The organism is Pseudomonas sp. 1L-E-NC-VB-C3 (genome assembly GCF_057291535.1).
This window is the reverse complement of sequence record NZ_JBXAWD010000005.1, coordinates 281,089-337,673: the sequence shown is the minus strand read 5'-3', so window position 1 is coordinate 337,673 and position 56,585 is coordinate 281,089. Positions and strand designations below refer to the sequence as shown.

Sequence of the window (56,585 nt, the reverse complement as noted above, 5' to 3'; positions counted from 1 at the left end):
CAAAACGAACCGGCAGGCTTGACAAGGCTTAGGCTGAAACGTATGTTTCAAACAAGTGTTTGTCAGGCGGAGTAGCCATGGCCCAGTCGGAAACCGTTGAACGCATTCTTGATGCTGCCGAGCAGTTGTTCGCGGAGAAAGGATTCGCTGAAACCTCATTGCGTTTGATCACCAGCAAGGCTGGCGTCAATCTGGCTGCGGTGAATTATCACTTCGGCTCGAAAAAGGCGCTGATCCAGGCCGTGTTCTCGCGCTTCCTCGGTCCGTTCTGCGTCAGCCTCGATAAAGAGCTGGAGCGCCGTCAGGCCAAGCCTGAGAACAAGCCGACCCTCGAAGAGCTGCTGGAAATCCTCGTCGAGCAAGCGCTCGTCGTGCAGCCTCGCAGCGGTAACGATCTGTCGATCTTCATGCGTTTGCTCGGCCTCGCGTTCAGCCAGAGCCAGGGCCACTTGCGGCGTTATCTGGAAGACATGTACGGCAAGGTGTTCCGCCGCTACATGCTGCTGGTCAATGAAGCGGCGCCACGCATTCCACCGATCGAGCTGTTCTGGCGCGTGCACTTCATGCTCGGCGCCGCAGCGTTCAGCATGTCCGGGATCAAGGCCTTGCGCGCGATTGCCGAGACCGATTTCGGCGTGAATACCTCCATCGAACAAGTGATGCGCCTGATGGTGCCGTTCCTCGCTGCCGGCATGCGCGCCGAAACCGGCGTCACCGATACAGCCATGGCCAGCGCGCAATTGCGTCCGCGCAGCAAATCCATACCGGTCGCCGCCAAGGTTTGACCGCGCACGGGTGGGCGCGGCAGCTGGTATCCGCTAAGCTAGCCGGCCATGCCGACTCTCGTACTGAACCCGATCTGCATGAATTCTGCTGACCGTCCGGGCATTGCCCACGGTAGCGAATGCAAGCAGATCGGGTTTTTCGTTTTCAAGGAATCTCTATGACTGCTGGCCTGCAAGGCTCGTTGATGGTGGACGTCGCCGGTACCTGGCTGACGGCCGAAGATCGCCAATTGTTGCGTCAGCCCGAAGTGGGCGGCCTGATCATTTTCGCCCGCAATATCGAGCATCCACGCCAGGTGCGCGAACTGAGCGCCGCGATCCGCGCGATTCGTCCGGATCTGCTGCTGGCGGTGGATCAAGAGGGCGGGCGTGTGCAGCGCTTGCGTCAGGGTTTCGTCCGTCTGCCAGCGATGCGCGCCATCGCCGATAACCCGAATGCAGAGTATCTCGCCGAGCAATGCGGCTGGATCATGGCCACCGAAGTGTTGGCGGTCGGGCTCGACCTGAGTTTCGCCCCGGTGCTGGATCTGGACTATCAGCGCAGCGCCGTGGTCGGCACCCGTTCTTTCGAAGGCGATCCCGAGCGCGCCGCCTTGCTCGCCGGTGCATTCATTCGCGGCATGAACAGCGCCGGCATGGCCGCCACCGGCAAACATTTCCCAGGCCACGGCTGGGCCGAAGCCGACTCCCACGTAGCGATCCCGAACGACGAGCGCAGTCTCGACGAGATCCGCGCCAATGATCTGGTGCCCTTCGCCAAACTCAGCAAACAACTGGCCGCCGTCATGCCGGCCCACGTCATCTATCCGCAAGTCGATGCACAGCCCGCAGGTTTTTCCCGACGCTGGCTGCAGGACATTCTGCGCGGCGAGTTGCAGTTCGACGGCGTGATCTTCAGCGATGATCTGTCGATGGCCGGCGCCCACGTGGTCGGCGACGCTGCCAGCCGCATCGAAGCCGCGCTGAGTGCCGGTTGCGACATGGGTCTGGTGTGCAACGACCGCGCGGCAGCCGAGCTGGCGTTGAGTGCTGCCCAGCGCATGAAGGTCAAGCCTTCTGCTCGCATCGCCAGGATGCGCGGTCAGGCCTTCGCCAGCACCGATTATCGTCAGGACCCGCGTTGGCTCACCGCCCTCGGCGCGCTCAAAGACGCTCAACTGATCGATTAAGGATTTTTTCGTTATGACCGTTTACGCAATCATCGGTGGCACTGGCCTGACTCAGCTCGAAGGCCTGAGCATTCGCCAGTCGCTGGCAGTCGACACCCCTTACGGCGCGCCTTCGGCCGAGGTGCAGATTGGTGAATACGCCGGCAAGGAAGTGCTGTTCCTCGCCCGTCACGGTCACCCGCATCGTTTCCCGCCGCACAAGGTCAACTACCGCGCCAACCTGTGGGCGTTGAAGCAGGCGGGTGCCGAAGCGATCATCGCCGTAAATGCCGTTGGCGGGATCCATCCGGCCATGGGCACCGGGCATTTCTGCGTGCCGCACCAGATCGTCGACTACACCAGTGGGCGCGAGCACACCTATTTCGCCGATGATCTGGAGCACGTCACCCACATCGATTTCAGCTTTCCCTACAGCGAGCCGTTGCGTCAGCAACTGATTGCCGCGGTCGCCGCCGAAGGCTGCGAATATAGCGATCAAGGCGTGTACGCCTGCACCCAGGGTCCGCGTCTGGAAACGGTCGCCGAGATCGTGCGACTGGAGCGTGACGGCTGCGACATCGTTGGCATGACCGGCATGCCGGAAGCGGCGCTGGCGCGTGAGCTGGATCTGGATTACGCCTGTCTGGCGCTGGTGGTGAATCCTGCAGCCGGCAAGACCACCGAAGTGATCACCATGGCCGAAATCGAGCAGGCCCTGCACGATGGCATGGGCAAGGTGAAATCAACGTTGGCGCGAGTGCTGGCCAGCTAAGGACTGTCCATGAGCATTTTCATCGAACGGCTTAAAGGGCTGACATGGACCCACGCATTCAGTAGCAAGGCGTTGGCCAAGGCCCGCGCTTATGCCGCCGATGACCGGGTAGAGATCCTCGAGATCGATGACAAGAAGATAGAGGCGTTCTGCGTCGGATCGCAACTTCAGGCGTATGAGCAAACCATTTACCTGTCAGAAGATCGGTTGGGATCGGTTAGCTTGCGATGCCTGTGCAGCTGTCCGGTTGCACTGGACTGCAAGCACAGCGCAGCGGTGCTCTATCACCTGCTGGGCACTGGCGAGGATGCGTCTGGAAGTGACGCGCAGACCCCGTTGGGACGAGCGCTGGAGCATTGGCTTTCAACAATTCCCGTGCCGGCCAAGCCCGCTGAAGAAAGTGCGCAAACCGCAGGCACGCGTCTGTTTTACAAGCTCAAACCGACGTCTGCGAACGGCAAGTGGCTGCTCGATATTTTCAAGGTCTACCAGCTCAAGAGCGGCGAGTTACGCGAGGTCAAACCGATGTACTCGCTCGCGGAAATGCTCATGCGCCAGCCCGGCTACCTGTCCGAGCTGGATCTGCGCATCGCCCGGCTGTTGGTCGCCATGCATTCCCATCACGCCTATTACAGCGGCTATCCGCTGGAAGGCAGCAGTGGCGCCGAACTGCTGGAAATGCTCCTGCGTACCTCGCGGCTGTTCCTCGACTTCGAAGACCTGCGAGCGCTGACACCGGGGGCGAAACGCGTCGGTCAGTTCTCTTGGGCCGAGCAGGCTGACGGCGGATTCCGCGCGCAGTGGAGCAGTGCCGAAGCCGCGCAGGAAACCGTGCTGGCGCTGGAGCCGCTTTATTACCTTGATCGCGAGCAGCGCCAGGTTGGCCCGCTGTTCACTGAGCTGGAAGAAAAACTCGCCTGCCATTTGACCCTGGCGCCAGACATTCCGGCGCGTCAGGCCATGCAGTTCAGCCATCGCATGAGCGCGGCGACCCAAATTGCGCCACCGCACAAGCTCACCGAACGGATCATCGATGACGTGCTGCCGCAGCCGCAGCTCGTCCTGGTCAGCGGCCGGGAACGTTCGCGCTGGGAATATGTGCTGGAGCACCGCGCCGCTCTGCTGTTTACCTACAACGGTCATCCGGCGGTGGATCGCAACCCGGAAGTGATGATCCTCAACGGCAGCGAAACCCAGCGCATTCAGCGTCAACCGGCGCTGGAAAAGAAGCTGCGCCAGAACCTGCAAAAACATGGCTTCAAGAAAGCCACGCGCAAGAGTGCAATGGATCGTCCCGGTGAGATGTTTACCTTGCCGGATGATTCCGCCTGGCTCGGGTTCATGCACGAAGGGCTGGCCACACTGCGCGCCGCAGATTGGAAAATCGAGATCAGTCCCGGTTTCCATTTCGATGTACAACCGGTTGAACAGTGGTACGCCGAGGTCGAAGAAGAGGCCACGCATCAGTGGTTTGATCTGCAGTTGGGTATCGTCGTCAACGGCGAGCGCTACAGCTTGCTGCCGATCCTTCTGCACCTGTTGCGGACCCAGCCGCGCTTGCTCGACCCGGTCAATCTGGCGCAGCGCAACGATGATGAAAAACTCCTGATCGAGCTCAAGCCCAGCGGTTTTGGCGACCCGGCCGGCGCCAAGGTCGCGTTGCCGCTGAGTCGGGTCAAACCGTTGATGGCCACGCTGGGCGAGTTGTACCTGGGCGGCCATCAGGGTGATGCGCTGCGCTTGACCGCTCCCGACGCCGCGCGTCTGAGTATGCTCGATGGCGTGCCGCTGGATTGGCAGGGCGGCGAACGTCTGCGGACCTTTGCCAAGCGCCTGCAAAATTCCAGTCACGCCCACATCGCTGCGCCGGCCGGCCTCAACGCGCAATTGCGCCCGTATCAGCTCGAAGGCCTGAACTGGATGCAGACCCTGCGCGAGCTGGAGGTCGGCGGCATTCTGGGCGATGACATGGGCCTGGGCAAAACCCTGCAGACACTGGCGCATCTGCTCACCGAAAAACACGCCGGGCGCCTGGACTGTCCGGCACTGGCGGTGATGCCGACCAGCCTGATTCCCAACTGGCTCGACGAAGCCGAGCGCTTCACGCCGCAGTTGAAAGTCCTGGCGCTGCACGGCACCGGGCGGCAGAAGGACTTTGCCAATCTCGCCGAATACGACTTGGTGCTGACCACTTACGCATTGCTGCCCAGGGATCTGGAGATCTTGCAGCCGCAGCTGTGGAGCGTGCTGATTCTCGACGAAGCGCAGAATATCAAGAACCCGCTGAGCAAAGCCGCGCAGGCCGCCCGTGACTTGCAGGCCCGTCAGCGCTTGTGTCTGAGCGGTACGCCACTGGAAAACCACCTCGGTGAGCTGTGGTCGCAGTTCCATTTCCTCATGCCCGGCTGGCTCGGCGACAGCAAATCCTTCAATCGCGATTACCGCACACCCATCGAGAAGCACGGCAATGTGCAGCGCATGCAGCACCTGACCGCGCGCATCAAGCCGTTTTTGCTGCGACGCAAGAAGGATCAGGTCGCCACCGAGTTGCCGCCGAAAACCGAGATCATCCACTGGGTCGAACTCAGCGATGGTCAGCGCGACGTCTATGAGACGGTGCGTGTGGCGATGGACAAAAAGGTCCGCGACGAAATCGCCCGCAGCGGCGTGGCGCGCAGCCAGATCATCATCCTCGATGCGCTGCTCAAGCTGCGTCAGGTCTGCTGCGATCTGCGCCTGGTCAATATGCCGCTCACGGCAAAGGCGTTGCGCTCGGGCAGCGGCAAGCTGATCAGCCTGATGGAGATGCTCGAAGAATTGCTCGGCGAAGGGCGGCGCATTCTGCTGTTTTCCCAATTCACCTCGATGCTGGCGCTGATTGAGCAGGAGTTGCAACAGCGCGGTCTTGCCTACTCATTGCTGACCGGCGACACCATCGACCGGCGCACGCCAGTCAAGGATTTCCAGGGCGGCAAGGTGCCGTTGTTCCTGATCAGCCTCAAGGCCGGCGGCACCGGTCTTAACCTGACGGCGGCGGACACGGTGATTCACTTCGATCCGTGGTGGAACCCGGCAGTGGAGAATCAGGCGACTGATCGGGCGTACCGGATCGGGCAGAACAATCCGGTGTTCGTCTACAAGTTGATTGCCAAAGGCACCGTGGAGGAAAAGATCCAGGCGTTACAGCAGGAGAAAGCGGCGCTGGCCGGGGCGGTACTGGAGGGTGGCACGACTGGGGGATTCAAACTGGAACAGAGTGATATCGAGGCGCTGTTTGCGCCTTTGCCGGTTTCCAAGGGTTGAGCCCTGAGTGATTGCGCAATATTGGATGACCCCATCGCTGGCAAGCCAGCTCCCACAGGTATCGAGTTGAATCACAATCTTCGGTACAGCTCATAACCCTGTGGGAGCTGGCTTGCCAGCGATAGCTATCTAACCGGCGACGACGCTTTCAACGCTTGTCGATCTTGTCCGGCAACGGCGCAAACAGCGCTTCAATATCATCGCTCTGCAACTTCCAGTCCCCGGCCTTGCGCCCATCGAGCACGCCCGCTGCCAGGTCGGACTTTTCCTTCTGCAGGTGCTGAATTTTCTCTTCCACTGTGCCCCGGGCAATCATCTTGTAGACGAACACCGGTTTTTCCTGGCCAATGCGATAGGCCCGGTCGGTGGCCTGATTCTCGGTTGCCGGGTTCCACCACGGGTCGTAGTGAATCACCGTATCGGCTTCGGTGAGGTTCAAGCCGACGCCACCGGCCTTCAGGCTGATCAGAAAAATCTGACGCGTGCCGCTCTGGAATTCCTTCACCGGTGTGCGCCGGTCACGGGTCTGGCCAGTGAGAAGGGCGTAAGCGATCTTGCGTTTTTTCAATTCCTTTTCGATCAATGTCAGCATCGAAGTGAATTGCGAGAACAGCAGAATCCGCCGGCCTTCTTCGAACAGTTCCTCAAGCATTTCCATCAGGCTGTCGAGTTTGCCCGAGGTGCTGCCGCGTGCGGGCAGGGTGGCGTCGTTGACCAAGCGCAGATCGCAGCAGACCTGGCGCAGCTTGAGCAATGCTTCGAGAATGATGATCTGGCTGCGCGCCACGCCTTTGCGGGTGATCTCGTCGCGGACCTTCTTGTCCATCGCCAGGCGCATGGTCTCATACACGTCGCGCTGCGCTTCGTTGAGTTCGACCCAATGAATGATTTCGGTTTTCGGCGGCAGCTCCGTGGCGACCTGCTCTTTGGTACGGCGCAGCAGAAACGGTTTTATCCGACCGTTGAGGTGTTGCAGTCTGACTTCACTGCCGCGCTTTTCGATCGGCACACGGTAATCGGCATTGAAGCTTTTCACGTCGCCGAGCCAGCCCGGCAGCAAGAAGTGGAACAGCGACCACAGCTCGCCCAAGTGGTTTTCCAGCGGCGTGCCGCTGAGGCACAGGCGCTGGCGCGCGTTCAGCTCGCGCGCGGCCTGAGCGGCTTTGCTGTTGGGGTTCTTGATGTATTGCGCTTCGTCCAGCACCAGCACGTGCAGCGGCTGTTTGGCCAGGCGCTCGAGGTCCTTGGGCAACAGGGCGTAAGTGGTGAGGATCAGGTCGAAGTCGGCCAGATTGTCGAAGTGCTTTTTGCGCGTGGCGCCGTACAGCGCGAGGACTTTCAGCTGCGGGGTGAAGTGCGCCGCCTCATCGAGCCAGTTCGGAATCAGGCTGGTCGGCATCACCACCATGCACGGACGATCGAGGCGTCCGGCGTTCTTCTCGCTGAGAACATGCGCCAGGGTCTGTAGGGTTTTGCCCAGGCCCATGTCATCCGCAAGAATCCCGCCGACCTCCAGTTGCCGCAGCGATTGCATCCAGCTCAAACCTTCGAGCTGATACGGGCGCAGCGTTGCATTCAGACCTTGCGGCGCTTCGGCAGTGAAATCGCGGATGTCGCGCAGCCGCTGGGCGAAGGTGCGGATCTGCTCGCCGCCTTCCCACAACAGCGGCAGGCCTTCCAGCGAATTGAGCCGGGTGGCGTCAGCCTTGCTCAGGCGCAGGGTGGTTTCGCCCGGCTCCTGCAAATAGAACTCGCCCAGCGTCATCAATACCGGCTTCAAGCGACCGAGGGGCAGCGCCACTTGCAACGGCCCATGCTCGCTGGTGCGTTGCGGAATGTTGACCAGAATCAGCTCGTCATCGCGACGACGGGCGAGGCGTTCCGGGTTGAGGATCTCGGTGTGCGAGCGCATCAGATTCAGCAGAATCGGCAGCAGGCTCAGGCGCTCGCCGTTGACGATGATGCCCAGCTCCAGATCGAACCAGTCGCGCTCCGGCGCCTGTTCGACGGTGGCGTACCAGTCGTCGACGGCGGTCAGGTCGAAACCGAATTCCTCATCGATCTGCAACTCCCAACCCTGGCTGCGCAATTTCGGCAAGTCATTGAGCGTGAAGGTCAGCCAGGCGCTGTCGTTGACCATCTCGTAGAGTTCGCCGGCGCTTTCCGGCAGCGCTTTGCTCTGCCGGGTGGCGATGCGGAAACCGAGGATGCGTAGCTGTTCGCGGTAGGACTGTTCGACGTCCGGGTGACGTTTTATCCGCAGGGTCTGGGCTTCCTGACGGATCAGGATATCGCTGTGTTTTTGCCCGCTGACGTATTCGTCCAGATAGCTGAACGACAGCGCCGCACGATGCTGAATGTAGCGCTGCATCTTGCCGTTGCGCGGCTCGAAGGCGCTGAACTCGACGCTCGCCAGCCACAGGCGCGGCACCGGTTGCACATTGTCCACCAGCACTTGCGGTGGCGCTTTAGGGCTACGGTTCTCCAGCACGGCCTGGAGTTTTTCCAGCAACTCGGCATCTTTCGCGGCGGCGGGGTAGTCGAGGGTTTCCTGGATTTTCAGCAGCACCGCCGCGCAGTGTTTGCAGTTGCTGCGCACCGGGCAGGTGCAGGTGGCATCGACCAGCAGCAGGGTGGCTTTGGCTGACTCGCGCAGATGGATGGTCTGCCGGTAGACACTGCCGCCAGAACCTTCGCAACTGGCGGTGATGGTCGCATCGCCGACCTGGGCGATGCGCACTCGATTCTCCAAAGCGTAGCGGCGGCCGCGCTCCAGGCTCTGCTCTTTGAATCGGCTGACCCACGACGGGGCCAGCGGTTTGCTCAGGGGCGGCGGCATAAGGACGTCGATCAGTCCGGCACGACTTCAGGCGCTTCGCGAGGCGCTGGCGCGGTCAGGGAAGTGATCTTGATCAGCAGGGCCAGGTGGCCGTTGTCGAGGTAATTGAGCTGGCCGTTCTTGGTGTGGCTGTCCTGACGCAGACGCTCACTGGCGGTGACCAGGCCATTGGCGTCGATCTGATTGACCCAGAAATCGGCGGTCACGTCGGTGAAGCGGCCGAGTTTCATTTCCAGCGTGCCCTCGATGGGGAACTGGCCGAACTGTTCCTGACCTTCGCTCACTGCGACTTTCGCCGGCGCTTCGCCGAGGCTCTGCTGCCAGGCTTTGTGCATCAACACGGTGTACTCGCCGCTGGCGGTGAGTTTGTTCACTACATCATTCAGCGCTGGGGTGCGCTGGCTGTCGCTGCCCAGACGCTGGGCGCCTGCGGCCCAGTCTTCCGGGGCGGCGCGGCTGACGATGGCCGGGACGGCATTCTGGCGCACCAGGATCATTTCGACCTGATACGTGTCATCGGCAAACGCCGTCGGTGCTGCAAGTGCAAGCAACAAAGTCAGAGAGCGGAACAGGCGCATCGGGCGTCCTTCAAGCGGATTTCGGGATGAGACGCTCAAACAGCGCCTCGACAGTATTGAAACGTTCTTCCGGGCGCTCCATCGGCACCTGGAATTTAAACATCGTCGCGCCTTCGAACTTGTAGCGCTTGGGCTGCGTCTGGATCAGCTTGATCAGGGTCATCGGGTCAACCGGCGTCTGCGCTTCGAACTCGATGCGTCCGCCTTGCGGCCCGCCGTCGACTTTCTTGATGCCGAGCTTTTCCGCCTGCAATTTCAGCGCGGTGATCCGCACCAGGTTCTTGGTCGGCTCCGGCAACAGGCCGAAGCGGTCGATCATCTCCACCTGCAGATCCTTGAGGCCTTCCTCGTCGGTGGCCGAGGCGATGCGTTTATACAGAATCAACCGCGCATGCACATCCGGCAGATAATCTTCCGGAATCAGCGCCGGCACCCGCAGATTGACTTCCGGGCCGCCGCCAAGCGGTTGATCGAGGTTCGGCTGCTCGCCCTTGCGGATCGACTTCACCGCGCGTTCGAGCATTTCCATGTACAGGGTGAAACCGACGGCCTGAATCTGCCCGCTCTGACCGTCGCCGAGCAGTTCGCCGGCGCCACGGATTTCCAGATCGTTGGTGGCCAGCACGAAACCGGCGCCGAGGTCCTGGGTATTGGCGATCGCTTCCAGACGTTTTTCCGCGTCCGAAGTGATTTGCTGGCGTGGCGGTGTCAGCAGGTAGGCGTAAGCCTGGTGGTGACTGCGACCGACACGACCACGCAACTGGTGCAGCTGGGCCAGACCGAACTTGTCGGCGCGCTCGATGATGATGGTGTTGGCGCTCGGCACGTCGATGCCGGTCTCGATGATGGTCGAGGCGATCAGCACGTTGAAGCGCTTGTGGTAGAAGTCGCTCATCACCTGTTCGAGTTCACGTTCGCGCATCTGCCCGTGGCCGATACCGATGCGCGCTTCCGGCACCAGTTCGGCGAGGTCGGCGGCGCATTTTTCGATGGTCTTCACATCGTTGTGCAGGTAGTAAACCTGACCGCCACGCAGCAGTTCACGCAGCAGGGCCTCTTTGACCGTGCTCTTGTTCTGTTCCATGACGAAGGTGCGCACCGACAGGCGCCGCGCTGGTGGCGTGGCGATGATCGACAGATCGCGCATGCCCGACACCGCCATGTTCAGCGTGCGCGGAATCGGAGTCGCGGTCAGGGTCAGAATGTCGACCTCGCTGCGCAGTGCCTTGAGCTGTTCTTTCTGGCGTACGCCAAAGCGGTGTTCTTCGTCGATGATCACCAGCCCGAGGTTTTTGATCTTCACATCATCGGACAGCAGCTTGTGCGTGCCGATGACGATGTCGATCTTGCCTTCCGCCAGATCGGCGATCGCCGCGTTGACTTCCTTGGCCGATTTGAAGCGACTCATCACTTCCACGGTCACCGGCCAGTCAGCGAAGCGGTCGCGGAAACTGTTGTAGTGCTGCTGGGCGAGCAGGGTGGTCGGCACCAGAATCGCCACCTGACGACCGCCGTGCACGGCAATGAACGCGGCGCGCATGGCCACTTCGGTCTTGCCGAAGCCAACGTCGCCGCAGACCAGACGATCCATCGGTTTCGGCGCGAGCATGTCTTCGCGCACGGCCTCGATGGTGGCTTGCTGATCGGGTGTTTCCTCGAACGGGAAACCGGCGCTGAAGGTGGCGTAGTCGGCCTTCGGGTCGGCGAAGGCGTAACCTTCACGGGCGGCGCGACGGGCGTAAATGTCGAGCAATTCGGCGGCGACGTCACGCACCTGCTCGGCGGCTTTGCGCTTGGCTTTCTGCCAGGTTTCCGAGCCGAGGCGGTGCAGCGGCGCGAGCGAATCGTCGCTGCCGGTGTAACGTGCGATCAGGTGCAGGTTGGCCACCGGCACGTAGAGCTTGGCGTTCTCGGCGTATTCGAGGGTGAGGAACTCGGCGGCCTGATTGTCGATTTCCAGAATCGTCAGGCCCAGGTAGCGGCCGACGCCGTGGTCGATATGCACCACCGGCGCGCCTTCGCGCAGTTCGGTGAGGTTCTTGATCACCGCATCGTTGCTGACGTCGCTGCGCTTCTCGCGACGACGACGTTGCATGACCCGTTGGCCGAACAGCGGACTTTCCGCCACCAGCGCCAGCGCCGGGTCGTCGAGCACCAGACCCTCGTCGAGTGGGGCGATGGTGATCGCCAGACGATCCTTGCTGGCGACGAAGTCAGGCCAGCTGTCGACGGTTTTCGGCCGCAACTTCAGGCGTTCCAGCAGTTCCAGCAGGACTTCGCGACGACCCGCCGATTCAGCGGTGAACAGCACGCGACCGGGGAATTCTTCGAGGAAACCGGCCAGCGCCGCCAGCGGTTGCGTGGCCTTGGCCTCGATGGCCAGATCCGGCAGCGCATGTGCCGGGAAGCGTTCACGGCCGACGCCGCTTTCAACGTCCTGTTGACTGGCAACGACCCGTGGCCAGTTCTTCAGGCGCGCAAAGCAGTCTTCCACCGGCAGGAACAATTCGGCGGGTGGCAATAAAGGACGCGATGGATCGACGCGGCGTTCTTCGTAACGATTGCGCACGTCGTTCCAGAAGTTTTCCGCCGCCTGCTCGATGCCCGGCAGCGAGAACACTTGTGTGTCCTGAGGCAGGTAATCGAACAGCGTCGAAGTTTCGTCGAAGAACAGCGGCAGGTAGTACTCGATGCCGGCCGGAGTGATGCCGCTGCTCAAATCCTGAAAGATCGGGCAGCGGCGAAAATCGACGTCAAAGCGCTCACGGAAACGCGCTTTGAAGCGGGTTACCGCATCTTTCTGCAACGGGAACTCGCGGGCCGGCAGCAGCTTGACCGACTCGACCTTGTCGATAGAACGCTGGGTTTCCGGATCGAAGGTGCGCAGGGTTTCGATTTCGTCGTCGAACAGGTCGATGCGATACGGCAGTTTGCTGCCCATCGGGAACAGGTCGATCAGCGCGCCGCGTACGGTGAACTCGCCGTGCTCGTACACCGTGTCGACATAGCGATAGCCGCTGGCTTCGAGCCGCGCGCGCATCTGTTCGACGTCGAGCTTCTGGCCGATATCCAGCACCAGGCTGCTGCCGAGGAGGAATTTGGTCGGCGCCAAGCGATGCAGGGCGGTGGTGATCGGTACCACCAGCACGCCGTGGGCCAGTTCCGGCAGGCGGTAAAGGCTGGCGATGCGCTGGGAGATGATGTCCTGGTGCGGCGAGAACAGGTCGTAGGGCAGGGTTTCCCAGTCGGGGAAATGCAGTACGGGCAAATCCGGGGCGAAGAAACTCAGCTCCTGTTCCAGCCGTTCGGCGCTTTGGCTGTCGGCGGTCAGCAGCAGGGTAAAGCGCTTGGCAGCGCTGGCAGCCTCGGCAATCGCCAGGCTGAGGGCGGCACCGGGCAGATTGCCCCAGTGCTGTTTACCTGCTTCGGCAGGGAGTAGCGGTAGACGCAGAACAGGCACGGAAGGTTGAGCTCCAGGCGTTGCGACAAAGTCGGTAATTGTAGCGGCCTCCGGTGCCGCCTGTCAGTTGCAGACTGCGTCTATCTTCACGGTTTGGACGAAATGTAGTGGTAACCATAAAAACGAGCACTTTTTTCATGGTTATGTAGTGCCGAAACCGGGTGGTGTTACGGAGGGTTACAGACATCGTCTAACAGTCGTCGAAAAATTGACTGCGCTGAAAGCCCCGGTTTTATTGGGCTGGAGAAGGGCGTAAATTTTTTGAACGGGAATTTGTTACCGATTGCGCGACAAGCGCGCATTGCTGAAAGGGCTTGTCGGCGGCATAATGTAGCCCCTTTTTTCTGCCCCTACATGTGGAAGGTTACCGTGACTCAGAAGCCCGACCAGTGTCTTGGTGAATGGATCGACCGTGAAGCACTCGCAGAAGCGATGATTCCGCTTATCGGTCAGCTCTACCGCAATAACAACGTGGTTAGCTCGATCTATGGCCGCAGCCTGATCAACCAGTCTGTCATCGCGATTCTCAAAGCTCACCGCTTTGCTCGCCACCGTTCTTCCGACGACAGCGAACTCTCCGTCCACGAAACATTCCCACTGCTCAAGGCCATGAGCGAGCTCAAGCTCGGCGCGGCGTCGGTGGATCTGGGCAAGCTGGCGTTCAAATTCCGTAACGAAGGCAACGGTCGCAGCGCCGAGCAGTTCGTGCGTGAAGAGATGGCTGACGTGGTTGGCCAGCAGAACGCCTCGGCCCGCAAAGGTACCGACGTTGTTCTTTACGGCTTCGGTCGTATCGGCCGTCTGCTGGCGCGCATCCTGATCGAGAAAACCGGTGGTGGCGACGGCCTGCGTCTGCGCGCCATCGTCGTGCGCAAAGGCGCCGAAAACGACCTGACCAAACGCGCCAGCCTGCTGCGTCGCGATTCGGTACACGGTTCGTTCAACGGCACCATTACCATCGACGAAGAAAACAACACCATCACCGCCAACGGTAACCTGATCCAGGTGATCTACGCGAAGAACCCGACCGAGGTGGATTACACCCAGTACGGCATCAAAGACGCGCTGCTGGTGGACAACACCGGTGTATGGCGTGACGCCGATGGCCTGGGCCAGCACTTGCAGTGCCCGGGTATCGATCGCGTTGTTCTGACCGCGCCTGGCAAGGGCAAGCTGAAGAACATCGTTCACGGCATCAACCACGGTGAAATCACCGCTGACGACAAGATCGTCTCGGCTGCTTCCTGCACCACCAACGCCATCGTGCCGGTGCTCAAAGCGGTCAACGACAAGTTCGGCATCATCAACGGTCACGTCGAAACCGTTCATTCGTACACCAACGACCAGAACCTGATCGACAACTTCCACAAGGGCGATCGCCGTGGCCGCAGCGCCGCGCTGAACATGGTGATCACCGAGACCGGCGCCGCTACCGCTGCTGCCAAGGCGCTGCCTGAGCTGGCCGGCAAGCTGACCGGTAACGCGATTCGTGTTCCGACGCCAAACGTGTCGATGGCCATTCTCAACCTCAACCTTGAGAAAGCCGCCACCCGCGAAGAGATGAACGAGTACCTGCGCTACATGGCGCTGCACTCCGAGCTGCACAAGCAGATCGACTTCGTCAATTCGCAGGAAGTGGTGTCGACCGACTTCGTCGGCTCGCGTCACGCCGGTGTGGTCGACGCTGAAGCGACCATCGTGCAGGACAACCGCGTCGTTCTGTACGTCTGGTACGACAACGAGTTCGGCTACAGCTGCCAGGTAGTTCGTGTGATGGAAGACATGGCTGATGTGAATCCGCCAGCGTTCCCGCGCTAAGTCTCAGGCTTGAATGAAAACGCCCCGGCATTTTGTCGGGGCGTTTTTGTTTGTGGGCCTGTTGGATCTTCGGCGTCCTTGCCGGCCTGCTCGCGAAAGCATTCTGTCAGGCGCCGCTGGCTACCGAGGCCTGCGCGGTGCGCAACTCATGCCGGTTGCCACGGAACAGCACCAGTGTCGCAATCAAGCCTAACACCGCCGCGCCACTGAGCCAGATGCCCGGTGCTGCCTTGTTGTCCAGCACATGAATCAGATAGGTGCACGCTGCCGGAGTAAATCCGCCGAACGTCGCCGTTGCCAAACTGTAAGCCAGGGAAAACCCGGTCGTGCGCACTTCCACCGGCATGATCTCGGTCAGCGCCACCACCATTGCGCCGTTGTACGAGCCGTACAGAAACGACAGCCACAATTCGACAATCAGCAAATGGCTGAAGCTCGGATTCGCCACCAGCCACGACAGCGCCGGATAGGCCGTCAGGATTGCCAGAATCGTTGCCGTCAGCAGTAAGGGTTTTCTCCCGATCTTGTCGGATACCGCGCCCATCACCGGTAGCCAGAAGAAGTTCGACAAGCCGATGCACACCGTCACCAGCAGCGCATCGAGATCAGACAGGTGCAGTTCGGCCTTGCCGAACGTCGGGGTGTAAGCGGTGATCAGGTAAAACGACACCGTGGTCATCACCACCAGCGCCATGCCGGCAATGACGATGCCGAAGTTCTGCCCGATCGAGCGGACGATTTCGCCGAGGGTAGGGCGGTGGGTGCGCGCCTGGAACTCCGGGGTTTCTTCCAGCGAGCGTCGGATGAAAAAAATCACCGGCACGATCATGCAGCCAATCAGAAACGGTACGCGCCAGCCCCATTCGCCCATCTGCTCAGGGCTCAGCCAGTGGTTGAGGCCAACGCCGAGCAGACCGGCGAACACCACGGCTGCCTGTTGGCTGGCGGACTGCCAACTGACGAAAAAGCCTTTACGCCCCGGCGTCGAAATTTCCGCCAGATACACCGACACGCCGCCCAGTTCCACGCCCGCCGAGAAGCCTTGCAGCAAACGGCCGAACAACACCAGCAGCGGCGCGGCGACACCGAGCGTCGCGTAGCCGGGTACGCAGGCAATCAGCACTGTACCGGCGGCCATCATCGCCAAAGTGATGATCAGCCCTTTGCGCCGTCCGTGACGGTCGATATAGGCACCGAGGAAAATCGCCCCCAGCGGACGCATCAGGAAGCCGGCGCCGAAGGTCGCCAGCGACAGCATCAGCGAAGCGAACGCGCTGTCGGTGGGGAAGAAGGTTTTGGCGATGGCCGTGGCATAGAAGCCGTAGACCATGAAGTCGAACATTTCGAGGAAGTTGCCGCTGACAACGCGAAAGATCGCTTTGCCTTTGCCCGTGGTGGAGGACATGGGAGGTACTCACTGTTCAATTTTGTATAAAGGCGTTGCAGCCATGGGGAAGCGAGCGGGCGCTTGTAGTTCATAATGGCCGCCGTGGTTTTGCGGGGAGATGAAGAATTGTTAACTGGACGCTGGTTGGGGCTTGTGGTGTTGGCGGTGGCAATCGGCGGCTGCGGCAACGGCGATTCCCTGGAACAGGTCGGTGGCTCGACCATGGGCAGCACTTGGTCGGTCAAGTACGTGCGCCACCCCGGGGTCGCCGATCCTGCGCAGGTGCGCAGCAAAGTGCAGGCCATCCTCGGTGAAGTCGATCAACAGCTGTCGACTTACCGCAGTGACTCCGTCATCGAGCGTTTCAACGCCTTGCCCGCCGATAGCTGCCAAGCCATGCCGACAGCGGTGCTCGAATTGGTCCGCATCGGCGAACAGCTTTCAATGCAAAGCGAAGGCTCCTACGACCTGACCGTGGAACCGCTGCTGGACCTCTGGGGATTCGGCCCGCAAGGACGCGAAGAAAAGATCCCTGATGCGGCCGCTGTGGCCGAGGTCATGCAGCGGGTCGGCCATCAGCACCTGCGCATCGATGGCGAGCGGTTGTGCAAGGACACCGCCGTCGAAGTCGACTTCAACAGCATTGCCGCCGGTTATGCCGTGGATACCATCGCCGCCAGATTGCAGGGCATGGGCATCGACAATTACCTGGTCGAAGCCACGGGCGAACTCAAGGCCCGGGGCAAGAAGCCGGATGGTTCAGCGTGGCGCATCGCTCTCGAAGAGCCTCGCGATGACCAGCAAGTGGCCGAGCGGATTATTGATGTCGATGGCTACGGCGTGTCCACCTCCGGTGACTACCGCCATTATTTTCTGCAGGACGGTCGGCGTTATTCCCACACCTTCGATGCACGCATCGGAAGGCCGGTCCTACATGATCTGGCGTCAGTCACGGTGATTCATCCTTCAGCGTTGATGGCCGATGGACTATCGACGCTGTTGCTGATTCTCGGGCCGGAAAGGGCACGGGACTATGCCCAAAAGCATGACATTGCTGCATTCTTTGTCTTGCGTGCCGATACAGGTTTCGTCACCCGCAGCAGTCAGGCATTTACGCAGCTTGTCGGTGAAAAAAACTGACCGGAGACAAGACGAAAGCTGGCGTTGTAGTGCAGGCAAAAGTAGCCTACGACGCGACCAAGGGTTAATGTGCGCGGCGTTGACGCTTCTATAGACTGTGTCCGGGTTCTTCACTGGCCCCCAATTGTTCCTTCGCGCCGCCGTTCGGCGTGATTTAGCCGCCGGTGCTGCTGGCACCGCGGCCTGTTCTGAGGAGTACGCATGGCTGTCTACAACTACGACGTGGTGGTACTGGGTTCCGGCCCGGCGGGAGAAGGCGCGGCAATGAACGCCGCCAAAGCGGGGCGCAAGGTCGCGATGGTCGACAGCCGTCGTCAGGTCGGCGGCAACTGCACCCACCTCGGCACCATCCCGTCCAAGGCACTGCGTCACTCGGTGCGGCAGATCATGCAGTTCAACACCAACCCGATGTTCCGCGCGATCGGCGAGCCACGCTGGTTTTCCTTCCCGGACGTGTTGAAAAGCGCCGAAAAAGTCATTTCCAAACAAGTCGCATCGCGCACCGGCTACTACGCCCGTAACCGCGTCGACGTGTTCTTCGGTACCGGCAGCTTCGCCGACGAGCAGACCATCGAAGTGGTTTGCGGCAACGGCGTGGTCGAGAAGCTGGTGGCCAAGCACATCATCATCGCCACCGGTTCGCGCCCGTATCGCCCGGCGGACATCGATTTCCACCACCCGCGTATCTACGATAGCGACACCATCCTCAGCCTCGGTCACACCCCGCGCAAACTGATCGTTTACGGCGCTGGGGTAATCGGCTGCGAATACGCGTCGATCTTCAGTGGTCTGGGTGTGCTGGTCGAACTGGTCGACAACCGTGGCCAGTTGCTGAGCTTCCTTGACTCGGAAATTTCCCAGGCGCTGAGCTACCACTTCAGCAACAACAACATCACCGTGCGTCACAACGAAGAGTACGACCGCGTCGAAGGCGTGGACAACGGCGTGATCCTGCACCTGAAATCCGGCAAGAAGATCAAGGCCGACGCCTTGCTCTGGTGCAACGGCCGTACCGGCAACACCGACACGCTGGGTCTGGAAAACATCGGGGTCAAGGTCAACAGCCGTGGCCAGATCGAAGTCGACCAGAACTACCGCACCTGCGTGGAGAACATCTACGGCGCCGGTGACGTGATCGGCTGGCCAAGCCTGGCCAGCGCCGCCCACGACCAGGGTCGTTCGGCCGCTGGCAGCATCGTCGACAATGGCAGCTGGCGCTTCGTCAATGACGTGCCGACCGGCATCTACACCATTCCGGAGATCAGCTCGATCGGCAAGAACGAGCAGGAGCTGACCCAGGCCAAAGTGCCGTACGAAGTCGGCAAGGCCTTCTTCAAGAGCATGGCGCGGGCGCAGATTGCCGGTGAGCCGCAAGGCATGCTGAAGATCCTCTTCCACCGCGAGACGCTGGAAGTGCTCGGCGTGCATTGCTTCGGTTATCAGGCGTCGGAGATCGTTCACATCGGTCAGGCGATCATGAATCAGCCGGGCGAGCTGAACACCCTGAAGTATTTCGTCAACACCACGTTCAACTACCCGACCATGGCCGAAGCCTATCGGGTCGCGGCGTACGACGGCCTCAACCGGCTTTTTTGACGGGCTCCGGCCGGTGGCCTGAGCCGGCCGGGGAGACCGATTTCAGCAATTCTCAAGGGTGGCAGTGGCCAAACCGGGAAAGTCTGTAATCAGGCTGTCAACGCCGAAGTCGGCGAGTCTGCGCATCAGTGCAGGCTCGTTGACGGTCCACACCGACACATGCAGGCCCTGACGCTGCGCCTTTTGCAGGCGTTCCGGCGTACACAGCGTCCAGTTCAACGCGAGAATTTCGCAACTGTAGCTGGCCGCCACCTTCAACGGATCGAGCCAGGCGTATTCGGCCACCAGGCCACGGGATACGTCCGGTACCAGGTCCAGCGCTGCCTTCAAGACTTCCCGTGAACTCGAGGTGATCGTCACCTTGTCGAGCAGGCCATGCCGTTGAGCCATTTCCCGAATCGCCAGCACGGTAGTCGCCGCGCGGGTGCGTGAAGCGCTTTTGACTTCCAGCTGCCAGTGCTCGAAATCACATTTCTCGAACAACTCTTCCAGCGTCGGAATCGGGCACGGCTTGATCCAGCCCGGGCCGCCCTTGCGTGCGTCGTAGGTCACCAGTTCGGCGGCGGTGTGCTCGACGACTTTGCCGCGACGGTCGGTGGTGCGCTTGAGCGTCGGGTCATGGATGACCATCAGCTCGCCGTCCTTGGACAGGTGCAGATCCAGTTCGCAGCGGCGCACGCCGTGCTTGAGGCATTCCTGAAAGCTGCTCAGGGTGTTTTCCGGTGCTTCGCCCTTGGCGCCGCGGTGGCCGTAGATGAGGGTCACGGTGCTTCCTTAAGTTAAATGCCAGATTCGTTCTGTTCGCGGGCCAGACGGCGTTCCTGAGCCTGCTTCTGCAAGATGTAGCGCGCGAGCAACTGGCGCTGGGCATCGGTCGGGCGCTCGAACTCGGTGCCGACGTCATAGCCATCGCCCTTGGGATCGCAATGGGTGACCCGGGCGCGCAGCAGCAGGCCAAGCGCCTGCGGCATCAGCACCAGTTTCACCGACAGGTGCGCGCCGGTGGCAATCGGGGTCGGGTACTGAAAGTCGATCCCGCCCTCGGAGATGATCACCGGCTGCGGCTCGCCGATGTGTCCGAGCACCGTCAGGGCGATTACCTGGCTGAGCAGGTCGATGCGTTTGTTCTGCGATTTGAGGAAGGCCGCGATGGCGCGGTCGCGCTCGCTGATCTGCCGCAACAGGTGCTGCGACTCGAATTCGCTCAGGTGCAGTTCGCTGAGCAGGTTGAACAGTGGGGAAGCATCCTGCAACACTTCCTGGCCTGCGGCTTCGGGAGCGGACAGGGGCCGAATTTCCAGTGCGATCGTGTCCTCGATACGGTAGTATTCGCGGCGATCTTCTTCATCTAATGTCGACATGGCGAACCCATGGTAGCGGCGGTGGTCTGAGTGTAAAGCTGGTTTTCGACCCCCGCCACAAGGACGTTCCTTTTCCCTCCGAACAAGCCCCGACATGTTCAGACCTCTCTTCGTATTTATCGGCACGCGTTATACCCGTGCAAAGCGTCGCAATCATTTTGTGTCATTCATTTCCCTGACTTCGATGATCGGGCTCGCCCTTGGCGTGGTCGTGATGATCGTTGTGCTGTCGGTGATGAACGGCTTCGACCATGAGATGCGCACCCGCGTGCTGGGCATGGTGCCCCACGCCACTCTCGAGACCGGCGAGCCGATCAATGACTGGCAGAGCCTGGCCGACAAGGTCAAGCAGAACCGGCAGGTGACGGCGGTGGCGCCGTTCACCCAGATGCAGGGCCTGCTGACCAATAACGGTCAGGTTTCCAAAGTGTTGCTCAATGCCATTGATCCTGCGCTCGAGCGCAATGTGTCGATCATCGACAACTTCATGAAGCAGGGCAAACTCGACGACCTGACACCGGGCAGCTTCGGCATCGTCATCGGCGACAAGGCTGCGACCAAGCTTGGCGTTGGCATCGGCGACAAGGTCACTTTCGTTGCACCTGAGGTCAGCGTGACCCCGGCCGGGATGTTCCCGCGCATGAAGCGCTTCACCGTGGTCGGGATTTTCCATGTCGGCGCCGGTGAGCTCGACGGCTACCTCGGCGTGACCAATCTGCAGGATCTGGCGAAAATGCACCGCTGGAAAGCCGATCAGGTGCAGGGCCTGCGGCTGAAGTTCGACGACCTGTTCCAGGCACCGCGTGAGGCGTGGAACATCGCCCAGCAGCTCGGCGAAGATCGTTACTACGCCCGCGACTGGACCCGCACCCACGGCAACCTGTATCAGGCGATCCGCATGGAAAAAGCCATGATCGGGCTGCTGTTGCTGCTGATCGTCGCCGTCGCCGCGTTCAACATCATTTCCACGCTGGTGATGGTGGTGAACGACAAGAAGGGCGACATCGCCATTCTGCGTACCCTCGGCGCGACACCGGGCACGATCATGCGCACGTTCATGGTTCAGGGCACGGTGATCGGCGTGGTCGGCACGGCCATTGGCGCGGTGGTCGGGATTCTCGCGGCGCTGAATGTCAGTGCGGCCATTTCGGCGCTTGAAGGGCTGATCGGCCACAAGTTCCTTAATGCTGACGTGTATTTCATTGATTATCTTCCTTCGCAGGTCCAGAGCCAGGACGTCGTCATGGTCTGCGCCGCTGCGTTGGTCCTGAGTTTCCTCGCCACCCTGTATCCCGCCTGGCGTGCCGCGCGCACCCAGCCGGCGGAGGCGTTACGTTATGAGTGAGTCGGGCATGAGTGAACAAGCAATTCTGAGCTGCCGTAACCTGGGCAAATCCTACGAGGAGGGTCCTGAGTCGGTACAAGTGCTGGCCGGCCTGCAACTGGAGTTGCACCCGGGCGAGCGTGTGGCGATCGTGGGTAAATCCGGTTCCGGCAAAAGTACCTTGCTCAACCTGCTCGGCGGCCTCGATACGCCGAGCAAGGGCAGCGTCTGGCTCGACGGTGAAGAACTGTCGGCGTTGAGCGAGAAGAAGCGGGGCCTGCTGCGCAATCGCGCGCTTGGTTTCGTTTACCAGTTTCACCACCTGCTGCCGGAATTCACCGCGCTGGAAAACGTCTGCATGCCGCTGCTGATCGGCAAGACCGCCATCCCGGAGGCGCGCCAGCGTGCCACGGCATTGCTGGAGCGCGTCGGTCTGGGCCATCGTCTGGAACACAAACCGGCCGAGCTGTCCGGCGGCGAACGTCAGCGCGTGGCCATTGCCCGTGCACTGGTGAACAACCCGGGGCTGGTGATGCTCGATGAGCCAACCGGCAACCTCGACCTGCATACCGCCGAAGGCATTCAGGATCTGATGCTGGAGCTGAGCACTTCGATGCGCACGGCGTTCCTGGTGGTGACGCACGACATGAACCTGGCTCGCCAGATGGACCGCGTCCTGCAGTTGCAGGAAGGTTGCCTGACCCCCATCTGACTGGCTGAAACCCGGCGCCCGTAACGGTGCCGGGTCTTTTATTTCTACACGGTGCCCCAGCGAATGTTCAGACCGTTATCGATCTTTATCGGCACGCGCTATACCCGCGCCAAGCGCCGCAATCGCTTTGTTTCGTTCATTTCGATGACCTCGATGATCGGCCTCGCCCTCGGCGTGCTGGCGATGATCGTGGTGCTGTCGGTGATGAACGGCTTTCAGCGCGAAATGAGCTCGCGCATCCTCGGCATGGTGCCCCATGCGACCATCGTTGGCGTCAAGCCGATCGATGACTGGCAGCCAGTCGCTGCCGCTGCGATGAAAAATCCCGAAGTGACTGCCGCCGTGCCGTTCACCGAGATGGAAGGCATGCTGTCCTACAAGGGTTCGATGCAGCCGATTCAGATCAGCGGCGTTGATCCGGCCCAGGAAGGCAAGGTGTCGATCGTTGCCCAGCACATCGTCCAGGGTCGTCTGGATGCCTTGAAGCCGGGTGAGTTCGGTGTGGTGATCGGTGAAATCACCGCGCGGCGTTTCCGCCTCAATGTCGGCGACAAGATCACCTTGATCGTTCCGGAAGTCAGTACAGCACCGGGCGGTATCACCCCGCGCATGCAGCGCCTGAATGTGGTTGGCGTGTTCAAGGTCGGCGCCGAGCTGGACGGCTCGATGGGCCTGATTCACGTCGCCGACGCCGCGACCATGCAGCACTGGCAACCGAATCAGGTGCAGAGCGTGCGTCTGGCGGTCAAGGATCTGTACGCCGCGCCGAAGGTGTCTGCGGACATTGCCGGTGGCCTCGGTGCTGACTTCAAGGCTGACGACTGGACTCACACCCAGGGCAGCCTGTTCAGCGCGATGAAGATGGAAAAAACCATGATCGGCCTGCTGTTGCTGATGATCGTCGCGGTGGCGGCGTTCAACATCATTGCGACGCTGATCATGGTGGTGAACGACAAGGGCGCCGACATCGCGATCCTTCGCACGATCGGTGCCACGCCCCGGCAGATCATGGCGATCTTCATGGTGCAGGGCACGGTGATCGGTATTGTCGGCACCATCATTGGCGGCGTGCTGGGCGTTATCGCCGCGCTTAACGTCAGTGAATTGGTCGGCTGGGTCGAGCGTGTGACCGGGCAGCACATCTTCAGTTCGGATGTGTATTTCGTCAGCAACCTGCCCTCGGAACTGCAGGGTGGGGATGTGCTGTTGATCTGCTCGGCGGGTTTCATCCTGAGCTTCCTGGCGACGGTGTATCCGGCGTGGCGGGCGGCGAAGATTGAGCCGGCGCATGCGCTGAGATATTCGTAAGCGACTCCATGCTCGTTCCCACGCTCTGCGTGGGAATGCCTCAACGGACGCTCTGCGTTCGGCTCTTGAAGGGACGCGGAGCGTCCCGGGCTGCATTCCCACGCAGAGCGTGGGAACGATCAGGTCCGAGGCAACTCGATCACAAACCGCGTCCAACCCGCTTCAGATTCACAACGAATCTGCCCGCCATGAGCACGCACGATCGACTGAGTAATCGCCAGCCCCAACCCCGCATGCTCACTGCTGCCTTCCTGCCGCGCCGGATCCGCTCGATAGAAGCGGTCGAACAGACGTGGCAGTAATTGCGCGGAAATACCCTCGCCACTGTTCTCGACGCAGACGCGCACGGTTTCCCCCTCGTCGACGATGCTCAAGCGCACATAACCCTCGGCCGAGGTAAACCGCAGCGCGTTATCCAGCAGATTCGACAAGGCTCGGCGCAACATGCCGCGATCACCTTCGATTTGCGCCTCACCTTCACGGCTCAAGCTCACGCCAGCGTCTTCCGCCAATGGCGCAAAAAACTCCAGCAGCATGTCGGCCTCATCCGCCAGCTCCAGTGGTTCGCGCTTGGGCATCAGCAAGCCGTGGTCAGCCTTGGCCAGGTAGAGCATGTCGTTGACCAGTTGCGCCATCCGTTGCAGTTCTTCGAGGTTGCTGTGCAGCGCTTCGCGGTAATCCTCCAGTGCCCGAGGGCGGGTGAGGGTGACCTGGGTGTGGGTCAGCAGATTCGACAACGGTGTGCGCAGTTCATGGGCGATGTCGGCGGAGAACGCCGAGAGGCGCTGAAACGAGTCGTCGAGGCGTGCGAGCATGGCGTTGAAGCTGTAGGCCATTTCTGCAAGCTCTGGTGGCATCTTCTCTTCAGGCAGTCGGGCATTCAGCGATTGCGCAGAAATCCCACGGGCCACCGCGCTCATCCGCCGCAACGGGCGCAGACCGCTGCGCGCCGCCCAAGCCCCGAGCAGGGCAGTAGCCAGCGCCGACAGGCCGACGGTCAGCCAGATCAGGTGCTGCATGCGCGTAAGAAAATGCTGGTGATGGGTGATGTCCAGCAGCAGCGTCAGTTGCGGCGAATCCGCTGTGTCTGGGTAGAGCGGGGCGCGCAGCACGCGGTAATCGGTGCCGTCATGGCTGATGGTCGACAGGCCGGTTTGCAGCGGCAGATTCTTCGGAATCTGCACCGAGCTGTCATACCAGTGCTGGCCATCGCCGCTGGTGATGCGCAACGACAGATCCGCCTGACGGCTGAGTTCATCGGCCAGCCGCGCTTCGCGTTGAGCAGGCTGCAGATCCTGCAAGGCGCGGCGCAGGCCGATCAGCTTCGTCTCCAGTTGTTGCTGGTCAAGTTCGATGAAGTGCGCCTCGCTGGCGCGGTCGAACAGCACCCCGGCGAACAGCGAGACCACCGCAGTGCAGGCGGCAAACAACAGTGCCAGGCGCGTGCTCAAGGACCAACGACGCATCACAGCGAACGCTCTTCGAGCACATAACCCATGCCGCGCACGGTATGGATCAACTTGTTGGGGAAGTCATCGTCGATCTTCAGGCGCAAGCGGCGGATCGCCACTTCGATGACGTTGGTGTCGCTGTCGAAATTCATGTCCCAAACCTGCGAGGCGATCAGCGATTTGGGCAGGACTTCACCCTGACGGCGCAGGAGCATTTCCAGCAGGGCGAATTCCTTGGCGGTCAGGTCGATGCGCTGGCCGCTGCGTTCGACCCGGCGGCGGATCAGATCCAGGCGCAGATCGGCCAGTTGCAGGCTGGTTTCCTGGGCGATTGCGCTGCCGCGCCGCAACAGGCTGCGCACCCGCGCGAGCAGCTCGGAAAAGGCGAATGGCTTGACCAGATAATCGTCGGCGCCCAGTTCGAGGCCGTGAACCCTGTCCTCCACGGCGTCTTTGGCGGTGAGAAAAAGTACCGGCGTTTCGAGGCCAGCGCTGCGCACCGCTTGCAGAATCTGCCAGCCACTGCGCCCGGGCAGCATCACATCGAGGATCAACAGCGCGTAGTCGCCGCTCAAGGCCAATTGCTGGCCGCTGATGCCATCGGCCACCAGCTCGGTATTGAATCCGGCCTCGGTCAGGCCCTGACGCAGGTATTGGCCGGTTTTCGCTTGGTCTTCGACGATCAACAGTTTCATGGGCGACTCGGGCGGGGTTGGTATTTGGAAGGGCGAGGGCGTTATACCGTGAGATCCGGCGATAAGCGCCAAGCTGACAAAGTTGTAATCTGCCTGTCAGGTCGATGCCAGCCCTGGGTGGTTAGAGTTTCCCACAGGCTGAACCTTCTCTTGTTGGAGTACGACCATGTTTTTGCGCACCTCGCTGAAAATAGCCACCTGTCTGCTGGCATTGAGTTCGCCAGCCTGGGCGGCACCCGCGCACACCTTCGCCTTCGGCCAGCCGGCAGCGGCGAGCCAGGCCACGCGGACTATCGAAATCGTCATGGGCGACATGAACTTCGACCCGAAAGCCATACAGGTCAAGGCCGGTGAGACGGTTCGCTTTGTACTGGTGAATAAAGGCCAGTTGCTGCATGAATTCAACCTCGGTGATGCGGCGATGCATGCCAGTCACCAGCAGGAAATGTTGCAGATGCAGCAAAGCGGCATGCTTACGCCTACCGGCATGAAAGAAATGTCCCACGACATGGCGGGCATGAATCACGCGGCGATGGGCCACGGCATGCAGCATGACGACCCCAACAGCGTGCTGGTCGAGCCCGGTAAAACCGCCGAGTTGACCTGGACCTTCAGCAAGGCCACGGCGCTCGAGTTTGCCTGCAATATCCCCGGGCATTATCAGGCGGGCATGGTCGGCAAACTGACAGTCAGTCAGTAAGCACTCAAAGGCGCGGGCAAAGGCTGGTAGAATCCGCTGATTCTTCAGTCAGGTTTCCGCCATGCATCCCGCAGCCGAACATTCGCCGCTGGGCAAATCCAGCGAATACATCGCCACGTACACGCCGTCCCTGTTGTTCCCGATTCCGCGCACCGCGAAATGGGCCGAGCTGGGCCTGACCGCCGAAACCCTGCCGTATAAAGGCGTGGATTTCTGGAACTGCTTCGAGCTGTCGTGGCTGCTGCCCTCGGGCAAACCGGTGGTGGCGATCGCTGAATTCAGCATCCCGGCGGACTCGCCGAACATCATCGAATCGAAGTCGTTCAAGCTCTACCTCAACTCGCTGAACCAGACGCCGTTCGCCGACGTTGCCATATTGCAAGCGACGCTGGTCAAGGATCTGTCCGCCGCTGCCGGCAAACCTGTGGGCGTTCGGGTTCGCAGTCTGAAGGACGTCGAAGCCGAAGGCGTGGTGGCGTTGCCGGGCGTGTGCATCGACGATCTGGATATCAGCGTGAGCAACTATGAGCATCCGCGTCCGGAGCTGCTGCGTTGCGACAATTCGCGCGTGGTCGAGGAGAGCGTGCACAGCCACCTGCTCAAATCCAACTGCCCGGTGACCAGCCAGCCGGACTGGGGCAGCGTCGTGGTGGAATATCGCGGCGCGGCGCTGGATCACGCCAGCCTGCTGGAGTACATCGTCAGCTTCCGCCAGCATTCGGACTTCCATGAACAATGCGTTGAGCGGATTTTCCTCGATCTGCAGCGGTTGTTGAAACCTGAAAAGCTCACCGTGTTTGCACGTTACGTTCGCCGGGGTGGGCTGGATATCAATCCGTATCGCAGTACCGAAAGCGTACAACTGCCGAATCATCGGCTCGTACGTCAATAAAGATCCTGAATGTGCGACATCCAATGTGGAAGCGAGTCTGCTCGCGAATGCGGTGTGTCATTAAACGATGATGTCGACTGACACGACGCCTTCGCGAGCAGGCTCGCTCCCTCAAGGGCTTGCATGCACATTTTGCAAATGAAAAAGCCCTGCCATCGCTGGCAGGGCTTTTTTGTGCGGCGGGGCGTCAGATGCCCATGCTGCCCAGCGCGTTGACGATGTTGCGCAGGGTGCCGGCGATCGCCGGGTGTTCGACTTCGAAGCGCTCCACGGCAAGGTTCACCCCGTCCACCAGGTTGTTGTCCTGTAGCTGATTTTCCAATTGAATTTCTGCTTCGATCTGCGCCATCAACCGGTGTAAGTTTTCACGTTCAGACTCGGACAGAGGCGGGTTCTGCTCCAATTGATCACGCAAGGTGTTGAGCTGATCCTGCAGTTCTCGTCGGGCGGGCATGGTGGTTTCCTTTTATCAATAGGCACTGGCATTGACCGCAGCCGCGCGCCAAAGGTCTATGGCTGACCTTTAGATTAATCCACTCTCGGTAAACCTGCATGACGCCGGTCAGGGCTTTTCGCCTTTGGCGCGGCGCAAGCTGATGTCGGCGAGGCAGGCGTCCAGTTCGCCGAGATGATCGATTACCGAATGCACGCCCAAGCCGAACAACTGCACGGTTGCCTTGCCGCGCAACTTTTCGCGTTCCTTTTGCGACAGAACCTGCCACTCGCTCGGGCTCAGGCCGCACAGCGAGCCGCAGGACGCCAGGCCAATCGTCCATAACCCGGCATTCAGACCGGCCTGTAACAGGCGCGGCTCACCACTGACCAGCACGCAGCCGTCGAGGCGGTCGATGTTCAAACTCATCAACGCTTGCCAGCAGGCGTTGGGGGCGGGCCACGGATTCATTGTTGCTGAATGTTGCGTCGGTTTGATCCAGTCCGGCAGCGACGCGGCCAGTGGCTGAGCGAGGGCAGGGGGCAATTCGTCGAGCCACGCGCAGGGAATTCCCTGGCGCTGCAAACTTTTCAGGCTATCGAGTGCGCCCGGTGTAGTTTTGGCATGTTCCGGCTGGGCGTTGAGCTCTTGCGCGGCGCGGGCACCGAAATCCACCAGGCAACCGCTCAGGCCGAACAGCACGGCAGTCAGGCCGGGCGCGGCGACGGGCAAGGTTTCGGCGTGAGTCATGGCAACGTCCCTGAAATAACGCTCAAGACTAGGGCGCGCGGGTGACAGTTGCATGACAGGCGGGTGAAAGCCTGCGTAGGAAACTTCCTGCATATCCTTGCAGCGGCGCACTGCCCAAATCGCCGTTTACGCTTATACTAGCGGCCTTAATGCTTGGGCCGAGAGGTCCGCGCCAGTATCAAATCCAAGGAGTTTTTCTATGCGCTGGAGCCCTTCGCTCACTCAGCTAAGTGTATGTGCCAGCCTGTTGCTGGCGCCGTTCGCCACCCAGGCGGCCACCGAAGAAGACCCTTGGGAAAGCGTCAACCGGCCGATTTTCCAGTTCAACGACTTCGTTGACACCTACGCGCTGAAGCCATTGGCCCAGGGTTATGAGTTCATCACCCCGCAGTTCGTTGAAGACGGCATTCACAACATGTTCCGCAACGTCGGCGACGTGACCAACCTGGCCAACAACATCCTCCAGGCCAAACCGGCTGCAGCGGGCGTTGATACCGCCCGACTGATTTTCAACACCACCTTCGGTCTGCTCGGCTTCTTCGACGTCGGCACCAAGATGGGCTTGAACCGCAGCGACGAAGACTTCGGTCAGACCCTCGGTTACTGGGGCGTGGGCAGCGGCCCGTACGTGATGCTGCCGCTGATGGGGCCGAGCACCCTGCGTGACGCACCGTCGAAATACGTCGACAGCTTCACCGGCGCGTACCGCTACATCGACCACGTGCCGACGCGCAACTCGATCTTCGGCCTGAACATCGTCGACACCCGCGCCAGCCTGCTGTCGAGCGAGAAGCTGATCAGCGGCGACAAATACACCTTCATCCGCAACGCTTACCTGCAGAACCGCGAGTTCAAGGTGAAGGACGGTCAGGTCGAAGACGATTTCTGATTTCGACCGGTGATGAAAAAGGCGGCCCTCGGGTCGCCTTTTTTGTCCGCGCCAGAGCGTCACCTGCGACTGCCGCTACCTTCCATCGGGTTACCGTTGGAGCGGTTCTTATAACTCCCGGTGATTTGACAAACAAAGTCGTCAAGCGACAATCGGCGCATGCTTGAAACGCTCTGCGGATGGGAGTACCGTCTGCGCCTTAGAAGGGCACCTCTGTTTAAAACCGCGCGCCAGGCGAATGCTTGAAAGCGCTGCAACAGAGAGGCTAGAAAGCGAATCCAGTAGTCTGCGCAGGGCCGTTGCCCCGCTCACTACGCCAACCTAATTCTGGCGCCGTTTGCCCACATGCCAAAAACCAGTGCCACGCTGCTGATAATCGATGATGACGAGGTAGTGCGCGCGAGCCTCGCGGCCTATCTGGAAGACAGTGGTTTCAGCGTCCTGCAGGCCGGCAACGGTCAACAGGGTCTTCAGGTATTCGAGCAAGACGAGCCCGATCTGGTCATCTGCGATCTGCGCATGCCGCAGATGGGCGGTCTCGAACTGATCCGTCAGGTCACCGAGCGCTCACCGGAGACGCCGGTGATCGTGGTCTCGGGTGCCGGGGTGATGAACGACGCGGTCGAGGCCCTGCGCCTTGGTGCGGCGGATTACCTGATCAAGCCTCTCGAAGATCTGGCTGTGCTCGAGCATTCCGTGCGCCGGGCCCTGGATCGTGCGCGGCTGCTGCTGGAAAACCAGCGCTACAGCGAGAAGCTGGAAAAGGCCAACCGCGAGCTTGAAGCCAGCCTGAACCTGCTCCAGGAAGACCAGAACGCCGGTCGCCAGGTGCAGATGAACATGCTGCCGGAAAGCCCGTGGAGCATCGACGAATTCAACTTTGCCCACCAAATCATCCCGTCGCTGTACCTGTCGGGTGATTTTGTCGACTATTTCCGCGTTGACGAGCGCCGGGTCGCGTTTTATCTGGCGGATGTTTCCGGGCATGGTGCGTCATCAGCCTTCGTCACCGTGCTGTTGAAGTTCATGACCACGCGTTTGCTCTTCGAATCGAAACGCAGCGGTACCTTGCCGGAGTTCAAACCTTCGGAAGTGCTCGGTCATATCAACCGGGGGCTGATCAGTTGTAAGCTGGGTAAACACGTCACAATGGTCGGTGGAGTCATCGACGAGGAGACCGGTTTGTTGACCTATAGCATCGGCGGCCATCTGCCTTTGCCTGTGTTGTACACGCCTGACAGTGTTCGTTATCTCGAAGGCCGTGGTCTGCCGGTGGGGCTTTTCAACGAAGCCACCTACGAAGACCACGTGCTTGAGCTGCCGCCGACGTTCAGCCTGACGCTGATGTCTGATGGCATTCTGGACCTTTTGCCGGAAGCAACGCTCAAAGAAAAAGAGGCTGCTTTGCCCGAACGGGTGAAGTCGGCGGGCGGCAGCCTGGATGGTCTGCGGCAAGTGTTTGGTTTGGCCACGCTAGGGGAGATGCCGGATGATATCGCCCTGTTGGTGTTGAGCAGGAATCTTTAATGAGTACCGGTAGAATCCAGTTCGCCGAGCAGGACGGCACCTTTGTCCTGAAGTTCGTCGGTGAAGTTCGCCTGACCCTGTGTTCGGCGTTGGATGCGACTATTGAGAAAATCTTCACCGCGCTGAATTTCAACGCGATCGTGATCGATTTGACCGAAACCCGCAGCATCGACAGCACCACCCTTGGCCTGCTGGCCAAACTGTCGATCCTGTCGCGGCAGAAGGTCGGCCTGTTGCCGACGGTTGTCACCACCCACGAAGACATCACTCGGCTTTTGCAGTCGATGGGCTTCGAGCAGGTGTTCAACATCGTCAACCACCCGGTGCCGTGCCCGGAGTGCCTGGACGACCTGCCGGATCAGGACCAGTCCGAAGAAGTGGTGCGAATCAAGGTGCTGGAAGCGCACAAGATTCTCATGGGCCTGAACGATTCCAATCGTGAAGCGTTTCATGATCTGGTCAATGCCCTGGAAAGACACTGACCTCATGAATTGATGGTGTCTGGGCTGGCCTCATCGCGGGCAAGCCCGCTCCCACAATGATCGCGTGAAACCTCAAACTTAGGTTCTCCACATACCCTGTGGGAGCGGGCTTGCCCGCGATGGCGTCGGGTCGGTCGATACATTTATCAGTGCAGGCAAATGAAAAAGGGCGAACCCTCACAGGTTCGCCCTTTTTGCGTTCTACAGACTCAAATCACAGCTTGGCCTGCAGCAACGCTTCCAGCTTCTCCTGGTCGCGGGCGAACTGACGGATGCCTTCAGCCAGTTTCTCGGTGGCCATCGCGTCTTCGTTGGACAACCAGCGGAATTGCGCTTCGTTGAGGCTCAGACGCGCTTCACCGGCATTGCCCGGTGCCAGTTTGCGTTCCAGCTTGCCGGTATCGGCGGCCAGCTTCTCCAGCAGTTCCGGGCTGATGGTCAGGCGATCGCAGCCAGCCAGTTGCTCGATCTGGTTGATGTTACGGAAGCTCGCGCCCATGACCACGGTCTTGTAGTCGTTGGCCTTGTAGTAGTTGTAGATGCGCGTCACCGACTGCACGCCCGGATCATCAGCGCCGGTGTAGTCGTTGCCGTTGGCCTTCTTGTACCAGTCGTAGATACGGCCCACGAACGGCGAAATCAGGAACACCCCGGCGTCGGCGCAGGCGGCGGCCTGGGCGAAGGAGAACAGCAGCGTCAGGTTGGTCTGGATGCCTTCCTTCTCGAGGATCTCGGCGGCGCGGATGCCTTCCCAGGTCGAGGCGATCTTGATCAGCACGCGGTCGCGGCCGACGCCGGCCTTGTCGTACAGCTCGATCAGGCGATGCGCACGCTTGAGGATCGCATCCTGGTCGAAGGACAGGCGCGCATCCACTTCGGTGGAGATGCGGCCCGGAACCACGTTGAGAATTTCCTTGCCCACTGCGACGCCGAAACGGTCGCTGGCCAGGCCGACATCGCCCTTGCAGTCGCGAACGCAATCGTTCAGCAGTTCGGCGTAACCGTGAATCGCCGAAGCCTTGAGCAGCAGGGAAGGGTTGGTGGTGGCATCGGTCGGTTTGACTCGGGCGATCGCTTCGAAGTCGCCGGTGTCGGCAACCACGGTGGTGAACTGTTTGAGTTGTTCCAGCTTGGAAGTCATGGGCGTGCTCTATCCTATGGGTCTGAAGACATTACCCGAGCGCTGACGGGCACTCAAGGGTGCATTGGTGGATCGATGGCCCCTGCGGCAACAACCTGAAAACGATTGTTTGAAAGGCGGGGCGCGGTGTCGCTGAATACGATGCCAAAACAGCCCACAGGTTCAAAGCAACCGACCTGTGAACAGACCGGTTGCCCAAGGTTTACTCAGCGTTCAACAGACCTTCTACCGACAAGCGTGCCGGTTTTGGCTGGCCGTCAGAGGTGAGAAAGCCGAAGTTCTTCTCGCGATCGTTGCTGCCGGAATCACTGTTCCGCCATTCATAGATAGAGGTCAGGGGAATATTGAGGCGTTTCACGTCGGTAATAAACGCGTTGATCTTGGTCGCTTGCCCCTCAGGACCGCCGTTGGAGGCGAGGGCCGAAACCCCCCATTCACTGATGACCCCCGGCAGATTGAAGCTCTGCTGGATGAAGGTCTGCGCGTTGCTGATCTGCGTGGCGGTCATGCCGTAAGGGTGGTAGGACACGGCGTTCAAGCATTTGGGGTACTCGCTGACGATACTTTTCAGCGCCACCGTCGAAGCCGAGCTTGCGCTTGGCGGCCGGGCGAAGCCGAAACCGACCCGTGGCGTCGTCTGCGGCTGAGCTTCGAAGGCCTTGCACATGCCAGCCATGAACGGCACGAAGGTGGTGTCGAAATTGCGCGTCGGCCAATAGGTTTCCAGGTCCGGTTCGTTCCATATTTCGATCGCCACCAATTGCGAGCTCCAGGATTTTTCCAGCCCGGTCACGGTGTTGGCGAACTTACCGCCGGCGGCGTTCAGTTCCTCGGGCGAAGTGGCCGGCAGTGCCTTGATCGCGCGCACCGTCAGCAGCACCGGCAGGCCGGCGGAAGCGGCGGCGGCGAAGGCGTCGCTGACCTGTTTCTGATAAGTCTTGGCGGTGAGGCTGTCGCTCCACACACCGAAGCGTACAAAGCTGAAGCCTGCTGCCTTGATCTGCGCGGCATCGGCGGCGGTAAAGCTCTGGATTTTCACCTGCACGCCGATGGTTTTAGCTGGAAGGTTGGGGAACAGCTCACTGGCGTGAACCTGGCTGGCGGCACCGAGCGCCATCAGGGCGAGGGCGGCGAGTTTATTGCGCTGTGCTGTTTTCATGTCTGCTCTCCTGAAGAGAATGACAACTACGAATATTTATCCCGTTACTCAATTTCCGATAACGGTGATGGCACTAAGTGCGCGAATGTTATTTTTTGTCAGGAAAACAGCAACTGAAAATCACAGTTATTTTTAGTCCGCTAATTGTGGTTGGGGCGGCTTAAAACGCTGTGGTACTTAATGTTCCTGTACTAACAGGGCGAAGCTATTTCTGAGTGCAGGAAAGTCGTGAGGGTTCATTAACTTTCGCGACATGTTGGCTGTTTGATATTACACAGGAAAGCAAGACTTGTTCAAAAAGATCCTCGTTGTCTGCGTGGGCAATATATGCCGAAGTCCGACGGCCGAACTGCTGCTGCGCAACGCGCTGGGCCAGTCCGCCATCACCGTGTCTTCCGCCGGCCTGTCCGCCCGCGTCGGCGAGGGCGTGGAGGCCTCGGCGCGGCAGGTTCTCGAAGAACACGGGCATTGCGCCGAGGCCTTCAAGGCGCGGCAACTGACTTCGGACATCGTCAATGACTCGGACCTGATCCTGGTCATGGAAAAGACCCACGTCAATCAAGTGCTGAAGATTGCCTCGCACGCCCGAGGCAAAGTGTTTCTGCTCGGTAAATGGCAGAGCGAGCGCGAAATACATGATCCGTATCGTCAAGGCAAAGCCGCGTTTATTCATGCCCACGCATTGATTGAAGATGCTGTTAGTTCATGGGCGAAGCGCCTCGGGCATTGATGAATCTTCTTCAGAACAGTAAATGGTAAGAACAGACTTATGCAGTTACCGTCCGTAATCGGCACCCGCGACAAAGATCAAGACAGTATTGATCTGCTCGGCATCTTCGGCAGCCTGATCGACCAGAAGTGGCTGATCGGCGCGCTGACGGGCGCCTTCATGGTCACCGGCGTCGCCTATGCGGTTCTGGCGACGCCGGTGTACCTGGCGAACGCGCTGGTGCAGGTCGAACCGAAAAAGAACGACATGCTCGGTTTCTCCGACCTCAACAGCATGCTCGGTGGGCAATCGCCGTCGGTGACCGAAATCGGCATCATCAAATCCCGCGCGGTGATCGGCAAAACCGTTGACGACCTGCGCCTGGATATCGACGTCACGCCCAACACGTTCCCGTTAATCGGCGGCTTTCTTTCGCGGCGTTATCGCGGAGACAGCGAGACCAGCGTCGCGCCGCCGCGTTTCGGTTTGAACAGTTATGCCTGGGGCGGCGAACGTCTGGAATTCACTCGGCTGCAATTGCCGAAAGACCTGCTCGGCAAGAAACTCACCCTGATCGCCGGCGAGCAGCAGCGTTTTCAGCTGTTCGATGAAAACGACAATCTGCTCGCCGAAGGCGTGGCCGGCGAAGCGTTTGCCAACGATGGCGTGGAAGGGCAGATCGCGCACTTTTCGGCCAACCCCGGCACGCGCTTTCAGGTGGTGCGCAATCCTCGGATTGTGACCATTCAGGGCTATCAGGACGCGCTGGATATCTCCGAACAAGGCAAAGAGTCGGGGATCATTCGTCTGGCGCTGGCCAGCTCGGACGCGGCCGAGGCGGTGAAGATTCTCAACAAGATCGCCTCGCTCTACGTCGAACAGAACGTACGGCGCACTTCGGCGGAAGCCGCGCAGAGCCTCGCGTTTCTGCAAAGCCAGTTGCCCCAGGTCAAGCGTGATCTGGCCAAGGCCAGCGACGCCTTGAATGCCTACCAGACCCACGGCAAGACCGTAAACATCTCGCTGGAAACCCAGTCGGTGCTGGGCCAGTCGGTGGCGCTGGAAACGCGCATCTCCGAGCTGAAAATGCAGCAGGCCGAGCTCGATCGCAAGTTCACCAAACAGCACCCGGCCTATCGCGCCTTGATGACGCAGATCGGCGAATTGACCCAGCAGCAGAAATCCCTCGAAGGCAAGGTTCAGGACTTGCCGGCCACCCAGCAGGAATTGCTCAACCTGACCCGTGACGTCGAGGTGGCTTCGCAGATCTACACGCAGTTGCTGAACAAATCCCAAGAACTGGACATCGTCCGCGCCGGGGCCGTCGGCAACGTGCGCCTGATCGACACCGCCGATGTCGACCTGACCAATCCGATCAAACCGAAGAAACCACTGATCGTGCTGATCGCGACATTGCTCGGCGCGTTTGTCGGCGTGGCGCTGGTGCTGCTGCGCAAATCCCTCAGCCGTGGCCTTGAAGGCCCGGAAGGCATCGAGCAGTTGGGCCTGCCGGTTTACGCGTCGATTCCCTACAGCGCCTTGCAGGAGGAAGAGGACAACAAAAAGGGCCGCGCCCGCGATGGCGTCGACAAGCCGGCGTATCTGCTGGCGCTGCGCAACCCGACTGATCTGTCGATCGAATCGATCCGCAGCCTGCGCACCTGCCTGCACTTTGCCGGGCTCGATTCGACCAACAACCGCATCATGATTTCCGGGCCGAGCCCGCAGGTCGGCAAGACCTTCGTCTCGTCCAACCTTGCGGCGGTCATGGCCCTGAGCGGCCAGCGCGTGGTGCTGATCGATGCCGACATGCGCAAAGGGCACCTGCACAAAACCCTCAACACGCCGATCAGCAATGGTTTGTCCGACCTGCTGGTCAAGCGCTGCACCCTTGAGCAGGCGATCAACAAAGTCGAAGTCGACAACCTGCATTTCATCAGCCGGGGGCAGGTGCCGCCCAATCCTTCCGAGCTGCTGATGCACGCCAATTTCCGCGAACTGCTGGCGCAACTGAGCGAGCGCTACGACCTGGTGATCATCGACACGCCGCCACTGCTGGCAGTGACTGATGCCGCCATCGTCGGTCGCGAGGCCGGCATCAGCCTGATCGTCACCCGCTTCGGGGTGAACCCGGCCAAAGAGATCGAACTGACCATTCGCCGCTTCGCCCAGAACGGCATCGAGTTGAAAGGCGCGGTGTTCAACGGCGTCGAGAAACGTGCGGCCAGCTATTACGGCGGCACCGGCTATTACAACTACGAATACGCGTCCGACAAATCCTGATGGTTGCCGATTGTTCTTTCCTGTTTGAAGTGGGTGAGTTGTGAAAAAAATACTGCACGTGGCAGAGACGATCAAAGGTGGCGTGGCGACGGTGATCCGCACGATCTCGACATCCCCAGAAGACGACGCAGCGAATTATCAACTGGTCTATCTGGTGCCCGAGGATCAGGCCAAGGAGCTGCACGGCATCGCCCCGCAGCAGGTGCGCACCTTTCCACGTAGTGGCCGCAACGTGCCGTCGCTGCTGCGTTTCGCCTGGCGTCTGAGCCAGGTGCTGCTCAAGGAAAAACCCGACGTCGTGCATTTGCACAGCACCTTTTCCGGGGTGATCGGCCGTGTGGTGTGTGTGCTGTTGCGACCATGGCGCAAGCCGAAAATCGTCTACTGCCCGCATGCGTTTTCGTTCCTGATGGAAAGCTCGCCGACCAAGCAGAAGGTCTATGCGTGGATCGAGCGCGTGCTGCAGAAAGTCACCGACGTGATCATCTGCGTCAGCCAGTACGAGCTGGATAAAGCCGCGCGTTTCGGTATCGAGCGCAAGCGCATGAAGCTGATCTACAACGGCATTCATCACAAGGATGACGCGCCAAAAACCGCTGGCGCCGAGCCGATTCATCTGCTGTTCGTCGGGCGCCTGGATTACCAGAAAGGCTTCGACGTGCTGCTCAAGGCCTACGCCAAGGTCAACCGCAACGACCTGAAACTCACCGTGGTCGGCAGTGCGGTCAACGAAGATTCGGTCGAGTGCCCGCCGATGGATTCTGTCGAGTATCTGCCGTGGGTGACCCCGAGTGAAGTGCAGGCGCTGTATCAGAAAGCCGATGCGCTGATCGTGCCGAGTCGCTGGGAAGGCTTTGCCATGGTGCCGCTGGAAGGCATGGCCATGGGGCTGCCGGTGATTGCCAGCAACTGCACTTCACTGCCGGAACTGGTCACCAATGAAGTGTCCGGCTACGTCTTCCCCTCCGGCGATCACCAGGCGCTGGCCGACGTTTTGACGATCATCCAGAAGCCGCGCCTGCTCGACCTCGGCAACGAAGGCCGGAGCATTGTCCGCGAACGTTTCAGCGCCGCGTTGATGATCCGCCAGACCTACGACCTGTATCACGCTCCCACTTATTAAGTAGAACTCAAGCTTATGAACGTAACGATTTTGCATGGCTACAGTGCGTCCAACTCCGGTGACGGTCTGCTCGTCGATCTGGCCATTGCTCTGGTGCAGCGTAACTTCGGTGACGACACCGCGATCAGTGTCGTGGCGTCCGACCCTGAGTCGTTCAACTATCTGCCGCACCCGCGTTTCGATGCGCCGGTGATGGCGGCCAAGGGTCTGGGGCGGGTCAAGCAAGCGGTGTTTCTCAATCAGTCCTACGCCGGGCTCGCCGATCTGCTGAAGAAAACCGATCTGATCGTCGGTGTCGGCGGCGGTTACATGCGTTCGAAAAGCGCCTTCGAGCACATCAAGCTGAAGCTCGGCCATGCCAAGCAACTGGAAACCGCGATCCTCAGCAAGGTGCCTTCGGTGTACCTGCCGCAGAGCATCGGCCCATTCCACGGCGAGAGCAGCAAGATCGTCGAACACTACGCCAGCGCCGATGCGGTGTTCGTGCGTGACAACCGTTCCTCGGCGATTTTTGACGCTTGCGAAAACGTCTACCGCGCGCCGGATCTGGCCGTGCAGTCGCTGGCGAGCAAGATTCTTCAGCAACCGAAATTCACCCGCTGCGCCGCCTCGCCGGCGACCGTCTGCGTGGTGCTGCGCAAGCCACCGGAGTGGAGCAAAGAGAAGAAGGTCGCTTATGTGGCCAATCTGAAACTGCTGCTGCAGCGCCTGAAGAACAAAAGCAAAGTGGTCTGCGCCGTGCAAAGCGCGGTGCGCGGCAACGATGACGGCGCGTTCTACCGTGAGCTGGGCATCAACGAAGACCTGCTGTCGCTGAAGGCAACCATCGCCAAATACCAACCGGACCTGGTGATCTCGGTGCGTCTGCACGGCGCCATCGAATCGCTGCTCTCCGGCGTGCCGGCGTACCACATCAGCTACGAGCGCAAAGGCTTTGGCGCCTATCAGGACATGGGCGTCGAGGACTGGGTGATCAACGGCGGCGACATCGACGTCGACACCATCATCAACACCGTTTACGCGCCCAATGCCTTGGCGGATTTCGGCAAGCGCCTGACTGACACCTGCCGCGAAATCGAAGCGAAAACCGTGGCCATGGACGAAATCATCAAGGGTGTCGTTCGATGATATTTCGGCTGTTGCTTCGCGGCGGAGCCTTGGGCGCGAAGTTCTTGCTGGTGTTGGCCATCACCCATTACCTCGGATACGAGGCGCTGGGCTTTTATGGTGTGGTGGTCGCGGCTTCGCTGATCGCCTCGAAGTTCTACAGCGTCGGCTTCAGTTCCGAAATCAACCGGCTGATCAGCGTCGGCGGCAGCTCGCGGCGGGTGGTCGACAAGGTTCTGCTGCTGTATCTGGCGGTCGGGCTGTTGTTGTCGGTACTGACGGTGCTGGTCTATTCGCTGTTCCAGTCGGTGGAAGCGACCGCCACGCTGATCCTGTGCGTGACCCTGGTGCTGCTCACCGAGCACCTGTCGTTCGAAATCAATTCCTTCGTGTTTTCTGCGCAGAAAGCCACCGCCGGCGCCTTGCTGTTCTTCGTCAAGACCGGCCTGTGGGCGGTGTTGGCGGTAGGCGGCATGGTGCTCGGCTGGGTCGCGGGCATCGCCAGTGTGTTGTGGCTGTGGGTCGCCGCCAACGTGCTGGTGATCATTGCGGGTTACCTGATCGTGGTGAACGTGCACAAGGGCCGCGAAGCCGCGTCGCTGGATACCGCGACGGTGTGGAAGGCCGGGTTGCCGTTCTATCTCGGCACCGGTCTGATCGCCCTGAGTCAGTACGCCGAGCGCTTTCTGATCATCGACCTGGAGCCCTACGCCAGCCTCGGTAAATATGTGTACGCGTGGTCGGCGGCCAATACCTTGCAGGCATTGTCTTATGCGGTGGTGGCAGTGGTCGGCATTCCGGTGTTGGCCAAGCGTTTCCAGGCCGATCAACAGGCGTTCACGGTCAGGCAACTGTTCGTCAACAAATGGGTGATGCGCTCGCTAGCGGTCTCCGCCGTTGTGGCCGTGGCGATCTATGTGTTTTTCAATGTGCTGCTCGATTACGTCGCCGCCAGCGTGCCGCGTCCCGATAACGCGATTCTCGCGGTGCTGATTTTTTCCTTCGCCTTGCGGGCGATTGGCGACATCGTCTGGGGCGGTTTGATTGCTTCGAAAAACAGCCGAGTGTCGCTGGCCAGCGCGGCGATCTGTCTGCTGATTTCGGTGCCGGTCAGCTATGTGCTGATCAAGCATTACTCAATCTATGGCGCGGCGTGGGGCAACGTCTTCGCCATCGTCGTGCAGCTTGCTGTGATTGCAGTGTTGACCCGTGTCACCGGCGCGAAGAAGGCTGCGCTGTCATGGGCCTGAAGCTGCCGCGCATCGAGTTTCGCGGGCGCACATTCGATTCGTCGATTTCCTTTCTGATCCTGTTCACCGGGCTGTTTCTGTCAGTGGCGATGCCGTTGCTGGTGCCGCGTGATCCGGGGCCGGATGCGATGACCTTGTGGTCGTCGTATGCGCGTGCCGACAACTGCAATTTCTGGAACCCGTTCTCGCCGGATCGCTCGTCCTACGAGTGTTCGGCGTTCCTGCTGCGGCCCACCGGGATCAATCTGACCAATGCCTGGGTCTACGGCATGTTCTGCAATTTCTTCCTCACCGCAATTCCGGTGGTGGTGTTTCGGCGCATGCCGTTGACCATTTTCGGCACCCTGTGCCTGTGGGGCATCGTGCGCTCGTTTTTCCTCGAGAACCTGACCAAGGAAATCATCGTGTCGGTGGCGGTGTTGAGCATTCTGCTCAGCGCATTGACGCGTAAATATCGCGGTGGTTTTTTCCTCTCGGCGGTGATTTACGGTGTGCTGATCCGGCCGTACTGGATTCTGTTTTCGCTGTCGTGGGTCGGCGTCTGCGTGATGAAAAAGTACGTCTCGCGCTTCACCTTCTTTCTGATGCTGTTTCTGTTTTATCTGGCGGTGGCCATGGCCATTCAGCTGGCGCTGGGCTTTCCGGTGTCATCGATCCGCGCGAGCAACAACGAGCTGCGCACGGCGGGCGAGGAGGGCTCGAAGTCGCTCATCGTCTCGTGGCTCAGCGGCAGTGACTTCGTTTCCCAGGCACTGGACTCGATGATCATTTTCTTCCGCCTGTCGTTTCCGGTTGAGCTGATTCTGCTGTCCGGGCCGGGGCAGGTGATCTTCGTTGCGCTGATGATCATGACCGCGCTGCTACTGTTCAAAGTCATCACTTCGACCGACTACAAGGGCGCGCCGATCCAGACCAAACCCAAGGAACTGATCGCGATTCCGCTGGCGTTTCTGTTGGTGCAAGGCTTGTTCGAGCCGGACTTCGGCTCCTTTGCCCGACACTTCTCGATGGTCGTGCCGGTGTTGTTCGTCGGCCTGGGCTTGATGCTGCGCGCGAACAAACCGGTGCAGATCGAATCAAGAATTCTCACTTAAGGCAGGTGCTCTATGTCGAGCAAGAAAAAATCCCTGGAGATCGAAACCCTGCGCGGCCTGGCGTGCCTGCTGCTGGTGCTCTATCACGTCATCGGCCCGCTGGGCGGCGGCTTGAAGATCGACATCGGCTCGCCGTTCCGGGTCATCGCCGACTCGATGGTGTACGTGCGCATGCCGCTGTTCACGTTTATCTCCGGCTACATCTATTCGATCTACAAGATTCGCGGCAATGACTTTTCCGCCTTCTTCGCTGGCAAGGTGCGGCGGCTGATCGTGCCGCTGTTCTGCGTCGGCGTGCCGTTCTCGGTGCTGCAAGCGGTGGGGCCGGGGGTGAACAAGGACGTCGGCGTGATCGACGCGTTGTTGTCGTTCTGGGTGCCGATCAACCACTTCTGGTTCCTGCAGGCGGTGTTCAGCATTTTCATCTTCGTCGGCCTGCTGGAATGGCGTGGCCTGCTGCGTTCGGCGACGCGGCTGTATGGATTGTTTGCGTTTGCTGCGGTGTTGTTCCTGCTGCCGCCGTTGCCGCTGGATGCGTTCGGTATCAACGGTGCAATTTACCTGCTGCCGTTTTTTGTTGCAGGGATGATCGGTCAGGAAAATGTCGATGTTTTGAAGCAGCGTTTCAAAGTGATCGGGCCGCTATTGTTTGTGCTGATCTCGCTGACGTTGCTGTACGTCGCGGCGATTGATCGAGAGCTGATTGTCGATCGCCGCAGCCTGATCGGTTTGACGGTGGGTTGCGTGTCTTGCATTGCGTTGCTGTCGAGTGACATGCGTTCGAAAGCGCTGACCTGGCTCGGTGGATATTCCTATGCGATTTTCCTTTTTCATGTTTTGTTCGCGGCGACCTCGCGGTTTGTCCTCGGGCGCCTCGGCGTTAAGGATGAGAGCTTGCTGGTGCTGGGTGGTCTGAGTTGTGGATTGCTCGGGCCGGTGCTGTTGGCGATGGTGTTCAGTCGGTTCAATTTCACTTCGGTGTTGTTCCTTGGAGAGCGTGCGGCGAAGCGGAAACCGTTGGCGCCCATCACCCCGGTGGTACAGACGCAATCCTCCCTGTAAGAGCTGACGAGTGAAACGAGGCTGCTCCTACAGTGGATTCGTGCAAGTCACACCATCCTTGTGGGAGCGAGCCTGCTCGCGAAGGAGCCATCCCGGACAAAGGAAATATTCAATGATGCCAGTAGACGCCCCTCAACCAGTCGCCACCTCGGCCATCACGGTAGACGATGCCCGCCAGCGCTTTGCGCAGTGGCGCGACGGCAAGACCGGCAAGGTGCTGGCGGTTTCGGTGATCGGCGACAGCTACACCGCCGGGCAGGATTTCTACCTGAACAAACTGGTGCAGCGAGTGGCCGCCGAGGTGGGTTTTGCCGGCCCCGGTTACGTCGGTTTCAACCACGGCGCGGCGCTGGGCGGCACGCATTTCAAATACACCCGCAGCAGCGACAAATACTTCGGCGGCGGCTGGAAGGTTTCCGACCTGGGCCAGGCCAGCCCGGACAGTCGCACGATCAGCGGCAAGCCGGGTGCCTGGGTGCAAGTCGATGCCAGCCCTTCGCCGCGCATCGATACCACGGTCACTCAGGCGAAACTGTTGTATCTGGGCAACGGCGAATCCGATGAGTTGCGCTATCGCTGGTCGCCCGCGCAGGCCTGGCAACCGTTGAAACTCGCAGGCTCAGGCGTTCAGGAAGTCGCGCTAGCGGGTGCTCCATCAGCCGCAGACTGGTCATTCAGACTGGAAGTGGTGAAGGGCGCGCCGACGCTGTTCGGCCTGTGGCTGGGCAACGCTCAGCAGGGCGTGCGGGTGTCGAAACTGGCGGCCTCCGGCGCGGCATCGGCGGATTTCTATCACGCCGATCCACAGTGGCGGACGCAATGGAAAGCCGTGGTGTCGAAGATTCCGGCCGACGTGTACCTGATCATGCTCGGCGGCAACGATCAGGGCTTCGGCGTCAAACCTGCGCAGTACCTGCAGAACGTTCAGGGCCTGGTGAGCATGCTGCGCGAGATCCAGCCAGCGGCGAGCATCAACCTGATCATGCGTCAGGACACTACGCGCTCCAGCGCTTACCCGATGTCGGCCTATGCGCAGGTGCTCGAGCCGTGGGCGCGTGAGCAGCAGCTCGGTTTTGCCAACTTGCAATGCGCGTTCGGCCCCGACGTCAAACGCTACGCCAGCGCGATGATCGGCCCGGACAAGATTCATCCGTTGCCAGCCACGGGCGGGAAGGTGATTGCCGATTATTTTTATGGCTGGATAACTGGTACGAGTACCGGTTGCGACGACTCGCCACCATGATCGTTCCCACGCGGAGCGTGGGAACGATCAATGCTGACTGTGCTGGCGCTTTCGGGAGCAGGCTCGCTCCCACAATGGATCGGCGTGAAGCCCGGGTGATCAGGCGTCGTGCTTGAAGGCGTCGATGAGCCCCAGCAGTTCGTCAAGCTTGCGCGGCATCAACCGCGCATCACAGCGCGTCTCGACGTTAATGATGATCGCCGGGTCGTTGCAGCAGATGCGCACGCGAAAGCGCCAGTCGCTGAAGATCACTTTCAGGCCATCGCGGTCATCCATTTCCAGCGCCTGTTCGCCATACAACGCCTTCAGGTGCGCGAGCAGCGGATAGGGATCGCGCAGCGGCCGGCGAATATCGCCGGACGCAGGGAACACGCCGATCCGCTCCACCAGCAGAATCGTGCCCAGCCAGGTCTCGTTGGCGCTGGGCAGCGGTTGATGGCGCGACAACCAGCTCATCACCCCGAGGTTGCCCACCTCACGTTCAATCTCTGTCGAATGTTGTGCAATGTTCATGGTTGCCTGCCTTTGGTGGTGGGGAGCCGTCTCAGCGGCCCTTGAGGTACACGTTGTCGTAGCAGAAGTTGGTCGCCTGCAAGTAACCCTCGGCATCGCCGCAATCGAAGCGCAGGCCTTTGAATTTGTAGGCCAGCACGCAGCCGTTCTGCGCCTGTTTCATCAGTGCGTCGGTGATCTGGATTTCGCCGCCCTTGCCTGGTTCGGTGTCGGCAATCAGGTCGAAGATGTCCGGGGTGAGGATGTAGCGCCCGATGATCGCCAGGTTCGACGGCGCGTCCTGCGGCGCCGGTTTTTCCACCATGTTGTTGACCCGGTAGATGCCCTCGGAAATCAGCTCACCGGCAATCACGCCGTACTTGTGAGTCTGGTCGGCCGGGACTTCCTGAATGGCGACGATCGAGCAACGGAATTTCCTGTACAGCTGGATCATCTGCGACAGCACGCCGTCGCCTTCGAGGTTCAGGCACAGGTCGTCGGCCAGCACCACGGCAAATGGCTCGTCGCCAATCAACGGGCGGCCGCTGAGGATCGCATGCCCAAGGCCTTTCATTTCCACCTGACGGGTGTAGGAGAAGGTGCAGGTGTCGATCAGCTCGCGGGTGCCGGCGAGGAATTTCTCTTTCTCGGTGCCGCGAATCTGGTGCTCGAGTTCGTAGCTGATGTCGAAGTGGTCTTCCAGCGCGCGCTTGCCCCGGCCGGTGACGATGGCCATGTGTTGCAGGCCAGCGTCCCGTGCTTCTTCAACGGCGTATTCGATCAACGGCTTGTTGACAATCGGCAGCATCTCTTTCGGCATGGCTTTGGTCGCCGGCAAGAAACGCGTGCCGTAGCCGGCAGCGGGGAACAAACATTTACGAATCATAAAAGTATCCTGGACAGTCATGGAACACAGGCGACGGTTGCGCACCAGAAAGTGGCGGCAAGTTTCAATGATTATTGAAGGCTTACTTTAATACCCGAGTCAGGTTGTTGCTGGCAATTAGTTGCGCTGTTAAAAAGCGCTAATGTTATGAGATGTCGACTACTTGGTTATAAGTTATTTTTAGTCGGTATCCGTCGATAGTGATAAGTATCCAGGGAGTGCTAATAAGTACCCGTCAAACAGTTTGACCGGCAAAAATAATTATTGCCAGTGGTTGAACTAAATTTGTTTGAGGTTGTTGTCGCCCTGTTTGTGTGAATTGCTCCGCATATCCACCAGGCATGGCTTGACACGCTACCGGGTATTTATTCAATGACGGACCGCGCTATGAAGATTCTGGTAACGGGTGGTGCCGGCTATATCGGCTCGCATACCACACTTGCATTGCTTGAAGCAGGTTATGAAGTTGTCGTTCTGGATAATCTTTGTAACAGCAGCGACGCAGCACTTCACGCCGTTGAGGCCATTTGCGGAAAAAGTGCATGGATGATTCGCGGCGATGTCTGCGATCGGCCGCTGCTCGACCGGATTTTCCGCGAGCATCAGATCGACGCCGTGCTGCATTTCGCCGGGTTGAAAGCGGTGGGCGAGAGTGTGCGCAAGCCGCTCGAATACTACGAAACCAACGTCGGCGGCAGCATCACCTTGTGTCAGGCGATGGCAGCGGCGGGGGTGTTCCGGCTGGTGTTCAGTTCCTCGGCGACGGTGTACGGCGAGCCCGAAGAGATGCCGATTCGCGAGGATTTTCCGACGGGCAATCCGACCAATCCCTACGGCCAATCCAAGCTGATCGTCGAGAACGTGCTGCGCGACCTGAGCCTCGCCGAGCCGCGCTGGAGTATCGCGCTGCTGCGCTATTTCAATCCGATCGGCGCTCACGCCAGCGGGCACATGGGCGAAGACCCCAACGGCATCCCGAACAATCTGGTGCCGTATATCAGCCAGGTTGCGGTCGGCAGCCTGCGCGAGCTGTCGATCTTCGGTAACGATTACCCGACCGCCGATGGCACCGGCGTGCGCGATTACATTCATGTCGTCGATCTGGCGGATGGGCATTTGAAAGCGTTGCAGTCGATCAGCGAGCGCACCGGCATTCACACCTGGAACCTCGGCACCGGCGACGGCTACAGCGTGCTGCAGGTGCTACATGCCTTCGAACAGGCCTGCGGGCGGCCGGTGCCGTACCGGATGATGCCGCGCCGCGCCGGTGATATCGCCGAGAGTTTTGCCGATGCTTCGAAAGCGGCGAAAGAACTCGGCTGGAAAGCCACGCGCAACTTGCAGGACATGGTTGCCGACACTTGGCGCTGGCAATCGAATCATCCCAATGGTTATTCGCGATGATGGCCATTTAGTCCGATGTTAGTTTCAGTCAGGTTGTTAGATAACGTCGGGAAATTACACTGGCAATGCCTTTTGCAAGTCCGTAGATATAAACCTGCCGTTCGACTTTAGCAGTTGCACAGGACTGTGAAAGAACAGCGGATCTTGTTCGCGCTCTTTGCGGACTTGAAAGCTACCAGCTCTGACACAGATCTGTTTTTTAACAGTTCGAATGTTAGAAAGGAGTTGTTATGAAAAAAGTGATGGCAGTTGCCCTGTTGACGATGTTGAGCAACTGGGCTGCCGCCGCTGAAGCGCCGTTGACAGCGGTAACCAATGTAGGTGGCAGTGTGGCGGCTTCGCAAGCGCCCGCGGCCAGTACTGCAATGGTTGCCAGTGCTGTAGCGGCGTCCAACAGCGGTGGCAGTGCCAACGGCGGTACCACCGGTACGACGGGTACCACCGGTACAACCGGCACGCATAACTAACAGGAACATTTGTTAGTGCAGTACAGAGTCGCCCGACGCAAGTCGGGTGACTTTGTTTTTTGGATTCGCCCTTGAATAGCGTAGTGCCATTATGACTCGTAGTGTTTATCTTTTAATGTTGGCAAGTCTCGCTTTGCAAGGTTGCATGTTTTCCCCCGGCCAGTACCTGAGCACCAGCGATATCACCCGCCAGGGTGCCAGCGAAAGCAGTCGGGTCGAGCTGATTCCGATCACCCCGAAGCTGATCGCCATGAACCGCGCCACGCAAAAGCGTGAGTCACTGCCGGCGGAGCTGCTGGTGACGCCGGCGGAATATCGCATCGGCAACAACGACGTCTTGTACATCACCGTCTGGGATCACCCGGAGCTGACTGCCCCCTCCGGCGCGCAACAACAGATTGATGCCAACGGCCGACTGGTGCGCTCCGATGGCACGCTGTATTACCCGTTCATCAAGGAAGTCCAGGCCGCCGGCCGGACCATCCAGCAACTGCGCGCGGACATCGAACAACGCCTGTCGGCATTCATCGCCGAGCCGCAGGTCGACGTCGCGGTGCTGCGCTTCGCCAGTCAGAAAGTCGTGGTCACCGGCGCCGTGACGAAGGCCGGCCCGCAAGCGATTTCGACCAATCCGCTGAGTGTGGTCGAAGCCCTCGGTTCCGCTGGCATCGACACCAATAACGCCGACTTGTCGGGCCTGCTGCTGACGCGCAACGGGCGGGTCTATCCACTCAATCTCGACACGCTCAATCAGCAGGATTCCGAACTGCAGAACGTCTACCTCAAGGGCGGCGATCAGCTGTATCTGCCGTACAACGACAACAAGCGCATCTACGTCATGGGCGAGGTCAACCAGCCGCGCGCGCTGAGCTTCAAGACCGCAACCATGAACCTGTCCGACGTGCTCGGTTCAGTCGGTGGCCTGAGTCAGACCAGCTCCAACGGCAACGCGGTCTATGTCATTCGCGGTGTGGAAAACCTCGACGTCGAGCCGGCGAAGATCTATCAGCTCGAAGCCGAATCACCGACCGCCATGGCACTGGCTTCGCACTTCCAGGTGCGGCCGCAGGATGTCGTCTATGTCGGCCCGGCCAACGTCACTCGCTGGAACCGTTTCATCAGCCAGTTGGTGCCGTCGGCGTCGATTGTCGGCACCGGGGCTTCGGCAGCGAAGAACTGGAGCGAATACAGCAACAACAGCAAATAAGGCCGCCCGACTGTGAACCTATTGAAAGTGGGCGTCTGCCTGATGGCGGCCTCGTTGCTGTGCGGCTGCAATCCTCTGATGAGCGCGTCGCTGAACAACCTCAAGGCCGCCGTCGTCGGCCCCGACGAGGTTGATGTGACAGCAGCTGAGGTCGCCGGGGTCAACTACCCGCAACTGAAACTGACCACACCGTCCGGCTCAGGCGTGCTGGCGCTGGTGCGCGAGCGCGAAGACCTGCAATTCTGGGTCGCCTCCGGCAAGCAGGTTTTGCTGCTGCGCGATGGCCTCGCCGTGCGCAGCATCGGCCTCGGCCTGCAAGGTGATCTGGATGGCACGCGGCTGGCCGATGACTCGCCGTTCAAGCACGGTCTGCATCACGTCGCCGACGGTTTCACCACACGGCGCTGGATCGATCTGTACAAGGGCCAGGAAGTCGGCGTGATCGTCAACAGCCGCTTTTCGCGCCGTTCCACCGAGACCCTGGAGATTCTCGACAAGGCTTACTCGGTGCTGCGCGTCGATGAACAGATCGACGCCCCAGCCATCGGCCTCAGCGCAACCAACCGTTACTGGGTCGACCCGCGGGACGGTTTCATTCTGCAAAGCGAGCAACAACTGACCACGCAATTGCGCGTCAAGCTGGTTCAGCTGACTCCTGATCGCAGGCATCTGCCGTGAAGCGCTCAAGCATTTTGGCTGCGGGTCTTTTGCTGATCGCTGGGGCGAGTCAGGCCGCTGTCACGGTGTCCGGCGACGTCGCCAATCCCGGTCCGATCGCATTGCCGCCGGGTGGACGCCTGTTCGATGTGATCAGCGAAGCCGTGCCCAATGCCGAAGGCTATTGGCTGGCGGGCGGCTTGTTGCGCCAGTCGCTGGTCGAGGAACAGACGCGGCTTAAGGTCGGCGTGCTGTTTGATCTCGAGGTGCTGCAGCGCATGGCAACGCTGTTTGATCGGCCAAGCCGCGCGGCACTGGCACAGCGCGTTGCTGAAGAAGTCCGGCAAATGCCAGTGACCGGACGGCAGATCGCTGACCTCGATCCGGTGGCGGTGGAAGTCGGCTTCGCCCGCAACATGCGCCTGGATGACGGCGATCGGCTGATCTATCCAAAACGGGTTGATGAAGTGCAGGTGTTGGGCGCGGTCACCGAGCCGTGCCACCTGCCGTACCAGCCATTGCAGGAGGCCCGCGAATATCTCGAAGGCTGCTCGATTCTCGACGATGCCGAGGCCGATTACCTGTGGCTGATCCAGCCCAACGGCGTGTCGCGGCGCGTCGGCATCGCGCACTGGAATCGCGAGTCCGGGCAGTTTCCGGTGGCCGGCAGCAGGATTCTGGTACCGATAAAAAATGATGATCTTGATCCGCCTCTTCCTGAATTGAATCAGCAGTTGGCCGAATTCATTGCCACGCAGCTGGCCGAGGTGGTTCGTTGAAGTTACGTTTTGCAGCTGTGTTGTTATTGCCCTGCGGTCTGGCCCACGCCGAGCCGCGCATCACCCAGAATGACTTCGGTGGCACCGGTCTGTTGCAGACGCCAACGGCGCGCATGGCCCCGGCCGGCGAGCTGAGCGTCAATGCCAACCGCACCGACCCGTACAGCCGCTACAGCGTGTCGTTGCAACCGCTGGACTGGCTCGAAGGTTCGTTTCGCTACACCGCGATCACCAACCGGCCGTACGGCTCGGAGGCCCTCAGCGGCAGTCAAAGCTACAAGGACAAGGCGGTCGACGCCAAAGTGCGCCTTTGGCAGGAAAGCCACTGGGCGCCGGAAGTGGCGCTGGGCTTCCGAGATATCGGTGGTACCGGTTTGTTCTCCAGCGAATTCTTCGTCGCCAACAAGCGCTTCGACAATTTCGACTTCAGCGCCGGCATTGCCTGGGGCTACATCGGTAATCGCGGCGACTTCGACAACCCGCTGGGCTACGTCAGCAATCGCTTCGATACGCGACCGGCGCTGGAAGGCACCGGCGACGTCAACTCCGGCTCGTACTTTCGTGGCAAGCCTTCTCTGTTCGGTGGCGTGAGCTATCAGACGCCGTGGGATCGGCTGAGCCTGAAGCTGGAATTCGAAGGCAACGACTACAAGAACGAGCCGAAGGACAACGAGATCAAACAGGACTCGCCGATCAACCTTGGCGCGGTGTTCAAGGTGACCGATTCGATCGATCTGAGCGCCGCCTGGGAACGGGGCAATACGGCGATGTTCGGCGTGACGTTTCACACCAATTTCGTCAGCCGCAAAGCGCCGGCCAAGACTTACGATCCGACCCCCGAACCGCTGCCGGCGAAGGCGCCGACGACCTCGATGGAACAGGTCAACTGGGCCGATGTGTCGCGGCGTTTGCAGCAGAATGCCGGGTACAAGGTCGAGCGCATCAGTCAGCGCGATTCCGAACTGATCGTCTACGGCGAGCAGCAGCGGTATTTCCATTCGTCCAAAGCCGTTGGCCGCGCGAGCCGGATTCTCGACAACAGCGTCAACGACGACATCGACTGGTTTACCGTGGTCAACAAGCGCTACGACCTGCCGCTGGAAGAAACCAGCCTGCCGCGCCAGACCTTCCGCGAAGTGATCAACAATGAAGAACCGTTGGAGTCGCTGCATCGCACCACCGAAATCAACCCGGCGATGCCGCGCAACGAGAAGACTCTCTACACCGAAGCGCCGCAGCATTTCAGCTATGGCGTGGGTCTGGGCTTCAAGCAGAACGTCGGCGGCCCGGATGGTTTGCTCTATCAATTCAGTGCTGATGCGGACGCGGAATATCGCTTCAACCGCAACACCTGGTGGAGCGGTTTGCTCAGCGCCAACCTGGTCAACAACTTCGACAAATTCGTCTACGACGCGCCGAGCGGATTGCCCCGCGTGCGCACGGATTTGCGCCAGTACCTGACGACGTCAAACACGACCATGCCGTTGTTCCAGCTCAGCCATGCCGAGCAGTTGGATAAAGACCTATACGGCATGGTGTACGGCGGCTATCTGGAGTCGATGTTTGCCGGCGTTGGCGCGGAAGTGTTGTTCCGCCCGACCGGCGAGCGCTGGTCGCTGGGTGCGGATCTGAACTGGGTGCGCCAGCGTGATTTCGATCAGGGCTTTGCCTTGCGCGATTACTCGGTAGTGACCGGGCATATCACCGGCTATACCGACCTGCCGTTCGACACGCTGGCGGCGGTCAGTGTCGGTCGCTATCTGGCCGGTGATTGGGGCACGACCGTGGACATCTCGCGCGAGTTTTTCAACGGCGTACGCGTCGGTGCCTGGGCAACCATCACCACGGCCAGCAGCGCCGAATATGGCGAAGGTAGCTTCGACAAAGGCCTGTACCTGTCGATCCCGTTCGACGAAATGATGAGCATGTCGACCATGCGCCGCGCCAACCTGGTCTGGGCGCCACTGACCCGAGATGGCGGCGCCAGACTGAGCCGCAGCTATCAACTGCACTCGATGACGGATAGCCGGGAAGGGGACATGTTCTATCGCAACTTCGAGAAGATTACCGAGTAGGCGCTGGTCTGTGGGAGCGAGCCTGCTCGCGATAGCTTCGTGTCAGCCGACATCGTCATTGACTGACCCACCGCCATCGCGAGCAGGCTCACTCCTACAAGGTTTGTGCCGGTAGTCGATACTGGTTACCAAAATCCCGCCCACAAAAAAGGGGACTTTCGTCCCCTTGTGATCTGCAGCGCTGAGCCTCAGTAAATATCCTTAGACAACAACGTAAACGGCGTCTTCACGAGGATCTTCAGATCCAGCCACAACGACCAGCTGTTGATGTACTGCAGGTCGATCTCGACACGCTTCTGCATCTTGTCGATGGTGTCGGTCTCACCCCGGCAGCCGCTGATCTGTGCCAGGCCAGTGATGCCCGGTTTGATTCGGTGACGGGCCATGTAAGCGAGGATCTTGCCCGAGTAGTAATTGTTGTGCGCCACCGCATGCGGCCGTGGCCCCACCAGCGCCATGTGCCCCTGCAACACGTTGAACAACTGCGGCAACTCATCCAGCGAAGTACGGCGGATAAAACGACCTACTGCGGTGATGCGCGAGTCATTGCGGCTGGCCTGTTTCACTTCACGGTCATCGTGAACACGCATCGAGCGAAATTTCCACACCTTGATCACCTTGCCGTTCCAGCCATGGCGGTCCTGCTTGAAAAACACCGGGCCGGGCGAGTTGATTTTCACTGCCAGAGCGATGATCAACAGCAGCGGACTGAGCGCAATGATCGCCAGGAACGCGACGGTTTTCTCCACCAGACTCTTGCTCAGAGCAGCGGTCGGGCGGCTGGTCAGCGGGCTTTCGTTCAGGTAAATCGCCGGCAGGCCGTCCACGACTTTCACCGAGTGGTTGAGCAGGGTCAGGCTGTTCAAGTCCGGCACCCACACCACATCGACGTTGGCCCCGAGCAAATCGACATACATCGCTTCGATCTTCGCGGCTTCGCACAGGGGCAGGGTGATGTACAAACGACGGATGTCGTGGGCTTCGATCAGCTCAAGCAACTCGTCCTGAGCACCAACGACACGCGGTGCATCGGAGCCGAGAGCGGGCTTGTCTCCGTTGCTGACCAGCCCGATCAGCGGCAGGTTTTCCAGTTGGCTGAGTTTCTTCGCCAGGCCCAGCGCCAGTTCGCCAGTGCCGACAATCAGCGTCCGGTGTTCGCTTTTACGCGAACGCTGGTAGAACTTGGAAAACGCATGCAGCGGCGCGTAGAGGAACGCCTGACCGAGGAAGCCGTACACCGCCCAGCTCAGAATCACCTGACGGGAAAACAGCTCATCGGCCTGGCAGACAAAGGCGATGCACGCCAGCGCGGCCATGGTTATCGACCAACCCATGAACAGGCGGCCGAGGCCGGTCAGGTAGTTGTCGCGTTTGCGGTAAACACCCGTGAATGTGTAAGCGGGCACCGAGGCCAGGACGGCGAGGGTGGCGCACATTCGGTAGTAGAACGCGACGGTGCCGGTGTGCTGTTCAGCGAGGATGAACAGCAGCGTCACAACGAAAGCCTGTGCCAGCGCCCATTGGCCCCAAAAGGTCAGTCCCTTGAGGCCCGTGCTTCGATTAATACTGAGAGAAAGATCCATACGATATCCCCAAAAGACGTCCATTCAGGTTTCAACAGTTGAAAGCCGAGTTGTTATGCAGACTTATTGTTTTTGTTTTAGCGAGTGTCTTGAGGTAACAACATCGAGAGCCGAACTGTCGTCAGCCAATAGACTAAGTTATTGCCGGGAATGGTGTCTGACGAGTTCTAACAAGATGGCACAGTGCCAACTTTTTAATAATTAAATAGATGGCTGTTAGAAAAGGTCGTAGAGCGGGGGATGAAAAGGCGAGGGGGTATTTGTTACTGTTGCAGGGTGGAGGCAGGGAAGCTTTTATTGAATCAGGGAGGGAAAACCAGACAGAGTGCTCTTCTTGTTGTTGTAGTCGCACTTTATATCTGTTTGTCTCGGTTTTAGTGGCGCCGGTGATTACGCTACGACTTCCTGGATCAGGCAATATCCGCGATTTCTTACGGCTCGGAACAATCGCTCGCCATTACTCGCACTCTTGAACTTGTCCTGCAATCGGCTCAGGCACATTTCCAGGCCACGGTATTGCTCGGGTTCCCGACCAATGCTGATGATCAGGTCATCACGACTGACCACGCGCTCTTCATGGCTCAGCATTTTCCTCACCAGCGCGGTTTCCAGGCCAGTGAGGCTGATCGCAACATTGTCCTTGAGCAACACGCCTTGTTCATCGTCAAGATGCCAGGTGTCGCTGCAAGGCTCAGTGCTCTCGCTGATATTGGAGATATGAGCGCGTTCTGCACTGCGGGTCGGGAAGCTTTGAAACGGATTGTCTGTCTGCGCGGCTCGCCATTCATTTTCAAGAGTGGCCAGTATGCGTTGAGTATCATGTTCGATACTGCGCGCAACATTCTTTCGGCTGAGGCTTGGGTAACTGAACTCCATGACCATCGGGGCGGAAGAGGGCGAAGCAACACCTTCAACAAACATTTGTGCCTGCGACGTGCCAAACGAATTGAAACGCTCACTGGACAAGATGCTTTCCAGTTCACGTTGCGACGTTGTGCTGTGCGTCACAACAACAAAATATTTTCTGGGGAGGGTTGTACTCGTTTCCATGTCTCTCTCCTAAATACACACCAAAATTGGCTAAAAGATAAATCGGCAGGCGAGCAATGACTTCCTCGGAAGTAATCGTAGGCAGGGTTCTGGCCGAAAATGGCCATCGATAAATTCCACTCGATCTGCTGCTATGTTATGGAGTTTTATTGTTATGTGGCGTGATGCCGTGCTCATTCAAGTGCTTGAGTTTTAATAAGTATGAGGCGCAATTGAAACGATATGGCTGCATCAGACGATCCTTCGTACGTATGCAAAAGGGAAGACTGCCCGAGACTCAGGCAGTCGATATCAGGCCCCGCATCAGGCGATAGCCGTAGCCGCGGATGCTCTGAATCGCGTTTGTACCATACATGTCCTTGATTTTTCCACGCAAGCGACTGATTGATTTTTCCAGTGCCCGAGGATCGTAGAAATTGCTGTTGAGGCCCATGATGCTGGCGATTTCATCATGACTCAGAATGTGATTGCCGGTGTGCGCAAAGGCTTCGAGAATCTTCATTTCGGCGAAAGAGATATCGAGTTTGCGCCGACTGTCCATCAGGCAGATTCGCGTCGGATCAAGCGTGAGATTGATATCTCGTTGCCAGTCTTCGCTGTTGAAGAACTCCGCGAGCAAGTCTTCGCTGTCATCGCTCAATGTGTTGAGCTTGATACAGGCATCCGCCCCGGCGAGGAAATATTTGATCTTGTTGACGGCACCGCGGCCGGTGACAATTGCGCAAATAAGCGGCTTCAAGTTGTCATCGCGCACGTTCTGCACCAGGGCCAGATTTTCTTCGATGGCTTGTGGATTATCGATGATGACGAAAATGGCGCGGTAGGAACCGATGTAACCGTGCTGCTTATATGAACTAGTGAAAGCACCTGTTTCCAGGGTCATATCGGGCTGCACGTGCTTTGCGATCAGCGATCTCAAATGATCAGCCACACCCAGTGTACGACCCAGAGCAAGAACACCGGATTCATCATTTGTCGGGCGCGGACTTCTCGTCGCCAAGTTCCCTGAGAGCATCATGCGTTGACTCGAATTAGGTGCTGACATCGGGATGTTAAAGCACCGGTTCTTATCTGTGACTGACAATTGGTAACATTTGCGCGGATTTTAGACGTGTCTCCCGAGATTTCTAACAATAACTAAGCTTTTCAAGCTTTTAGTTGATTTTCTCGGGGTTGTGAACTAGCGCGTAGATGATGGCTATATGCAATGGTGCCACTATTTTGAGCTTGTGGCGATGGCTTTGTCTATGTCCTTTTGCCACTGATTGGCCATGTCAACAATGTGTGAGGTTGATCACACTTCATATCTGAACTGAAATATTTGTTGTAATAGATGTAAATTTTTTCCGTTTAGTTCGTCGGCCGACGATTACTAACAGCTCTTGAGTCTAACTCTGCATAAACCCTATTCTTCCGGATCGGCGAATCGCTGTATGCATTACTTCAGATACTCAACCCCTGAGTGTTATTGAACCGGTCGCTCACCCTGAGTGCTCTGACGGAGGATTAATGGATTTCTGGACCCTTTTCCAGGTATTGATATTAGGCGCGGTTGAAGGCCTGACCGAGTTTTTGCCCATCTCGAGTACCGGCCACCAGATTATTGTCGCCGACCTGCTCGAGTTTGGCGGCGAACGCGCGATGGCGTTCAACATCATTATTCAACTGGGGGCCATTCTTGCTGTGGTCTGGGAGTTTCGTCCGAAGATCTTCGATATCGTCAAAGGCCTGCCCACCGAGCGCAACGCGCAACGTTTCACCCTTAATCTGCTGATCGCGTTTTTCCCGGCCGTTATCCTCGGCGTGTTATTCGCCGACGCGATTCATGAATACCTGTTCAACCCGATCACCGTTGCCGTCGCCCTGGTTGTCGGCGGCATCGTCATGTTATGGGCCGAACAGCGCAGCCATGTAGTCAGCGTCGAACATGTCGACGACATGCGCTGGTCTCACGCGTTGAAGGTCGGTTTCGTACAGTGCCTGGCGATGATTCCCGGCACCTCACGCTCCGGCTCGACCATCATCGGCGGTCTGCTCTTCGGCCTCTCGCGCAAAGCCGCCACCGAGTTCTCGTTCTTCCTCGCCATGCCGACCATGGTTGGCGCTGCCGTGTACTCCGGCTACAAATACCGCGACCTGTTCCAACCCAACGACCTGCCTGTCTTCGCCCTCGGCTTCGTCACCGCATTCATCTTCGCCATGATCGCCGTGCGTGGCCTGCTGAAATTTATCGCCAACCACAGCTATGCCGCGTTCGCGTGGTATCGGATCGCGTTTGGTTTGTTGATTCTGGCGACTTGGCTGTTCGGCTGGGTGAACTGGACCGCCGCAGCGGCCGCCTGATCACTGAGCGCTGATCAACGCCGCCACGGCGAGATCATTTAACCCCGAATCCGCCGACTCCTGGCGATAGCGCTGCAAGGCCGAGGTGAAATACGCGGCTTGCAGCATGCCGTCGCTGGCC

General features: G+C 59.6%; 48 protein-coding genes (1 of these 48 running past the window's edge). 30 read left to right on the top strand and 18 right to left on the bottom strand.

The annotated features are described in order from the left end of the window. Positions 1 to 77 precede the first annotated feature (77 nt). From AC0Z5Z_RS11470 to AC0Z5Z_RS11455, 4 genes are all read left to right on the top strand, one after another. Positions 78 to 785 (top strand): TetR/AcrR family transcriptional regulator, encoded by a 708-nt coding sequence (locus AC0Z5Z_RS11470; protein WP_056791523.1) that lies wholly within the window; start codon positions 78 to 80, stop codon positions 783 to 785. 158 nt (positions 786 to 943) lie between these two features. After that, entirely contained in the window at positions 944 to 1,954 is a 1,011-nt protein-coding gene (gene nagZ, locus AC0Z5Z_RS11465; protein ID WP_485611102.1) for a beta-N-acetylhexosaminidase, read from the top strand. 13 nt (positions 1,955 to 1,967) lie between these two features. Further along, on the top strand, positions 1,968 to 2,705 hold the full coding sequence (locus tag AC0Z5Z_RS11460) for an S-methyl-5'-thioinosine phosphorylase (RefSeq protein ID WP_016775487.1): 738 nt from the start codon (positions 1,968 to 1,970) through the stop codon (positions 2,703 to 2,705). A gap of 9 nt (positions 2,706 to 2,714) precedes the next feature. Then, positions 2,715 to 6,008, top strand: a complete 3,294-nt coding sequence (locus AC0Z5Z_RS11455) for a DEAD/DEAH box helicase (protein WP_485611101.1) — start codon at positions 2,715 to 2,717, stop codon at positions 6,006 to 6,008. A 148-nt stretch (positions 6,009 to 6,156) separates the two neighbouring features. On the opposite strand, the gene AC0Z5Z_RS11450 is transcribed toward AC0Z5Z_RS11455, so the two are convergent. The 3 genes from AC0Z5Z_RS11450 to mfd are packed head-to-tail and all read right to left on the bottom strand — an operon-like array spanning position 6,157 to position 12,885. Then, positions 6,157 to 8,847 (bottom strand): SNF2-related protein, encoded by a 2,691-nt coding sequence (locus AC0Z5Z_RS11450; RefSeq protein ID WP_485611100.1) that lies wholly within the window; start codon positions 8,845 to 8,847, stop codon positions 6,157 to 6,159. 11 nt (positions 8,848 to 8,858) lie between these two features. Beyond that, entirely contained in the window at positions 8,859 to 9,425 is a 567-nt protein-coding gene (locus AC0Z5Z_RS11445) for a CsiV family protein (protein WP_056791507.1), read from the bottom strand. Positions 9,426 to 9,435: 10 nt separating this feature from the next. Beyond that, positions 9,436 to 12,885: a transcription-repair coupling factor gene (gene mfd / locus AC0Z5Z_RS11440; RefSeq protein ID WP_150634827.1), complete on the bottom strand. Its 3,450-nt coding sequence runs from the start codon at positions 12,883 to 12,885 to the stop codon at positions 9,436 to 9,438. Between the two features lie 354 nt (positions 12,886 to 13,239). On the opposite strand from mfd, the gene AC0Z5Z_RS11435 reads away from it, so the two are divergent. Continuing rightward, positions 13,240 to 14,703 carry a glyceraldehyde-3-phosphate dehydrogenase gene (locus AC0Z5Z_RS11435; RefSeq protein ID WP_236169416.1) on the top strand — a complete coding sequence of 488 codons (1,464 nt, stop codon included), beginning with the start codon at positions 13,240 to 13,242 and terminating at the stop codon, positions 14,701 to 14,703. 106 nt (positions 14,704 to 14,809) lie between these two features. On the opposite strand, the gene tcuC is transcribed toward AC0Z5Z_RS11435, so the two are convergent. Further along, positions 14,810 to 16,108, bottom strand: coding sequence for a tricarballylate/proton symporter TcuC (tcuC, locus tag AC0Z5Z_RS11430; RefSeq protein ID WP_485611099.1), 1,299 nt, complete (start codon positions 16,106 to 16,108; stop codon positions 14,810 to 14,812). A 75-nt stretch (positions 16,109 to 16,183) separates the two neighbouring features. On the opposite strand from tcuC, the gene AC0Z5Z_RS11425 reads away from it, so the two are divergent. Together AC0Z5Z_RS11425 and sthA are read left to right on the top strand one after the other, a co-directional pair. Then, complete coding sequence (locus AC0Z5Z_RS11425) at positions 16,184 to 17,230, top strand: FAD:protein FMN transferase (protein WP_485611098.1); 1,047 nt, start codon at positions 16,184 to 16,186, stop codon at positions 17,228 to 17,230. Between the two features lie 201 nt (positions 17,231 to 17,431). Continuing rightward, positions 17,432 to 18,826, top strand: coding sequence for a Si-specific NAD(P)(+) transhydrogenase (sthA, locus tag AC0Z5Z_RS11420; protein ID WP_016775479.1), 1,395 nt, complete (start codon positions 17,432 to 17,434; stop codon positions 18,824 to 18,826). A 42-nt stretch (positions 18,827 to 18,868) separates the two neighbouring features. Here sthA and AC0Z5Z_RS11415 read toward each other — a convergent pair whose 3' ends face one another. Both AC0Z5Z_RS11415 and AC0Z5Z_RS11410 read right to left on the bottom strand, forming a co-directional pair. Further along, positions 18,869 to 19,591: a glycerophosphodiester phosphodiesterase gene (locus AC0Z5Z_RS11415; RefSeq protein ID WP_485611097.1), complete on the bottom strand. Its 723-nt coding sequence runs from the start codon at positions 19,589 to 19,591 to the stop codon at positions 18,869 to 18,871. A gap of 14 nt (positions 19,592 to 19,605) precedes the next feature. After that, entirely contained in the window at positions 19,606 to 20,187 is a 582-nt protein-coding gene (locus AC0Z5Z_RS11410) for a PilZ domain-containing protein (protein ID WP_016775478.1), read from the bottom strand. Between the two features lie 94 nt (positions 20,188 to 20,281). Here AC0Z5Z_RS11410 and AC0Z5Z_RS11405 point away from each other — a divergent pair, with 94 nt between their 5' ends. From AC0Z5Z_RS11405 to AC0Z5Z_RS11395, 3 genes are all read left to right on the top strand, one after another. Further along, positions 20,282 to 21,532: a lipoprotein-releasing ABC transporter permease subunit gene (locus AC0Z5Z_RS11405; protein WP_024013629.1), complete on the top strand. Its 1,251-nt coding sequence runs from the start codon at positions 20,282 to 20,284 to the stop codon at positions 21,530 to 21,532. Beyond that, a complete protein-coding gene (gene lolD, locus AC0Z5Z_RS11400; protein WP_024013628.1) occupies positions 21,525 to 22,223 on the top strand; it encodes a lipoprotein-releasing ABC transporter ATP-binding protein LolD in 699 nt (232 codons plus the stop codon). Before AC0Z5Z_RS11405 ends, lolD begins: the two co-directional genes overlap by 8 nt. 63 nt (positions 22,224 to 22,286) lie before the next feature. After that, a complete protein-coding gene (locus AC0Z5Z_RS11395) occupies positions 22,287 to 23,531 on the top strand; it encodes a lipoprotein-releasing ABC transporter permease subunit (RefSeq protein WP_024013627.1) in 1,245 nt (414 codons plus the stop codon). A 119-nt stretch (positions 23,532 to 23,650) separates the two neighbouring features. Here AC0Z5Z_RS11395 and AC0Z5Z_RS11390 read toward each other — a convergent pair whose 3' ends face one another. Both AC0Z5Z_RS11390 and AC0Z5Z_RS11385 read right to left on the bottom strand, forming a co-directional pair. Continuing rightward, entirely contained in the window at positions 23,651 to 24,997 is a 1,347-nt protein-coding gene (locus AC0Z5Z_RS11390) for a heavy metal sensor histidine kinase (protein ID WP_485611096.1), read from the bottom strand. Further along, positions 24,997 to 25,677 carry a heavy metal response regulator transcription factor gene (locus tag AC0Z5Z_RS11385; protein WP_130903103.1) on the bottom strand — a complete coding sequence of 227 codons (681 nt, stop codon included), beginning with the start codon at positions 25,675 to 25,677 and terminating at the stop codon, positions 24,997 to 24,999. The genes AC0Z5Z_RS11390 and AC0Z5Z_RS11385 overlap by 1 nt, the downstream gene beginning before the upstream one ends. 166 nt (positions 25,678 to 25,843) lie before the next feature. Between AC0Z5Z_RS11385 and copI the strand changes: the two genes are divergently transcribed. Together copI and queF are read left to right on the top strand one after the other, a co-directional pair. After that, on the top strand, positions 25,844 to 26,377 hold the full coding sequence (gene copI, locus AC0Z5Z_RS11380; RefSeq protein ID WP_485611095.1) for a copper-resistant cuproprotein CopI: 534 nt from the start codon (positions 25,844 to 25,846) through the stop codon (positions 26,375 to 26,377). Positions 26,378 to 26,438: 61 nt separating this feature from the next. Then, complete coding sequence (queF, locus tag AC0Z5Z_RS11375) at positions 26,439 to 27,269, top strand: NADPH-dependent 7-cyano-7-deazaguanine reductase QueF (protein ID WP_095182378.1); 831 nt, start codon at positions 26,439 to 26,441, stop codon at positions 27,267 to 27,269. A gap of 187 nt (positions 27,270 to 27,456) precedes the next feature. On the opposite strand, the gene AC0Z5Z_RS11370 is transcribed toward queF, so the two are convergent. Then, positions 27,457 to 27,723 (bottom strand): DUF4404 family protein, encoded by a 267-nt coding sequence (locus AC0Z5Z_RS11370; RefSeq protein WP_056791483.1) that lies wholly within the window; start codon positions 27,721 to 27,723, stop codon positions 27,457 to 27,459. 108 nt (positions 27,724 to 27,831) lie between these two features. Beyond that, the gene (pcrP, locus tag AC0Z5Z_RS11365; protein WP_041477319.1) at positions 27,832 to 28,452 is read right to left on the bottom strand and encodes an HAD superfamily inactivated hydrolase PcrP; all 621 of its coding nucleotides are present in this window, start codon (positions 28,450 to 28,452) and stop codon (positions 27,832 to 27,834) included. A 199-nt stretch (positions 28,453 to 28,651) separates the two neighbouring features. Here pcrP and AC0Z5Z_RS11360 point away from each other — a divergent pair, with 199 nt between their 5' ends. From AC0Z5Z_RS11360 to rssC, 3 genes are all read left to right on the top strand, one after another. Beyond that, positions 28,652 to 29,341 (top strand): MlaA family lipoprotein, encoded by a 690-nt coding sequence (locus AC0Z5Z_RS11360; RefSeq protein WP_016775470.1) that lies wholly within the window; start codon positions 28,652 to 28,654, stop codon positions 29,339 to 29,341. A gap of 345 nt (positions 29,342 to 29,686) precedes the next feature. Further along, positions 29,687 to 30,868: a two-component system response regulator RssB gene (rssB, locus tag AC0Z5Z_RS11355; RefSeq protein ID WP_041477317.1), complete on the top strand. Its 1,182-nt coding sequence runs from the start codon at positions 29,687 to 29,689 to the stop codon at positions 30,866 to 30,868. Then, a complete protein-coding gene (gene rssC / locus AC0Z5Z_RS11350) occupies positions 30,868 to 31,350 on the top strand; it encodes an anti-sigma factor antagonist RssC (protein ID WP_003226553.1) in 483 nt (160 codons plus the stop codon). The genes rssB and rssC overlap by 1 nt, the downstream gene beginning before the upstream one ends. A 214-nt stretch (positions 31,351 to 31,564) precedes the next feature. Here the strand turns inward: rssC and tal are convergent, their stop codons facing one another. Both tal and AC0Z5Z_RS11340 read right to left on the bottom strand, forming a co-directional pair. Continuing rightward, on the bottom strand, positions 31,565 to 32,491 hold the full coding sequence (tal, locus tag AC0Z5Z_RS11345) for a transaldolase (RefSeq protein ID WP_016775468.1): 927 nt from the start codon (positions 32,489 to 32,491) through the stop codon (positions 31,565 to 31,567). Between the two features lie 202 nt (positions 32,492 to 32,693). Next, positions 32,694 to 33,650, bottom strand: a complete 957-nt coding sequence (locus AC0Z5Z_RS11340; protein ID WP_485611094.1) for a glycosyl hydrolase family 5 — start codon at positions 33,648 to 33,650, stop codon at positions 32,694 to 32,696. Between the two features lie 289 nt (positions 33,651 to 33,939). Between AC0Z5Z_RS11340 and AC0Z5Z_RS11335 the strand changes: the two genes are divergently transcribed. The 8 genes from AC0Z5Z_RS11335 (at position 33,940) to AC0Z5Z_RS11300 (ending at position 43,521) form a co-directional block, all read left to right on the top strand. Further along, on the top strand, positions 33,940 to 34,380 hold the full coding sequence (locus AC0Z5Z_RS11335) for a low molecular weight protein-tyrosine-phosphatase (RefSeq protein WP_041477312.1): 441 nt from the start codon (positions 33,940 to 33,942) through the stop codon (positions 34,378 to 34,380). Between the two features lie 39 nt (positions 34,381 to 34,419). Then, positions 34,420 to 36,642 (top strand): polysaccharide biosynthesis tyrosine autokinase, encoded by a 2,223-nt coding sequence (locus AC0Z5Z_RS11330; RefSeq protein WP_252882403.1) that lies wholly within the window; start codon positions 34,420 to 34,422, stop codon positions 36,640 to 36,642. 40 nt (positions 36,643 to 36,682) lie between these two features. Beyond that, a complete protein-coding gene (locus tag AC0Z5Z_RS11325) occupies positions 36,683 to 37,765 on the top strand; it encodes a glycosyltransferase (protein ID WP_252868001.1) in 1,083 nt (360 codons plus the stop codon). A gap of 15 nt (positions 37,766 to 37,780) precedes the next feature. Next, entirely contained in the window at positions 37,781 to 38,893 is a 1,113-nt protein-coding gene (locus AC0Z5Z_RS11320; RefSeq protein WP_041477306.1) for a polysaccharide pyruvyl transferase family protein, read from the top strand. Then, positions 38,890 to 40,122 (top strand): MATE family efflux transporter, encoded by a 1,233-nt coding sequence (locus AC0Z5Z_RS11315; protein ID WP_485611093.1) that lies wholly within the window; start codon positions 38,890 to 38,892, stop codon positions 40,120 to 40,122. The genes AC0Z5Z_RS11320 and AC0Z5Z_RS11315 overlap by 4 nt, the downstream gene beginning before the upstream one ends. After that, a complete protein-coding gene (locus AC0Z5Z_RS11310; RefSeq protein WP_485611092.1) occupies positions 40,113 to 41,216 on the top strand; it encodes a hypothetical protein in 1,104 nt (367 codons plus the stop codon). Before AC0Z5Z_RS11315 ends, AC0Z5Z_RS11310 begins: the two co-directional genes overlap by 10 nt. 12 nt (positions 41,217 to 41,228) lie before the next feature. Further along, entirely contained in the window at positions 41,229 to 42,278 is a 1,050-nt protein-coding gene (locus tag AC0Z5Z_RS11305) for an acyltransferase family protein (RefSeq protein ID WP_122612708.1), read from the top strand. 112 nt (positions 42,279 to 42,390) lie between these two features. Further along, positions 42,391 to 43,521, top strand: coding sequence for an SGNH/GDSL hydrolase family protein (locus AC0Z5Z_RS11300; RefSeq protein WP_485611091.1), 1,131 nt, complete (start codon positions 42,391 to 42,393; stop codon positions 43,519 to 43,521). Positions 43,522 to 43,620: 99 nt separating this feature from the next. Here AC0Z5Z_RS11300 and AC0Z5Z_RS11295 read toward each other — a convergent pair whose 3' ends face one another. Further along, complete coding sequence (locus tag AC0Z5Z_RS11295) at positions 43,621 to 44,034, bottom strand: mannose-1-phosphate guanylyltransferase (protein ID WP_016770593.1); 414 nt, start codon at positions 44,032 to 44,034, stop codon at positions 43,621 to 43,623. Positions 44,035 to 44,065: 31 nt separating this feature from the next. Continuing rightward, positions 44,066 to 44,899, bottom strand: coding sequence for a UTP--glucose-1-phosphate uridylyltransferase GalU (galU, locus tag AC0Z5Z_RS11290; RefSeq protein WP_041477294.1), 834 nt, complete (start codon positions 44,897 to 44,899; stop codon positions 44,066 to 44,068). A gap of 387 nt (positions 44,900 to 45,286) precedes the next feature. On the opposite strand from galU, the gene galE reads away from it, so the two are divergent. The 6 genes from galE (at position 45,287) to AC0Z5Z_RS11260 (ending at position 51,488) form a co-directional block, all read left to right on the top strand. After that, positions 45,287 to 46,303: a UDP-glucose 4-epimerase GalE gene (galE, locus tag AC0Z5Z_RS11285; RefSeq protein ID WP_016775458.1), complete on the top strand. Its 1,017-nt coding sequence runs from the start codon at positions 45,287 to 45,289 to the stop codon at positions 46,301 to 46,303. Positions 46,304 to 46,533: 230 nt separating this feature from the next. Beyond that, complete coding sequence (locus tag AC0Z5Z_RS11280; protein WP_016775457.1) at positions 46,534 to 46,770, top strand: hypothetical protein; 237 nt, start codon at positions 46,534 to 46,536, stop codon at positions 46,768 to 46,770. Positions 46,771 to 46,861: 91 nt separating this feature from the next. Beyond that, positions 46,862 to 47,977: a polysaccharide biosynthesis/export family protein gene (locus AC0Z5Z_RS11275; protein ID WP_177180896.1), complete on the top strand. Its 1,116-nt coding sequence runs from the start codon at positions 46,862 to 46,864 to the stop codon at positions 47,975 to 47,977. Between the two features lie 12 nt (positions 47,978 to 47,989). Beyond that, on the top strand, positions 47,990 to 48,655 hold the full coding sequence (locus tag AC0Z5Z_RS11270; protein WP_485611090.1) for a YjbF family lipoprotein: 666 nt from the start codon (positions 47,990 to 47,992) through the stop codon (positions 48,653 to 48,655). Beyond that, positions 48,652 to 49,413, top strand: coding sequence for a capsule biosynthesis GfcC family protein (locus AC0Z5Z_RS11265; protein WP_485611089.1), 762 nt, complete (start codon positions 48,652 to 48,654; stop codon positions 49,411 to 49,413). Before AC0Z5Z_RS11270 ends, AC0Z5Z_RS11265 begins: the two co-directional genes overlap by 4 nt. Further along, entirely contained in the window at positions 49,410 to 51,488 is a 2,079-nt protein-coding gene (locus AC0Z5Z_RS11260) for a YjbH domain-containing protein (RefSeq protein ID WP_252867994.1), read from the top strand. Before AC0Z5Z_RS11265 ends, AC0Z5Z_RS11260 begins: the two co-directional genes overlap by 4 nt. 188 nt (positions 51,489 to 51,676) lie before the next feature. Here AC0Z5Z_RS11260 and AC0Z5Z_RS11255 read toward each other — a convergent pair whose 3' ends face one another. From AC0Z5Z_RS11255 to AC0Z5Z_RS11245, 3 genes are all read right to left on the bottom strand, one after another. Then, a complete protein-coding gene (locus tag AC0Z5Z_RS11255; protein ID WP_252867993.1) occupies positions 51,677 to 53,071 on the bottom strand; it encodes an undecaprenyl-phosphate glucose phosphotransferase in 1,395 nt (464 codons plus the stop codon). 390 nt (positions 53,072 to 53,461) lie between these two features. Next, on the bottom strand, positions 53,462 to 54,121 hold the full coding sequence (locus tag AC0Z5Z_RS11250) for a winged helix-turn-helix domain-containing protein (protein ID WP_122508334.1): 660 nt from the start codon (positions 54,119 to 54,121) through the stop codon (positions 53,462 to 53,464). Between the two features lie 277 nt (positions 54,122 to 54,398). Then, positions 54,399 to 55,139, bottom strand: coding sequence for a winged helix-turn-helix domain-containing protein (locus AC0Z5Z_RS11245; protein ID WP_485611108.1), 741 nt, complete (start codon positions 55,137 to 55,139; stop codon positions 54,399 to 54,401). A gap of 491 nt (positions 55,140 to 55,630) precedes the next feature. Here AC0Z5Z_RS11245 and AC0Z5Z_RS11240 point away from each other — a divergent pair, with 491 nt between their 5' ends. Beyond that, complete coding sequence (locus tag AC0Z5Z_RS11240; protein ID WP_252876642.1) at positions 55,631 to 56,464, top strand: undecaprenyl-diphosphate phosphatase; 834 nt, start codon at positions 55,631 to 55,633, stop codon at positions 56,462 to 56,464. Here AC0Z5Z_RS11240 and AC0Z5Z_RS11235 read toward each other — a convergent pair whose 3' ends face one another. Next, on the bottom strand, positions 56,465 to 56,585 hold the final stretch of the coding sequence (locus AC0Z5Z_RS11235; protein WP_056791440.1) for a DUF2388 domain-containing protein. The gene runs 251 nt beyond the window's last position; only the last 121 of its 372 coding nucleotides appear in the window; its start codon lies beyond the right edge, outside the window; the stop codon is at positions 56,465 to 56,467.

What these genes read in the sequence shown, in the direction of transcription:
- AC0Z5Z_RS11470 (WP_056791523.1), top strand. Translation starts at nt 78, where the DNA reads ATGGCCCAGTCGGAAACCGTTGAACGCATTCTTGATGCTGCCGAGCAG.
- nagZ (WP_485611102.1), top strand. Translation starts at nt 944, where the DNA reads ATGACTGCTGGCCTGCAAGGCTCGTTGATGGTGGACGTCGCCGGTACC.
- AC0Z5Z_RS11460 (WP_016775487.1), top strand. Translation starts at nt 1,968, where the DNA reads ATGACCGTTTACGCAATCATCGGTGGCACTGGCCTGACTCAGCTCGAA.
- AC0Z5Z_RS11455 (WP_485611101.1), top strand. Translation starts at nt 2,715, where the DNA reads ATGAGCATTTTCATCGAACGGCTTAAAGGGCTGACATGGACCCACGCA.
- AC0Z5Z_RS11450 (WP_485611100.1), bottom strand. Translation starts at nt 8,847, where the DNA reads ATGCCGCCGCCCCTGAGCAAACCGCTGGCCCCGTCGTGGGTCAGCCGA.
- AC0Z5Z_RS11445 (WP_056791507.1), bottom strand. Translation starts at nt 9,425, where the DNA reads ATGCGCCTGTTCCGCTCTCTGACTTTGTTGCTTGCACTTGCAGCACCG.
- AC0Z5Z_RS11435 (WP_236169416.1), top strand. Translation starts at nt 13,240, where the DNA reads ATGTGGAAGGTTACCGTGACTCAGAAGCCCGACCAGTGTCTTGGTGAA.
- tcuC (WP_485611099.1), bottom strand. Translation starts at nt 16,108, where the DNA reads ATGTCCTCCACCACGGGCAAAGGCAAAGCGATCTTTCGCGTTGTCAGC.
- AC0Z5Z_RS11425 (WP_485611098.1), top strand. Translation starts at nt 16,184, where the DNA reads ATGGCCGCCGTGGTTTTGCGGGGAGATGAAGAATTGTTAACTGGACGC.
- sthA (WP_016775479.1), top strand. Translation starts at nt 17,432, where the DNA reads ATGGCTGTCTACAACTACGACGTGGTGGTACTGGGTTCCGGCCCGGCG.
- AC0Z5Z_RS11410 (WP_016775478.1), bottom strand. Translation starts at nt 20,187, where the DNA reads ATGTCGACATTAGATGAAGAAGATCGCCGCGAATACTACCGTATCGAG.
- AC0Z5Z_RS11405 (WP_024013629.1), top strand. Translation starts at nt 20,282, where the DNA reads ATGTTCAGACCTCTCTTCGTATTTATCGGCACGCGTTATACCCGTGCA.
- lolD (WP_024013628.1), top strand. Translation starts at nt 21,525, where the DNA reads ATGAGTGAGTCGGGCATGAGTGAACAAGCAATTCTGAGCTGCCGTAAC.
- AC0Z5Z_RS11395 (WP_024013627.1), top strand. Translation starts at nt 22,287, where the DNA reads ATGTTCAGACCGTTATCGATCTTTATCGGCACGCGCTATACCCGCGCC.
- AC0Z5Z_RS11390 (WP_485611096.1), bottom strand. Translation starts at nt 24,997, where the DNA reads ATGCGTCGTTGGTCCTTGAGCACGCGCCTGGCACTGTTGTTTGCCGCC.
- AC0Z5Z_RS11385 (WP_130903103.1), bottom strand. Translation starts at nt 25,677, where the DNA reads ATGAAACTGTTGATCGTCGAAGACCAAGCGAAAACCGGCCAATACCTG.
- copI (WP_485611095.1), top strand. Translation starts at nt 25,844, where the DNA reads ATGTTTTTGCGCACCTCGCTGAAAATAGCCACCTGTCTGCTGGCATTG.
- queF (WP_095182378.1), top strand. Translation starts at nt 26,439, where the DNA reads ATGCATCCCGCAGCCGAACATTCGCCGCTGGGCAAATCCAGCGAATAC.
- AC0Z5Z_RS11370 (WP_056791483.1), bottom strand. Translation starts at nt 27,723, where the DNA reads ATGCCCGCCCGACGAGAACTGCAGGATCAGCTCAACACCTTGCGTGAT.
- pcrP (WP_041477319.1), bottom strand. Translation starts at nt 28,452, where the DNA reads ATGACTCACGCCGAAACCTTGCCCGTCGCCGCGCCCGGCCTGACTGCC.
- AC0Z5Z_RS11360 (WP_016775470.1), top strand. Translation starts at nt 28,652, where the DNA reads ATGCGCTGGAGCCCTTCGCTCACTCAGCTAAGTGTATGTGCCAGCCTG.
- rssB (WP_041477317.1), top strand. Translation starts at nt 29,687, where the DNA reads ATGCCAAAAACCAGTGCCACGCTGCTGATAATCGATGATGACGAGGTA.
- rssC (WP_003226553.1), top strand. Translation starts at nt 30,868, where the DNA reads ATGAGTACCGGTAGAATCCAGTTCGCCGAGCAGGACGGCACCTTTGTC.
- tal (WP_016775468.1), bottom strand. Translation starts at nt 32,491, where the DNA reads ATGACTTCCAAGCTGGAACAACTCAAACAGTTCACCACCGTGGTTGCC.
- AC0Z5Z_RS11340 (WP_485611094.1), bottom strand. Translation starts at nt 33,650, where the DNA reads ATGAAAACAGCACAGCGCAATAAACTCGCCGCCCTCGCCCTGATGGCG.
- AC0Z5Z_RS11330 (WP_252882403.1), top strand. Translation starts at nt 34,420, where the DNA reads ATGCAGTTACCGTCCGTAATCGGCACCCGCGACAAAGATCAAGACAGT.
- AC0Z5Z_RS11320 (WP_041477306.1), top strand. Translation starts at nt 37,781, where the DNA reads ATGAACGTAACGATTTTGCATGGCTACAGTGCGTCCAACTCCGGTGAC.
- AC0Z5Z_RS11315 (WP_485611093.1), top strand. Translation starts at nt 38,890, where the DNA reads ATGATATTTCGGCTGTTGCTTCGCGGCGGAGCCTTGGGCGCGAAGTTC.
- AC0Z5Z_RS11310 (WP_485611092.1), top strand. Translation starts at nt 40,113, where the DNA reads ATGGGCCTGAAGCTGCCGCGCATCGAGTTTCGCGGGCGCACATTCGAT.
- AC0Z5Z_RS11305 (WP_122612708.1), top strand. Translation starts at nt 41,229, where the DNA reads ATGTCGAGCAAGAAAAAATCCCTGGAGATCGAAACCCTGCGCGGCCTG.
- AC0Z5Z_RS11300 (WP_485611091.1), top strand. Translation starts at nt 42,391, where the DNA reads ATGATGCCAGTAGACGCCCCTCAACCAGTCGCCACCTCGGCCATCACG.
- AC0Z5Z_RS11295 (WP_016770593.1), bottom strand. Translation starts at nt 44,034, where the DNA reads ATGAACATTGCACAACATTCGACAGAGATTGAACGTGAGGTGGGCAAC.
- galU (WP_041477294.1), bottom strand. Translation starts at nt 44,899, where the DNA reads ATGATTCGTAAATGTTTGTTCCCCGCTGCCGGCTACGGCACGCGTTTC.
- galE (WP_016775458.1), top strand. Translation starts at nt 45,287, where the DNA reads ATGAAGATTCTGGTAACGGGTGGTGCCGGCTATATCGGCTCGCATACC.
- AC0Z5Z_RS11280 (WP_016775457.1), top strand. Translation starts at nt 46,534, where the DNA reads ATGAAAAAAGTGATGGCAGTTGCCCTGTTGACGATGTTGAGCAACTGG.
- AC0Z5Z_RS11275 (WP_177180896.1), top strand. Translation starts at nt 46,862, where the DNA reads ATGACTCGTAGTGTTTATCTTTTAATGTTGGCAAGTCTCGCTTTGCAA.
- AC0Z5Z_RS11255 (WP_252867993.1), bottom strand. Translation starts at nt 53,071, where the DNA reads ATGGATCTTTCTCTCAGTATTAATCGAAGCACGGGCCTCAAGGGACTG.
- AC0Z5Z_RS11250 (WP_122508334.1), bottom strand. Translation starts at nt 54,121, where the DNA reads ATGGAAACGAGTACAACCCTCCCCAGAAAATATTTTGTTGTTGTGACG.
- AC0Z5Z_RS11245 (WP_485611108.1), bottom strand. Translation starts at nt 55,139, where the DNA reads ATGATGCTCTCAGGGAACTTGGCGACGAGAAGTCCGCGCCCGACAAAT.
- AC0Z5Z_RS11240 (WP_252876642.1), top strand. Translation starts at nt 55,631, where the DNA reads ATGGATTTCTGGACCCTTTTCCAGGTATTGATATTAGGCGCGGTTGAA.